Here is a 57,671-nt window from a genome sequence, read left to right as displayed (position 1 = left end):
CGTGTACGTTCCTGTAAATCCTGAATGTCCAAAACTTGTCATGGATACACATCCACAGGTTGGTCCTGCATCGCCTAGTTGCGGTTTGTCAAAACCAACTCCACGCCTATTGTCTTGTGCACAATAGTAACAGGTATTGAACTTTGCAATGGTTTTGGCTTCAAAATATTTTTTGCCGCCATAGCTTCCTCCTTGTAAATACATTTGCATTATTTTGGCAACATCATTGGCATTGCTAAACAATCCTGCATGTCCTCCTATTCCACCTTGCATGGCTGCGCCCATATCATGAACATAGCCTTGCAATTTTTGATTTCTGTAATAGTCGTCTTCTTCCGACGGAACTATCATAGATTTTCTAAATTTTTCTAACGGATTGTATGTTGTATAATGTGCTCCTAAAGATTTGTAAAAGTAATGCTGTGTTAATTTGTTTAAATTCGATTTGTATTCACCTTCTACATAGTCTTTTAAGATGTAATATGGTAAGTCGCTATATTTGTAACGAAGCCTTTTTAATAAGTCACTATCAATGATACGTTGCATGATAGAATCTTTGTATTCTTCTTTCATGTACATTTTATGCGCCACTTTTATAGAATATTCTTTTGTTAGTGAATCACTGTACCATTTTGGAGATGGTTTTTTGGTAACACTATCTAATGTATTGATATAAAAAGGAATCCAAGGTTTTAAACGTGCATAGTGTGATAATACTTCTATGACTTTCAACTTATCTTTGTTGGTTCCTTTGAATTTTGGCATCAATTCTCCCAATTTCGATTGCAAGGTGATTTTTTTACTTTCTTCTAATTGCATTACTAATGGTAAGGTTGCCAGAATCTTCGTCATGGAAGCAACATCATAAATATCTTGATCTTTTACTTTTCGTTTTCTATCATACGTATGATATCCAAAGTTTTTATTGTAAATGACTTTTCCTTTACGTGCTATTAGTAATTGTACACCTGGCGCCATTCGTTGTGAAACTACTAATTTTGCCAACGAATCAATTCGTGCTAATTTTTGCGAATTAATACCAACTGTTTCGGGCAAACCATACATCAAACGTGGTAAAGTAGTTGTTTCTACACCAGTATGAATAGGAAATTCTTCTTTGATAGATACGGGTAGCTTTCCTTGTGCTTTTAATGCTCCAAAAATGATTTGTGCAGAGATTTCTTGTGCTTCATCACTATTTTGATATGATACAAGAATGTTATCAATATTTGTAAAGCTTTTTACTTGTAATAAACTGTACGGACTTGCAAATACATCTAGAACTACCGTATTGGTTCGAGCAATTTCCTGCAGCCAAACAACTTCCTTTTCCGTGAATTTATAGCTTTTCAAAGGATTTGCATTCGATTTATGAAAACCTACAATTACTGTTGTATATGGTTTTAATTTTTGAATTAAGTCAGCCAAATTCTTTCCTTTTACCACACGTATAGCAGCATATTTACGCAACGTATTCACAAAGGTTTTTCCATTGTCATCACCCATTGCTACATATGCAATTTTTTCTTTCGCTAAGTTTTTGAATGGTAATATGCTATCCGTTACTTTTACCGCCGTGATTGCTTGCTTTATAGCTTTTCGGTGTAATATATCATCTTCTATAGTGTGTAAATCTTCAACCAAAGAATCTATTTTGATTGGCTCAAATGTTTTTAGATTATGCTTGTATTTTGCTCTTAGAATGCTTTTTACAGAATATGCCAAGCGCTCTTCCGTAATTGTTCCGAGTAATATTGCTTCTTCAAACGAAGCAACTGTATTTGGCACATCTTTAGACATCAATAATATATCATTTCCAGCTAAAAATGCAGAAAGTTCTACGCTTCCGGGGATGGTATCTTTGGCAACACCAGCCATGTTTAATGCATCTGTAATTATTAGACCATTATACCCCATTTCTTCTCTGAGTTTTTTGGTGACTATATTGTATGATAATGAAGCAGGCAATCCATCCATAGGTTCCATACTAGGCACATTGAGATGCGCCACCATAATACTTCCGATGTTTTCTGAGATTAATTGTTTGTACGGAGCAATTTCAATACTATCTAAACGCCCTGAAGAAAATTCTAACGTTGGCAATGTTGTGTGCGAGTCTGAAGCTGTATCTCCATGTCCTGGAAAATGTTTTGCACAAGAAATAATACCTTTACTTTGCATGCCACGCATAAATGCGGTTGCTTTGTTTGATACGTTTTCTAAGCTTTCACCATACGAGCGATTTCCTATAGCTGGATTGTTCGGATTTGTGTTTATATCTACTACAGGTCCAAAATTAAGATGCACGCCCAAGCGTTTGCAATGTGTTCCTATACGCGTGCCTATTTGTTCTAAGATGGAATCGTTTTGTATCGCGCCAAGCGTCATATTCCAAGGATAACTATAGGTAGAATCGAGTCGCATGCCTAAACCCCATTCCGCATCCATTGCGATAAGCAACGGAACTTTGGAGAGTTTTTGATATTCGTTTGTCAATTTCGCCTGACGTACTGGACCGCCTTGAAAAAACGTTAAACTACCAATATGATACTCCTTAATCAATCGTTTTATTTCATTGACATGCGCAGCATTTTTGTTGGAATACGCAGCTACATTGAATAACTGACCTATTCGTTCTTTTTGCGTCATGTTTGTATATACACTATCAATCCATTGATCTTGCGTTGTATAATCTTGAATGTAAAATGGATGTCGCTGTTGCGCACTTATTATAAATAGAGAAACGATCAGAATAATCGCTATCGTATAGTATTTCTTCATAGGGTAAAATCACGTTCATTATATAGAGTTTCCAAATAACACATTACTTAGCCTGTGTGGTTTAGCCTAGCTATGCACTGTATTTTTTATTTTTTCTCGATATAAATTTGTTTCACAAATTCAATCAAACTAAAACAAAAAGGATGCCATTTTCAATTGCCTAGCACTCACGATTTCTTAATTAATAAGTATATATGAGTATCCGTAACTCGAATATATATTAAATGTACAGACTTTCTAGCACACAAAAAAGTCTTGTTAGAATTTAACAAGACTTTTTGTTTTTTAAGGCGTTAAATGCCTATTGCTGTTATACCTTTTTATTATAAGTTTACTTTAATTATTCTAAGTTTTCAGGTAGTTGTTCCTTAATTTGATAGGTACTAAAGTTTAAAAAGTTTCCAGGATGCGCTAATACATTTTGTAAAATAATTGGCGTATCAGGATTGGTTCCTGAATATTGTGTGTTTCCGTCCATATTTACATCATCACTAGCATAACCACTTACAACGTAGGTTGGGAAGTTTAGGAAGTTTCCTGGAGCATTAAGTACTTTAGAGAGAATACTTGGCACATCAGGATTGGTTCCAGAATACTGCACTCCTGTATCTCCATCTACATTTCCTGCCCACATTCCTACTTTACTGTTTAGCATTCCGAAGGTAGCCTGAGCATTGCTACCATACGTAATCTGTGCACTACTACTTGTAAAGTCAATATTATTAATACCAGAAGTATAGGTATATGCTACACTACTCATAATACTTAAATGATTACGGTGTTTTATAGCGATGTAATAGGTGTTTTCTTCTGTTGAAAAGATTAATGCTGAAGTACCATCTATATCCACAATGTCACCATCACGTTGTAATAATGCTGAGCGCGAGTATTTAACAGAATTGTTATTAGGATCACGAAGTTCTACCCAAATCCAATCAACAATAGCATTTTCTCCTACGATATTAAACACCGTTGGATTACACGAAATCATATCTGTATACGGGCTTCTTGCTGGAATGAATCCTGCTATACGCAAATCATCACGCATCAAGCTTTCTTCTCCAATATTTGGATTGAGCGCAGCACCTTGTAAAAATACTTTTAATTCCAATGAAAATTCTGTTGTTGGAGAAATGGTAATGTATAATGTTTTTTCAATACTGCTACCACAATCGTTTACAGCAGAAACATATAAAGTTCCAGATTCCATAATATTAGGGATCGTAACTTCATTTGTTAGCGTACTGTTAGTCCATCCATTATTTGCTAACCTCCATTCATAAGAAGTGGCTCCAGCCACAGGATCAATAGTATATATTTCTGATGCTCCTTGAGAAACAAGAACAGCTCCTGAAAGGTTTTGAGGAATACTTGGAGCTCCTGGAGAAACCGTTGCTATTGTTATTTCATTAGAAGTAACTGTTTGTACAGATACACATTCCAAGTCTGAAGTAACTTCACAACTAATAATATCTCCTTCTTCTAAATTAGTAGTTGAAAATTGTGGATTATCAGATCCTACATTTGTATTATTTATTTTCCATTGATAGCTAGGATTTGTTCCTCCATTGGTAACATTTGCCGTTAAAGTAGTTGTTGTAAAATTACAAATGACACCTTGATCAATACCACTTATTGTCACTGCTGGAGTTACGAGTGGAGTGACAGAGTTTATAGTTATTGTATTAGATGTTATATTGGTTACTGGAAAACAACTGTAAGATGTTGTTATTTCACAAGAAATAACATCTCCAGAAACTAATATACTACTGGAAAAAGTATCACTATCTACCCCTGTATTTACGCCATTTATTTTCCATTGATATTGTAATATATCATCCGAATTTTTAGTGATTGCTGTAAATAATACATCTTCTCCTGAGCAAATATCTGTTTGTGAAGAGCTTTCAATTGTTATTGTATTCAAAATTTCTTCTTGTATTGTAAAAGAAGCATCTGTAACATCAAAATTACTTGGGTTTGTAAATGAAGTTACTCTAAGTATAACATTTTCACTTGATATGTTTGGAATTGTCCAATCATACTCGCCTAAAGTAGTTTCATAATTTGTCGCAATAGGTATCCAAGTATTTCCATTATTGACAGAATAATCAATATCGTAAAACTGAATTGCTGCTGTTTCATTCCATTTAATAGTGTGTGTTTCACAAGCATTTAAAGTTGTGCCAGCAGCATTTGGATCCGTAATTGTTATTACCGCAGGATCGTTCTGAATGCTAAAAGGAATTTCGCTCGTATTACTTTTACAAGAATTTAAATGATCTTCTATTTTGAAAATACAGTCTGAGGAAATAGTATTAGGAACAGTCCACGTATACACATTACTCGAAGTTTGATAGTTCGTTGCAATTGCTGTATAGGTAGCTCCATTATTCGTAGAATAGAAAATATCATAAAAGTTTGAGATTCCATCAGATTCCCAAAGAATATCATACGAAGATCCGGCAGTTAAAATACCGCCATAATTTCCACTGATAATTTTTATAGGTTCTTCAATAATGAATGGAGCATCAGAAACATCACTGTAAACACCTGTAGACGCTGTACCTCTTGGATACACTCTTACAAGTGCATTATCTGTTGCAATATTACTCATATCCCATTGATAAGTAGCTGGATTTGTAGTAGCTCTCCAATTGGAATTTATAGTAACCCAAGTTGATCCGTTATTTATACTATATTGAATTCCATAATCATTCCATCTAGAACCATGATCAAAAGTTATAGATGTAACGGTACATCCTCTCCAATCAGTAGCAGTAATACCTCCTTGCGGCGTTAGAATTGTAACCGCAGGTTTGATGGTGAAAGTAGTGTCGCTAATATCGTAGAACTCTGGAAAGTTATAATTACTTACTCTAATTAAACAATCAGAACTATTTTGTGCAGGAACACCCCAACTATGGCTTCCGTCATTAGATGTAGAGGTAATTATATTTATCCAACTGTTTCCATTGTCTGTAGAATAGTCTAAACGAACAGTTGAAGTAAACATATTCGATGATAGCCAAGTTATGGTTCTATTTTCTCCTGCATAATATGTAACATTCGTATTTGGAGAAGTTAACACAGGATTTAAAGGAAGAATTGTAAAATGAGCACTGCTGGTCGAAATACAAGTATTATTAGCATCTAATATTCTAAGCGTAACTTCTTCTGAGTATATATTTGGAATTGTCCAATTATAATTAGTTCCAAATACATTTGTAGCAATAGTGCTCCAAGATGAAGTATTATTTCTTTTATATTGAATTGTATACGTTCCTGATGTTTCTGGAGAACCCATCCAACTGATTAATTGTGAAACACCTGCTGTATATATTTCTCCTCCATTTAAAGAGGTGATTGCAATATGGTTACTAGGAACAATAGCGATAGCATTGTCGCTGATATCTTCATTTTCTGGGTGGAATCTTGCTCTCACTCTTACTTTTATAGTATTACTATCAATGGTATTTGGAAGATTCCAATCATAGGTTCTTATCGATGTAGAAGTACCAGATTTGGATACATTTGTAGCAATGGTATTCCAAGTAGTTCCATCATTTTCACTATAATGGAAATCGAAACGACTTTCACAAGAAGAAGCTCTAAAATTTATAGGTAAGGATTCACAACCATTTATAGAAATATTTGAAAAATCATCAGTTAATTCTACCATAGGTCTTATACCAAAAGTACTATCACTAGTATCTAATAAAGAGGTGTCGCCTACATTACTTATTCTAATTAGATAGGTGCTTAACGGCAGACTATTAGGAGTAGTCCATCCATAATTTCCATCATTAGAAGTTCCGTTTACTATGGTGTTCCAAGTAACTCCATTATCTGAGGAATAGTCTAGTCTTACCGAAGTGTACAAGGTATTAAAGTCCCATTGAATATTATAGGCGCATCCAGCGTCTAACGTTTCTCCTCCATTAGGATAGGTTAATACTGGTGAAGTGGGTGTAATTGTAAACACATTATCACTAATATCTTGTTTACAAAATTCTTGAGAGTCATAGACACGTATTCTACAATCTTCTCTTGGAGATAATCGAGGTACGTTCCAGATATAAGTGCCCGCAGTAGTTGTATAATTAGTAACAATGTTACTCCAAGAACCTGATTCTGATGTACGGTATTGAATTGTATAGGTGTTTGAAGTATTACCAGATGAACTCCAAGTAATATTATAAGATGTATTCCCCGTTAGTATTTCTCCTCCATTAGGAGAAGTAACTGTAACATGGTTACTAGGAGAGATTGTAAATGAATTGTCGCTGATAGACTCGTTTTCTGTATGGAATCTTGCCACTACTTTTACTCTTACGATACTACTATCAATAGTATTTGGGATATTCCAATCATAGGTTCTTACTGATGTAGAAGTTCCAGATTTGGATACATTTGTAGCAATGGTATTCCATGTAGCGCCATCATCTTCACTATAATAAAAATCGAAACGACTTTCACAAGAAGAAGCCCTGAAATTTATAGGCAGGGTTTCACAACCGTTTGCTGAAATATTTAAAAAATCATCCGTTAACTCAATCATAGGTCTTATGCTAAAAGTACTATCACTACTATCTAACAATAAAGTATTACCTACATTACTTATCCTGATTATATAAGTGCTTAATGGCAGACTATTAGGGGTTGTCCATCCATAATTTCCATCATTAGAAGTTCCGTTTACTATAGTATTCCATGTAATTCCGTTATCTGGAGAATAGTCAAGTCTGACTGTAGTGTACAAGGTACTAGTATCCCATTGGATGTTATAGGCACATCCTGAGTCCAACGTCTCTCCTCCATTAGGATACGTTAACACTGGCGGAGCAGGTGTGATAGTAAATACATTATCACTTATATCTTGTTTACAAAACTCTTGAGCGTCATAGATACGAATGCTACAATTTTCTCTTAAAGATAGTTGAGGTACGTTCCAGATGTAAGCGCCTGCAGTAGTTGTATAATTAGTAACAATGTTGCTCCAAGAACCTGATGCTGATGTACGATATTGAATGGTGTAGGTATTTGAAGTACTACCAGGTGTACTCCACGTAATAGTATGACTTGTATTCCCTACAAGTATTTCGCCACCATTAGGCGAAGTAACTGTAATATGATTACTTGGAGAGATGGTAAATGCATTTTCGCTAACAGATTCGTTTTCAACATGAAATCTTGCAACTACCTTTACCCTTACAGTATTACTGTCTATAGTATTTGGTATATTCCAGTCATAGGTTCTTACCGATGTAGAAGTACCAGATTTAGATACATTAGTAGCAATGGTATTCCATGTAGTTCCATCATTTTCACTATAATAAAAATCGAAACGACTTTCACAAGAAGAAGCTCTAAAGTTTATAGGCAAGATTTCACAACCATTTGTTGAAATATTTAGAAAGTCATCCGTTAGCTCTACCATAGGCCTTATATTAAAAGTACTATCGCTGGTATCTAATAAAGAGGTATTACCTACATTACTTATCCTAACTATATAGGTGTTTGTAGGCAAACTATTAGGAGTAGTCCATCCGTAAACGCCATCGTTAGAAGTTCCGTTTACTATAGTATTCCATGTAATCCCATTATCTGGAGAATAGTCAAGTCTGACTGTAGTGTACAGAGTACTAGAATCCCATTGAATATTATAAGCACATCCAGAGTCCAACGTTTCTCCTCCATTAGGATACGTTAACACAGGTGGAGCAGGTGTAATTGTAAATACATTATCGCTAATATCCTGTTTACAAAATTCTTGAGCGTCATAGATACGTATGCTGCAATTTTCTCTAAGAGATAGTTGAGGTACGTCCCATATATAAGTTCCAGCAGTCGTTGTATAATTAGTAACGATGTTATTCCAGGAGCCTGATTCTGATGTACGGTATTGAATGACATAGGTATTTGAAGTATTACCAGATGTGCTCCAAGTAATAGTATGACTTGTATTCCCTACTAGTGTTTCTCCTCCATTAGGTGAAGTGATCGTAATATGGTTACTCGGAGAGATGGTAAATGTATTTTCGCTGATAGACTCGTTTTCTGTATGGAATCTTGCGACTACTTTTACCCTTACAATATTACTATCAATAGTATTTGGTATATTCCAGTCATAGGTTCTTACCGATGTAGAAGTACCGGATTTAGATACATTGGTAGCAATGGTACTCCATGTAGTGCCATTATCTTCACTGTAATAAAAATCGAAACGACTTTCACAAGAAGAAGCTCTAAAATTTATAGGCAAGATTTCACAACCATTTGTTGAAACATTTAGAAAGTCGTCCGTTAGCTCAACCATAGGTCTTATACTAAAAGTACTATCGCTGGTATCTAACAAAGAGGTATTGCCTACATTACTTATCCTAACTATGTAAGTATTTAACGGCAGGTTATTTGGGGTAGTCCACCCATAACTTCCATCATTAGAAGTTCCGTTTACAATAGTATTCCACGTAACTCCATTATCTGAGGAATAGTCAAGTCTGACTGAAGTATATAAAGTACTAGGATTCCATTGAATATTATAACCACATCCTGAATCTAGCGTTTCTCCTCCATTAGGAGCGGTTAACACTGGCGGAGCAGGCGTGATTGTAAATACGTTATCACTAATATCTTGTTTACAAAACTCTTGAGCGTCATAGATACGTATACTACAGTCTTCTCTTAGAGATAATTGAGGTACGTTCCAATTATAAGTTCCTGCAGTAGTTGTATAATTAGTAACAATGTTGCTCCAAGAACCTGATGCTGATGTGCGGTATTGAATGGTATAACTGTTTGAAGTATTACCAGATGTACTCCAAGTAATAGTATGGCTTGTATTCCCTACAAGTATTTCGCCACCATTGGGTGAAGTAACAGTAATATGGTTACTGGGAGTAATAGTAAATGAATTTTCGCTAATAGCTTCATTTTCTGTATGGAATCTTGGAACAACTCTTACTCGTACAGTATTACTATCAATGGTATTCGGGATATTCCAGTCATAAGTTCTTACTGATGTAGAAGTACCTGATTTGGATACATTGGTAGCAATGGTATTCCATGTAGTGCCATTATCCTCACTGTAATAAAAATCGAAACGACTTTCACAAGAAGAAGCTCTAAAGTTTATTGGCAAGATTTCACAGCCACTTGTTACGATATTTAAAAAATCATCCGTTAACTCCACCATAGGTTGTACAGTAAAGCTACCATCACTAGTATCTAATAAAGAGGTATCTCCTATATTACTTATTCTAATTAGATAGGTGCTTGTTGGTAAGCTATTAGGAGCTGTCCACCCATAATTTCCATCATTAGAAGTTCCGTTTACAATAGTATTCCATGTAATTCCATTATCTGAGGAATAGTCAAGTCTGACTGAAGTATATAAAGTGCTAGGATTCCATTGAATATTATAGGCACATCCTGAATCTAGCGTTTCTCCTCCATTAGGATAGGTTAATATTGGTGGCGTAGGCGTTATTGTAAATACACTATCACTAATGTCTTGTTTACAAAACTCTTGAGAGTCATAGATGCGTATTCTACAATTCTCTCTTAGCGATAGTTGAGGTACATTCCAGTCGTAAGATCCTGAAGCAGTTGAATAATTGTTAACTATAGTAATCCAAGAGCCTGATTCTGCAACACGGTATTGAATCGTATAGTTGTTTGAAGTACCAACAGCATTCCAGGTAATAGTATGCATTGTATTTCCCACCAGCGTCTCACCTCCATTAGCCGAAATGATTTCAACAGGTATTCGTATACTAAAAAAAGCGTCACTTGTGTCTGATGCATTCGTATCAACAGCATTGATAACCCTTACTAATACAGTTTCTGATTCTATAAAAGGAATTGTCCATAAAAACGTATCGTTAGCAGACAAGTAATTACTTGCAATAGAAGTCCATATAATTCCTCCATCTAATGAGTAATCTAAATTCCAAAGATCTGAACTTACACCAGAGGAATTCCAACTAATTAAGTGCTCTTCACAACTATAAAAAATTTCTCCGCCATTTGGGTTAGTTATAGTAACATTTTGAGCGTTTACATAATTAAATAACGAAATGGTAAATGCAATTAAGAGTAGTGTTTTTTTCATTGATGTGTAATTAAAACATGTCTGCAAACATAGTTTTTTTTATTATAGGGGGAAAATTCCCCTTTTTAGCCAACTATAGAATTGTATTTATTTTATTTTTTAGCAATTTATGGATAGCGAACAACGCTTTTTCGTTCTCCATTCACTTCATAAATTTGTAGTATATTAATCAGTTTTTTTACAGTTAATCTTCTTTTTTAAAGTTGTTTTATTTTATAATTTTAAAACTACAACTAGTCTACATATTGCAAAAGGGATGATTGTCTGTATTTATAAATTTCGAGAAGAAATAGTGATTTTAATTCTCTTTACGTTTTAATAAACTATTATTTTGGACACTAACACATATGATTTATACAAGAAATTTTGAAAAGGAATTTATAATTTTATTTCTTACACTGAAAAACTGGGAGCTATAGGCTTAAAATAGATGATAAATGCATTTTTAGGTGTTCGTACATAACTAAATTCTCCATTTAATTGATCTGTTAGTATTTGTATTAATTCCATTCCTAGAGAAGTTGTCGATTTAAAGTCAAAACCTTCTGGCAATCCTTCTCCATTATCTGTATAGATAAGCTTATAATAATCGAGTTGTTTTTCAATGGAGATTGAAATGTTATTTTCCGCATCCTTATGAAAAGCATATTTGAACGAATTTGTAATTAGTTCGTTGACAATCAAACCTAGGTTTGCCGTTGTATCACCGTCAAAAATTAATGCTTCATCTATATCTATTTCTTTTACAATGTTTACATAGTTGTTCTTTACAATGTCTTCAATAAACTGAATAAGTTGCGTTATGTATTCTTTGGTTTTAACATGTTTTAAAGTATGTGTTCCATAGAGTTTTTCATGAACTAATGACATCGATTTTATTCTACTTTGACTATCGCGAAGTGCATTTTTTATATTTTCATCTTCATATTCTTCTTCCTGAAGCGTTAGAATACCAGAAATCATTTGCATGTTATTCTTAACTCTGTGATGAATTTCTTTGATCAATGTTTGTATGTTGGTTAGACTACCTTCCAGTTCTTTATTTTTTGAAACGACTATTGCATTTGCCTCTTGTAAATTCTTATTAAGTGAATTGTTTTTTAAGAATTGATGCAACGTTAAAAAGATGAGAAACGCAAGTATACCAAACCATGTGTATGCAATGACGCTAATGTTTTTATTGATGGTTTGTGGTTTTTTATACGCGCTACCAACTTTTAATTTTAACCCAAATAATTCAATAGAAGAGTAGATAAAGTCGTTTTCATTTACATTAAAGTTCTTATAATATTCTGCATCATTAGTTACATTAAAAACTTCGGAACCATTGTAAAATGCTTCACGTGTTAAATCGATAGAATCATTGACTAGAAATTTATGTACATACATATCATAATCAGCAGATTCATAAAAGTAATCTAATAAGTATTTTACATTCAATATTGGTGTAATGTAGCCTACAGGTTCATTGTCACTATTTTTTGCTGAAAAGTTAAATGGAAAACCAACCCAACCTTCTCTTAGATTTATAGGTGTAAATAATTCAATTGTATTACTTTTCATCAACGCATTTAACTCATCAATTCTTTCTTGAGATTTAATTGCTTTTACTGAAATTCCTTTTAGTTGGTTAGGATCTATTTCTTTTGGAGTAATTACATATTTAAACACATGATTTGTATCTATATAATTTACTAAAATTGAATCATTAAATTCTATTTCTTTTAGAAAGTCATTGAGGTAGTTTTGTAATTGAACTTCGGAAGGAAACTCTTTGCTATTCTGCGTAAAGCTTTTCAATCCTGAAACTAAGGAAGCATATACTTCTATTCCTGCTTTGGCGTTGGTGATAGCATCATTATGCGCTTTGCTTAGTTGTGCGTCAATTTTTTGTTGTTCAAAGGCTTCATAATTACGTAATAAGTTGTGCAACAGGAAACCGCTAATTGCTAGAATTACAAATACGCCTATATAATATTTGACATTTTTATACACTTAAAAACAGATGTTTACGGGGAATTTATATCACAAATATACAAGATTAAAATTGACTAACGATACGGAATTTTCGATTGTGTAACGCTTACATCTTTGTTGCCTTCTCTGGCAAGCATGGTTTTATATAGTGCCATCCAAGTACTAGCATTTTTAGCTTTAGGTCCTAATGTCACATTTTGAATATGATTTCGGATATCGTTTTCTACTTCTATATAAGTTGTTGGCAGTTCAGTACTATCATCCCATTTAATTTGTGAAAAGTCATTTGGTAAGAGTTCATAATACCGAACTTCACGTTCACCTTTGTAAATTGCATTTTTGAATAAATATTGAATTTCCAATACAGGTTCTAACGCTTCTTCATTTTTGACAGTTTTATCATCAATTAACGGTTTAAGTAATTCTTTGAGTTTTTTTAGATTATTTTCTAATTCTTCATCTTGTTCTCCATCAATTAAAAAATCCCAAACTCCTTCACCTTTATCATTCTTGTATGTATGAACATATACAATTTTATACAGTTTTCGACTTATTTTAGTAGTATCTGTATTTACTGATTTTTCTATTTCTTTACTTACTTCTGTATTTATTATTTCTATGAGCATTTTTCTATCTAAACAAATGGAGACTCCTGCTCCATCTCTTCCATATGCTCTCCATAAAGGCAATGAATCATTATTATGACTTTCTACAAAACTTCCTATAAATCCAGATTGATCAGTTCTTTGAATGTTTTCAACTCCTAAAAAATCGTATAAAGACTTTCCTTCTGTTGGATCATTTACCAATGCAACATGTGAAAAACGTAGTTTACTTCCTTTGCATAATTCTTTAAAAACAAATGCAGAGGTATAATGACACACTTGTGGTTCTTTATATTCTAAAAGCTTTTTAATTTCATCAATAACTTTGGAAATCTCTAAACGCTTTTCATTTTGTTGATTCTTCTTTTGTTCTTCGAGTGCTGTTTCGCATCTTTCTATCCAAAATTCTAATTGAAATTTATCATCAGAATTTAGCTCTATTGCTTTTTTATAATCCTGAATTGCTTTTTCGTATTGTTTTAATTTAAAATATGTTTTACCTCTATTTTTATTATATAAAGGTTCATCATCTTCAAACTTAATGGCTAAGTCATAAAATTCTATTGCATTTGCATAATCATTTTGCATATAATAAACGTTAGCCTTTCCATTATAAGCACTAGCATAATTTTCATCTAATTTAATAACTTGATTATATTCTTTTAATGCTTTTTCATATTTGCCCAATTCAAAAAGAACTGCACCTTTAGAATCATAAGCATGAATGTATTCATTATCTAATTCAATAGCCATATTAATAAACATTAGTGCTTTTTCATAGTTTCCAATAATATGATAAACAATTCCTCTGTTATTGTAAGCAGAAACATAATCATGTTGTAATTCGATGACTTTTTCATAATGCTTTAATGCTTTATCATATTCTTCAAGGATGTGAAGAATAGCACCAGTTATACTGTAAGCAATTACACATTGAGAATTTAACTCTATAGCTCTTGTAGAATCTATTAAAGCCATATTATAATCTTTAATAAAATAGTATGTAACTGATCTTAAAGAGTTATAAAAGGATGATGGTTGTCTATCTAAGTCTATAAGTGAACTACAATGATCTACTACTTTGTTATAATCTCCTTTATACTCTGCTAATAATTTTAACATAAAAGCTCTAGGATTATTAAATTTATCATATTCAATAATAGATTCTACCAATGAAATTGCCTTATCAAACTCATCATTATCAATACACCTTTTTGCTTCACGATTTCTTCTATCAATCTCACTATCCTTCATACATTACTTATTTAACAACAACTAAATGTACTTTTTTTCCTTCATAAAAAAAAGTCCTGTTCATACAAACAAGACCTTTTTCACTTTTACTAAACTAAATTTTTGAATATCTTAATAAGATTGTGATGTAACTAAACAATCTTAAGTATTTCACTTTTATTTTCTACGGAACGTCACCTTTCCTCTTCTTCTTAAAGCATGTGTTTTACTATGTTGATGTATTAAAACTACAATTTTATAAATCGATTTAAAAAGAATGCTCATCGTGATTTATAAATTCAGTACAAGATGTCTTTTTTAAGCAAAAAAAGCCTTGCTATTTATCAGCAAGGCTTTTACTTTTATCCAACTAATTAATAAAACAGATATATGTCTCTAATATCTACCCTAAAAGATATTACAGAATATAATGTGTTTCCTTATAAACATATTGAGTGGGATAAAAATATCATACGACTCTTTTTCATGGATATGTGTATGATTTTTAAATTGTTTATATGTAATTGTGTGATCAATAAATTGCGCACTAAGTTCTTTTTTAGCATTAATTTTATTCTTTATAAAGATAAAATATATGAGAATCAAATCATTACGGTTTTCCCATAGGAATGGTAATAGATTTTCTTCAAAATACATACTAAGTAAATTTACACTAATACTCCATGTCCGCCGCCAGCGCCGCCTCTATCATGTCTGTCTCTACGATCAAGCCAATCTTGATGTTTTTTATTAGCTTTAGCTTGCTTTTTAGCCAATTTCATTTTTCTATTGATTTCCTTTAATTCCTGTTTTGTTTTCCCCTGTGATCCTTTGGATTTATCTCCAAAACCATGTGCCAAATTTCCTTTAACTTTTCTCGCTAAATCTTGTTTTGCTTTTCCATCTTTTTTAGAGGTTGTTTCATACTGTATCGCTCGAAATGCATTTCTGTCCGACTTACTTTGCTTTGATTTTTTAGCTGCTGCTTTTGCTGCTTTTGCTTTTTCTTGCTTTTTTCCAAGTTGTATAACCGACCTTGGTCGATTGTCTACCAATTGAAGCGTTGTATTATTTTTAGCTTGTGCTACAGGTGTTTGTTGTGAAGTGTGCTGTTTCGGTACTTGTTTTTTTTCTACATGTGTGTTCATAGTCACTTTGGGTTAGTTATTAGCAACAATGAATCAGTTTTATGGTAGTATTTTGAGGAAATTATAGAAGAAATATAGTGAAAAATATTCACTATGCATATAGATAAAATAAAAAAGCGGGATAAACCCGCTTTTCGTACTACTAGTTTTGTGGACACCAACCTCTTGATGGCTTTACACAAGGATTTCTTGTGACACCATCACATCCACCGCAAGTTTCTTGTAAACCTGAACAAATGTCGGTTCTTAATCCACCTTTAACTTGGTTTGTTACTAAGTTTGAAACAATGTTTTTTCCTAAACTTAATGTTGCTTTCAAATTTCTTTTTTTCATTGTGATATAGTTTTGTGATTATATGGAAAAGTCACAATACTTTAATTTTGTTACCCATTTTAGATACAGAACTTATATTATTTGCTTCTATTTCCTATGAAATGAATCAAGATAAATTCATAATCTTCTTATCAACAATGTGTTTTTATTAGAAATAATTACATATCCTCTGCATTACAAGTGTCCCATTCACTGAATGCACATTTTGGAGAAGTTCCTCTAGCTTTAAGTCCGCCTAATAATCCTTCTGCTTTGTTTGTTGCTGATAAACTTGAGATAATCGTTTTTTGTAGGCTAATCTTTTTTAATGATCTTTTTTTCATGACTATATATGTTTTGTTTGATCTCAAGTTAGGAAAAAAACAGCTCAGTTTATAAGTTGCTATTTTATGTTAGATTATATATCAATAGAAAAAGGTGTACATATTGCACACCTTTTCTATTTTATATTTTAGTTTGATTTAGTTTAAAAAACGTCCATGCCAACTTTCACTAGCAGGCACTTCCCAATTTTCAAGGAATTCTGCTTTGGTTGCAACCAAATTGTTGAATACAATTGTTTTTCCTGTAACAGCTTTGTCTTTTGCCATTTTTCGGAATGCTTTTAAATCTTTGTAAGCAATGTATTGTCCTTGCTTATAAGAAACATTCATTTTGTCCATTAAATCAACATTGTATTCTTTTTCGAGTTGTTGTATGAAATGAACTGATGCATCTATAGAGCAACCTGTTGCTGCTTGCTTTTCTTGATCAACAGCAATGATGATGAAACGTTTGTATTTAACTTCAAAAGAAGCTTGTAAATCGCTTCCGTGAGCTGTCCATTGTGTGATGAAGTTAGCTAATTTTGATTTTATTTCTTCCAATTCCGTTTCGTTAAATGATCGGTTTGCTTGGTAAATCCAAACTTTAGCATCATCTGAAAGTACATTAAATTCTACGAGCATAGTTTCTTAGTTTTCAACTTCAATTTTTCTCAATACTTTATAGGTACGATAGTCTTTTAGCTTAGAATCGTACATTTCTCTGCTTGTATATGAAATTTTGACAGATTTTCTTTTTAGATTTTTTAACTCCGACAATAATTCTTGTCCTTCAAAATACTCCATCCAAAGTAATTTGTATTCGCGTTTGTTTTCTCCTTTGAACTTTATAATATTGAATTGTCCTTCAGACATATTCACTATTTTACCTGATAATACATTTTCTTTTTCGCCAACTGATACATCATCACTACCTTCCTCATCATCTACGTAGCCCTGTGCGATTAAAAAGATTGTTTGTGGACAGATTTCAACCATTTTCAACCCTATTTCTTCACCAAATGCTTCCATCGCAGCTTCGTCTGTGAATGAAATATCATAAGTTCCTTTTAGGACTTCTTTATTGTTTGAATATGCTTTAGCAATACAAATACCTAATTGCATTTCTAGAGCCGTATTTTTAAGCTTCGAAGTATCTTGTTCGCTGATACATTTACATACGTCCTCAGTAATGAGTGTTAATGCTTTTTCTTTTTTTGTTTGTGCAAAACTGAATGTTACAACACATAACAGTACTAGTGTAATTATTTTTTTCATCTTTTTATAAATCTTGTGCATTTGCAATTAACTCGGCAATATCTTGCACTTTAACACTGTCTTCTTTTTCCTTGCTTTTGATTCCATCTGTCATCATCGTATTACAATATGGACAGCCTGTAGCAATAATTTCCGGATTCGTTTTTAAAGCATCTTCTGTACGTAATACATTGATATCTTTATCTCCTTTTTCAGGTTCTTTGAACATTTGTGCTCCTCCTGCTCCACAACAAAGTGCTGTTGCTTTGTGGCGCTTCATTTCTGTTATGTTTGCATTTAAAATACTTAAAACATCACGAGGTGCATCATATACTTTATTAGCTCTTCCTAAATAACATGGATCATGAAACGTAATACGCTTTCCTTTATATGTATCACCTACTTTTTGTAAATGTCCATTATCAATCAATTCTTTTATAAATTGTGTATGATGTACTACTTCATATGTTCCTCCTAAAGAAGGATATTCATTTTTTAAGCAATTAAAAGAATGTGGATCACAAGTTACAATTCGTTTTACATTATATGCATTGAGAGTTTCAATATTCATCATTGCTTGCATTTGAAATAAGAATTCATTTCCAGCACGCTTTGCTACATCTCCAGTACAACTTTCTTCTGACCCTAAAACAGCAAAGTCTACATTTGCTTTATTTAAAATCTTTACAAAAGCTTTGGTTATTTTTTTTGCTCTATCATCATAACTTCCAGCAGAACCAACCCAAAATAATATTTCTGGTTGTTTACCTTCTGCCATATATTCTGCCATTGTAGGTACTTTCATCTTCGTATATTTTTAAGTTGTATTAGTTTTCGTCTTTCCAGTTCAATCTGTCCATTTGGTTGTAAGGCCATGGTGCTCCATTGTTTTCAATATTCCCCATCATTACGTTTAACTCCGTTGGTGCAGCAGATTGTTCCATTACTAAATACTTACGCATTTCCATGATTATTGATAATGGATCAATACTTACAGGACAAGCTTCTACACAAGCGTTACATGACGTACACGCCCATAATTCTTCTGTAGTGATGTAATCGTTTAGTAGTGATTTTCCATCGTCAACAAATTTTCCATTGTTAGCGTCAATATTTTTCCCAACTTCTTCTAGACGATCTCTAGTGTCCATCATTATTTTACGTGGCGATAGTTTTTTTCCAGTCAGGTTTGCCGGACATTCACTTGTACAACGTCCACATTCGGTGCATGTATAGGAATTTAATAGTTGTACCCAGTTTAAATCTTGCACATCTGAAGCTCCAAATTTTTCTGGTTCGCCTTCATCTTCTCCTTCTGCTGGAGCTGCAAACGGATCAGCATCCGGATCCATCATTAACTTTACTTCTTTCGTTACATTCGCATCATTTACAAATTGACCTTTTGGCTTTAAATTCGCATACCAAGTATTTGGAAACGCTAATAGAATGTGTAAATGCTTTGAAAAGTATAAATAGTTTAAGAAGATTAAGATTCCAGTAATGTGAATCCACCAAGTTACTCTTTCTATAATATGTGCTGTTTCAACATTTCCTTCAAATAAAGGATATAAGTATTGACTGATTACATTTCCAGTACCAGCTTCTTGAAAGTGAAGATCAGCAGCATTCATTACTAAGAACAGTGTCATTAAAACCATTTCAAAGTATAAAATAGCATTACCATCACTTTTTGGCCAACCTTTCATTTCGGCACTTAGAAAACGTTTTAACTTGATTACGTTCCTACGAATCCAAAATACAATTACAGAGATTAATACTGCAACTGCTAAGATTTCAAATGTTCCGATAAGGAAACCATAAATAGTTTCTCCTATATAATCTTGAAAGATTCGGTGTGTACCAAATAATCCATCAATTACAATTTCTAGAACTTCAATGTTAATGATTACAAATCCTATGTAAACCACAATATGGAAAAAACCAGCAATTGGTCTTTTGACCATTTTAGATTGACCTAATGCAATCATTCCCATGTTTTTCCAACGCTGAGATTTATTGTCAGATCGATCTACATCTTTTCCAAGTTTGATGTTTCGGGATAGTTTTTTGACATTTCTTGTAAAATAACCGACGCCAGCAATTAGTAATATGGCAAATAGAATGTTTGGAATGTACTCCATGGGTAGTATTTCTTTAGATGGTTATGCGTTAGTTTTTCTTTTCTTGTATTTCTCCTTCTTCATTTTTTTCATACTGTTTCGGTCTTTTTCCGAATACAGAGAAATGCACATATCGTTTTGGGTTGAGTTTCATATCTTCAAACAATTGCTCCATTTGCTTTGAAGCACTTGTAAGATTGTTATATAACTCTTCATCTTTTAATAATTTTCCAACTGAACCTTCTCCATTTTCAATACCAGTTATAATATTGTCAAATCCTTTAATAGCAGATTGTAAGTCATTCATGGTTTTGTTTAATTCTAAATTTGCTAAAGAATCTGATACTTTCGATAAATTAGCTGTCATGTTATCTACATTGGTTAATGCATCATCAAGCTTTTGTTTATTGGTATCTAAAATAGAATTTAACGTATTTGAAGCTTTTTTAAAGCTCGTCATTGTAGCATTTAGTTCACTAACACTACTTTTTATACTGTTTCTAGTCTCAGCATCTAAAATTGTACTTACAGCAGTTAACAATGAATCTGCACTTACAATCATGTTTTCCATTTTGGATTTTAATGGTGTAAATTGATCCATAAAGCCATCAACCATACCTGTTTGTGTTACTGACTGAAGTGTATCACCAGAAACCGCTTTTTCAGCATTGTCGTTTTTGACTATGATAGCCAATAACTTTCCGCCAATGAAACCATTTTCTTGTAATTGAACTACACTATTTTTTGAGAATTGAAAATCATGTTCAAGTGTAAACATGACTAACGACTTCCCTGAAGGTTGTAATTTGATGTCTTGAACTTTACCAACAGCGTATCCGTTGATTAAGACTTTTGTGGAAGGAACTAGGCCGCCAACATCACTATATTCTGTATAAAATACTCGATTGTTTGAAAAAATCGATTTGGACATTAAGTAACTGATTCCAACATATAATAATATTAGTGAAGTGATTACTAATAATGCCGTTTTAATTTCTCTGGATATTTTCAATTTTTTTGGGAATTTGTGAACTCAACAAAATTAAAAAATTTTTCCTAAGAATACGTCTATTTTACTATTGTTTTAATGCTTCAGTTAAGGATATTTTTTTACCTTTTTTGAATGCGACTATATAACAGTCCTTGTATCCTTTACGAACAGCTTGGTTTTTCATGCGCTTTATCTCCTCATAATCAGACGTTTTACCATAAAAATAACGATAAATTTTAGATGCTTTTTCTCTTGAAATTTGCTTTAAGCCTTTAAAATTGTATGATTTTGTCGCCATTTTCTTTGAACTTGCTGCCAATTGCACCTTAAAAGTGATGTCTTTATATATTTTTGAAGCAACTGGTTCAGAAGTATCAACTCCGCTGTCAATCACTTTTTCATCATTGCTAGCAACTTCTGTATGTAGTGCAATGTATTTTTTTATGGCATTATATAATGATTTCGTCATGACTTTCTTTCCCTTTTTAGAGTTTAGAAAATCTTCTTCCTTTTTATGAGTTAGGAAACCAAGTTCAACTAATACACTTGGCATATATGTTTTTGATAATACCCAAAAACCTGCTTGTTTTACGCCTCTATCTTTACGTTTTCCTGTGGTTTTGAATTCTTTTTGAATATAAGAAGCTATTTCAATACTTTGATCTAAGTATTCTTCCTGCATGATAATTAAACTAATTAACGATTCAGGAGAGTTTGGATCAAATCCGCCATAGGTTTCTTCATGATTTTCTTCTAAAAGGATTACAGAGTTTTCACGTTTGGCAACTTCTAAGTTGGTTTTGTTTTTACTTAAACCAAGCACAAACGTTTCTGCGCCATATGCAGTAGAGCCAAACTTTTTTCCTTTTTTCCCAGGTTGTGCATTGCAATGAATAGAGATAAACAAATCTGCCTTTTTCTTATTTGTCAATACCGCACGTTGACTTAATGTAGGATATGTATTTCCTGTTCGTGTATAAATGACTTTTACATTTGGAAGCTTGTTTAACATTTTCCCTAATGCCAATGAAACATCTAACGCAATGTCTTTTTCCGTAGCTTTATAACGTCCTGTTCCTGGTGTTCCTGTATCTCTTCCTCCATGTCCAGGGTCAATCATAACCACAAACTGTTTTTTCTTTGGCGGATCGCTTTTTGTTACTTCATTTACAGAAGCATTCAAAAAACTAACCATACATATCACAAGTAAAACTGAAAAATAGTTCTTCATATATCCGATTTTCATCATTTTGTATACTAATAATGTTTAATGTGTGTTTCTTATTGTGTTAATTATGATTAATTTATCATAAAACTATTATAAAAATACACTTCGAGGTTTGGCACTTCAAATATTGAGCCATACTTTTACGACCTGATATTTGAAACGAAAATATAAAAGTTACTTGACTATTCATAAAAGAAATCTTTCTTTTGTGTATTATAACGAATTTGGACTAGACCTTTGCAGACAAAAAAAAATTACATATTTATACAGCTATTACTGTTACTGATTAGTTCGTTTGCTATTTCACAAGAACTTCCAGAAAGGAAAAAGCTGCCTGTAAAACCGCAACAACCAATGGACACGTTGCAGGTTTCTATTAGAGATTCTATCAAAATAGGTACCGCTAAAAAGAGAGATACCGTTAAAACTGATTCTATTAAAAATGATTCAGTACCTGAAAAAGCACCAGTTTTACTCGATTTGGTAAAGTATAAGTCTAAAGATTATGTAAAAATTAGTCAACGCACAAAACAGATCTATTTATATAATGAAGCCGAATTGTATTATCAGGATACAGAATTAAAATCGGGAATCATTATTTTAGATTACGAAAAAAATGAAGTGTATGCTGGTCGTTTAAAGGATTCTGCTGGTGTATATTCACAATCACCATACTTTAAACAAGGTGATAATATTGTAGAGCCAGATTCTATTCGATTTAATTTTGATACAGAAAAAGCATTAATTTGGAATTCACGAACCGAACAAAACGGAACTAAGATTGCTGGAGAATTGACCAAAAAAGAAAATGATTCAGTTATTTTTATCCAGAATGCGAAATTTACGACTTCAAAAGATTTAGACAATCCTGAATATTATTTCTTAGCGCGTAAAATTAAATTAGTTCCAAATAAAAAGATCGTTTCCGGATTTACCAATATGTATATTGCAGATGTTCCAACACCAATTGGATTTCCATTTGCATATTTTCCATTAACAGATGACAGAGCTTCAGGATTTATCTTCCCAACATTTGGTGAAAATAGCAGTCGTGGATATTTCTTTCAAAATGGTGGATATTACTTTGCCATTAGTGATTATTTCGATTTGGCCCTTTTAGGTGATTATTATACCAATGGAAGTTATGCCTTTCGAGGAGAAAGTAATTACGCATTACGTTATCGATTTAGAGGTAATTTGAGTGTCCGGTTTGAAGCGTTAATCAACAGTCAACGAGGTTTTCCCGATTACAGTAAATCAAATATTTATAACATTCGTTGGGCACACAATCAAGATCAGAAAGCAAATCCAAATTCACGATTTTCTGCTTCTGTAAACTTGGGTAGTAGTCAGTATTATCAGGCTTCCATCAACCAATTGAATACACCAAACTTTTTAAATAACACTTTAAATTCATCTATTTCGTATTCAAAAACATTTCCAGAATATCCTTCCGTAAATGTTTCGTTGACAGCTACGCATTCGCAAAATACAAATACAGAAACTATCAATCTTACGTTACCAACCTTACAAGCTAGTATGGAACGTATTTATCCGTTTGCAAAAAAAGATGGAACAAAAAAAGGAATCATTCAAAATATAAACTTTCAATATAATTTAAGAGGAGAAAACAGAATTAATACAACAGATTCTTTATTCTTTAAGAAAGAAATGTTTGATGACGCAAAAATTGGAATGAGACACAGTATTCCAATTAATACAAACTTTAAACTATTTGATTATTTAAGTGTAAGTCTTGGAGGAAATTATGATGAAGTATGGACATTAAGAACTACTAATAGAACAGATGCTGTTATAAATCCGGATGATCCAACTGAACAATTTGACTCTGAGAAACAAACCATTAACGGATTTGACTCATTCCGTCAATATAATTTTAGTGCAAGTCTCGGAACTACTATTTACGGTACATTTAATTTTGGCGAAGACAAGCAAATACAAGCAATTAGGCATACGGTAAGACCATCTATTAGTTATAGTTATAATCCTGCTTTTGATCAGTATTTTGATACGTATATTGTAGATGCAGATGGTGGTACTACAGAAGATTATTCACGTTTTGAAGATGGATTGTTTGGCCAACCAAGTAGAACATTTGCTAGTTCTATTGGATTAAATGTTGCCAATACAGTGGAAGCTAAAGTTCGTGCAAAAGATTCTACTGCCGAAAAGCCTGAAAAATTAATGCTTTTAAATAGCTTTAACTTTTCTACAACATACAATATTGCTGCTGATTCACTTGCGTGGAGTCCAGTTCGTGTAACAGGAAGTACGCAGGTTTTCAATAAAAAATTAAATGTAAACTTCGGAGCTACTTTTGATCCGTACGCCATTGATAATAATGGAACACGTATTAATAAATTTAATATTGACAATGGAGGAAGCTTATTTCGTTTCACAAGTGCCAATATGACGTTAAACTATTCATTCTCTAGCAAAAGTTTAGAAGGAAAAACAGATAACGGAAGTATTGATAATACACGAAGTGGAGGACGTGATGATGATTTATTCGGAAAAGCTCAAGATTTCAGTGACAGTAGTAGTTCATTTGGTGACGATGACGACGATGATGAAGAAAAAGAAGACGTAGAAGCCTATCGAACCAAGATACCTTGGGATTTACGTCTCGCCTATTCCATGACGTATGCCAATAGTAATCGACAGAATGAAATATCTAATAATTCCTTAATGTTCTCAGGGAACATTGAACTTTCACCACAATGGAAAGTCGGAGTTTCTTCAGGTTATGACTTTAAAAACAAAGGATTTACCTATACTCAAATGCGTTTTGAACGTGATTTAAAGAGTTGGCGAATTAACTTTAACTGGGTTCCGTTTAGTACACGAGCTTCTTGGTATTTCTTTATTGGAATTAAAGCATCTGTATTACGTGATGTGAAGTGGGAAAAACGTAGCGAACCAGATAGAAGCTTATAGATTTTGGGTATTAGGTATTAGTTAAATCAACTAACAAATTCACAAAGGACAAATCAACCAATTAACAACCAAGCTCATGGCAAAACAAATCATTACAACTCCAAATGCACCAGCGCCAATTGGTCCGTATAATCAAGCAGTATTAATTAATGGTACATTATATACTTCAGGTCAGATAGCAATTGATCCTAAAACTGGTGAACTTCTCAAAGGTTCTATTGAAGAAGAAACAACACTAGTTATGGAAAATATGAAAGCTGTTCTAAAGGCTGCAAACATGACGTTTGAAAACGTAGTAAAGGCTTCTATTTTCATTAAAAACATGAATGATTTCGCGAAAATTAATCCTGTATATGGTAACTACTTTAATGATGAAACTGCACCAGCACGTGAAACAGTTGAAGTAGGAAACTTACCAAAATATGTAAACGTAGAAATTTCTATGATTGCGATTGAAGGTGCTTAAAACTTTACAATTCAAACTATATAATAAAAAAGCAGGTTCATTTGAACCTGCTTTACTTTTAACCTAAATTATTGAGATGCCTAATATGTGCGTACATTAGTACTAATAGCAGTCCTATTCTATTTTTTCTCAATAGATAACGCCCATTGTTGAGATGTATACTCCCCAAAATTTTGATTTAGATCAAAAACTGAAGTACCATCTGCTATAAGCTTAAATGAAACTCCACCTCCATCTGCAAAATTACTTGCAACTGCTGTAAAAATAGCAGATCCACCCAAACCAGCTATCGTTTGAGTCAAGTCTATTGTATCATTTACTCCTGTAGCAAAACCAGATACAGATCGTTTATATACTTCAGCTAATTTTGCTCCTCCAGGAACATCTTGATTCAAACCAACAATTAATTGATTATCTACAACTGTTACTTTTAATTCTAATGATTTTGTGTAATTTATTGTTTTCATGATTTTAAATTTTAAATTGATTGTTCCTACTCATAAGGCTTTTCAGATTCCGCCACGACCAAGAAAAAATAATCTTATAGCTACTGGTTCGAATATTATTTTTTAATGATTCTATTCAAAGTTGAAGAAATGATATCGTTGAAAAGAAAAAAATGGAATGAGTACAGCTATTTTTATCAGGAGATAACGATTTTAAAGTATGAAAACGTAAAAATTTATATGATTGCAATGAAAGCGTTTAAAAACAAACAACTAACCGTCTAAAGATATTATTTCCAAAAATAAAATAGTTGTTTAAATTGGCGTGATAATTTATAAATCACCTCCAATGACTGTTTTTTCTTCGATTTTTTCTCTAGTTATTTGATTCATTATTAACTTATAAAATTTAGTACATATGTTAAAGAATCTTTTAAAATTAGAAGGTATTAATCCTTTAGAAAAACAACAACAGCAAAAAATTAATGGTGGTGGTCTTAACAGAAAAGGCTGCGTTTGCGTACTATACAACGAATTAAACAGATGTATTGTGTATGATTGCAGTAACGTACCACACGACCAATAAAATCTTTTAAAAGCGAACTTCGGTTCGCTTTTTTTGCTTCAAGAAATAATTAATGATTATTAAGTTGTGCTACAAATTTATCTGTAGATATTTTACTATATTGAATTATTAATTGAGTTACAATGAGCGGCAATAAAAAAAGAAACATTTGGCGAATTATTGGTGTTTTTATCATTATTCTAACCGTAGCTAGAGAAACTGGATATATTACAGCAGACTACTACCGAAGTAACACCTCTTTTTCTAGTAATAGTGTTATAAATTCATCCTCAAACACATCTACAAGAGGAGAAAACATGGGTAGAGAAGTAAAAAAACCACAAACTAAAGTTATTGTTATTTATAAAGGTAAAGAATATGGCGATACAAACCCTGGTATTACAGTATTAAACTCTAATATTTCTAATCCTCCATTAAGAATAGATATTTCAGATATAAGTTTTGGTGTTTTTTTATGGACTCCATTGTATAAATATACTTCTATTGATTACACAAAATCGTTAAGTCATAATACATCTATCTATGGAAATGGCATAAATTCAAGCTTCTCAACAATAGGTCATATTAATGTCAATGGTACATTTTCAATCAAAGGGATTTGTTCTCACAAAACTGCCAAAGAAATAGTACTACAAAAAATAATGAGTGATATTTATAAGCAAGCTAAATCAAACATATAAATTCATCTTTAATAGAAACATCAATAATATTAAAATTAGCACTCTTTTATAATCCACAATAGCTAGAAATGATATACGATTATTGACCAATTAAATTCTTAGTATGCTAAAAAAGTGTATATTTGAATACTCATTTCCCCACTAATTAAAATCAATACAACAAATTATTATTTCTAATAAATAGATATGGAATTCCCTATATCTATTACTGTTGTGTGCTATATAAAATAAAGAACAAATGAGATTATTTTTAACATTTTTGATTATCCCTTTTTTGTCATTTTCTCAAAATTGGGATTTACTTACTCCTTTAAAAACCAATAAAACTGTAACTGATATTGAGGCTATAGACGGCAACACTTATTACTTACTTCAAAAAAGTAATTCTAATGATATTTTAAAAACTACAGATCATGGAGATACTTGGGAAAGACCATTTACAACTAGTGATTCTACTTGGGACATCCATATGTTTGACGAAAATAACGGTCTTGTTTCTACTAACCTGAGTGTTTATTTTACCAATGATGGATTTCAAAATATTTCTTTAGCACAAAATTTAGCTTTTAGCGTCTACAAATTTAGTTTTGTAAATGCTTTGGTTGGCTATGGTGTAGGTAATAATGGGAAAATTGTAAAAACCACGGATGGAGGAATGACATGGGCAACTCAAAATTCTACTTTAAGTAATTCTAGTTCAAATGGTCTTTTAAGTGTTTACTTTGTAAATGAAAATGTTGGTTATGCTTGTGGTTTATCTAGTAAAATATTAAAAACAATTGATGGAGGAAATACTTGGACAGCAGCAACAGTAGGTTCTTCAGGATGGCTAGACATTTTCTTTTATGATGAAATGAATGGTGTTGTTGTCGGAAATAATCAAGACTTAAAATATACTACTGATGGCGGCATTACATGGATTGATTCAAACTATCAAACAACTAATGCTTTATATGAAATCCGTAATGTCAATAATACACTAGTTGTTTGTGGTTCGAACGGAATTATTTTAAAATCGACTGACAATGGAATTAATTGGACAGAAGAAGTTTTAAATTCAAGTAAAAACTTATTATCTATTGATTTTTCTGGCACAAATTTATTAGTATCTGGAGAAGCCATTACTTATAATTCTACTGATAATGGTCAAAGTTGGAATTTAACAGACGAAGGTGTAAGACCCGCTAATTTGGTAGCTGTAGATTTTGCAAATAATCTAAATGGAGTTACTGTTGGACGCAATTCAACGGCTAACAGTAATAATTTAATTTTCACAACAACAGATGGCGGTATTACTTGGACACGAACAAAATCCTTAACATCAAGTTCTGCTGCTTTCAATGCAGTACATCTATTACCTGATGGAAATGGTATTGTAAATAGATCATCAAGTTCTAGTTCAGGACAATATTTTTTAACTAATGATTTTGGTGTAACATGGCAAACTAGAACTCCTATAGGCAATTTAGCAAGCTCTGCATGTTGGATGAGAAACGCTAATGCATATACGCTTGGAGGTTCAGAGATATATAATACTTTAAATAATGGTTCTAATTGGGACAGCTTTGATTCACTTAATATAACAGCTTTTTATTTCCCATCAGACAATATTGGATATGCTATTGGTCAGCGTATTTATAAAACAGTTGATGGAGGAATTAATTGGAATGAAATAACAGAACCACAACAAAATCAGAATTATAAGCAAATACAATTTTTAACAGATGATATAGGATTTGTAAGCTCTACAAATGCAGGAGTTTTCAAAACTGTAGATGGCGGTATGTCTTGGACTTCTTTTACTAATATAACTGGTAGTATTAAATTTTTATTCCTAAGTGAATTATCAATATTTAATATACAAGGCAGTAATCTCGTTCAATATACAAATGACGGAGGCGTTACTTGGGATAATCTTGCAGAAAACAACACCGTTTCTACCAATTTATCTAATGCATCTATTTTAGATGGAAAAATTATTGGGATTGGAAATAACTCAGATATTTATTCATTAAGCATTCCTACATTTAGTAGTTTACTTAATATTGAAGAAAAAACGGAAGATAAATTTATAATTTACCCAAATCCAGCTAGTGAAGTTATTACGATTAAAAATAAAGCTTCAAATATAATTAGTGATTTAGAATTAGTTACAATCAATGGAGAATCTGTATTCAAAAAAGAAAATACAAACTATGCAGCTGAATTAACACTAAACATTTCAAATTTAAAAGCAGGAATATACTTTTTAAAGATAAATTTCAAAGGAGCTATAATCACAAAAAAAATAGTTAAATATTAATCTTTACATCAATAATCTTTGTTCCGTATAGACATTAAAAAAACCTCAAAGGCACATGTTTTTGAGGTTTTCTAATAGGTATTATTTCGTTTAAAATAAATGGTAATCAGATATTTATAAATTATCGCTCAAAAATTATAGTTCCATTAAAAACGGTCATTTCAACTTTTGTTTGATGAATTTCATTTACAGGAATCTGAAAGATATCTCTATCCAATACAATAAAATCTGCTTGCTTTCCAACTTCTAACGAGCCAACTTTGTCTTCTTGACGCATTACATACGCTCCATTTATTGTATATGCGTTGATAGCTTCTTCCAACGAAATGTTTTGTGGCGTTCTGCTAACGGCATTGGCAATTCCAACAAATGGATTTAATGTACTTACATTCCAATCACTACTTAAAGTCAGTCTTGCATTTGCATCTAACAGGCTTTTTATAGGAACTTGATTATCTGCCAATGTACTTCCAATTAACTCAGCATTTTCTTGCCAATGCGCAGGATTTGTAAAATCGCCTGCAACTTGCGCATCGGCTGTTACATTTAATTGTGCAAAGCGAGACATGTCAGCAGTATTTACAATTTCTACATGTGTCAATCGGTGTCTATTGTTTCCAGCACTTCCTTGTGCTATTGCGTTTAACGCTTCTGTAACTCCTCTATTTCCAATACTATGAATATGAAAATCGAATCCGACAGTTTCTAATTGACTAATATAATTTGCGATTCTTGCCTCTGTGAAATAATTCAAACCGTTATTTGTTGGCTCCTCAAAATAATCAATTAAATAATCGGAATGCAATGCTGCTGTAGTATTGTGTGTGATTCCGTCCGCATATAATTTTATTTGATTAATTTTTAATAAACTATTCGGATTGTTTGAATATAAAGAAGTTAAACTTGCTATTTGAGAAGCATCATCTTCCGCAGGATATGCCCAAAGTCCAAGATTGAAACGCGCCGTTAACTTCCCATCAGCTTCCAATTGTTTCCAAACCAAATGTTGATCTCTTTTCCAATAGGTTCGTGCATCCGAAACTGACGTAATTCCATGTTTTGCAAGCTCAGGCAACACATATTCCACCATTCCATCATATTCACCATTAGCAGAATTTGCTAAGCTAGAAATTGCTTGTTGCATCACAATATCACCAGCATTGTCAATTAAAATTCCTGTGAGCGAATTGTCGTCTTCTTTCATGATAATTCCACCTTGTGGATTTGATGAAGTTGCTGTAATTCCTGCTAACTCCAATGCTTTGGAATTTACCCACATAGAATGCGATGTATGTTCCATGATAATTACAGGTCTGTTTGGAACTGCTTCATCTAAAATTTCTAGTGGCGAACGATTTGCCTCAAAAAGAGTATTGATGTTATGCCCGAAACCAATCAGCCATTCTACAGTTGGATTATCTGCAGCAGCATCTGCAATGACATTTATATAATTCTCAGGATCAGTTTCTTCGTCAGAAATTACAAAATGATTGTTTGACGAACCAACTTCCATCGGATGCATATGTACATCATGAATTCCTGGCAATACCAAAGCACCTTGCAAATCAATAATTTGAGCATCACTTTCCGCAGTTGCCTGTGCTTCCGCAGATGTTCCAACGAACATGATTTTTTTATCCTGAACAATCATAGCTTCTGCCCACGGTTGTGCCGTATTTACAGTATATATTTTTCCATTAATGAAAACTTTCTGTATTGCAACTTCATTCATCATTTGCTGATTTTCCATAATAGGATCATCGCTTTTACAAGATTTTGTAAGACTCATTATGCTAAATACAATTAAAATAAGTTTCATAGTCTGTGTGTTTTTCATCAATGTGTTTTTCAAGATAAATTATTTTTTAGAGGAACAAAAATTTCCGTTTCGTAAGCATTCTCATCATTTGTATGCAAACTGTGTTTACGATAAAATTCTAAAAATGGTGTAATTCCAATTTCTTTCTCTGTCTGAAAAATCCATTGTCCAAAAATTTTATCATAGGTTTTACTAATCGTCTTATAACTTCCAACATGAGTAAATACAGCATACTTACGACTTGGAACTTCTTTGATAGTATACTTTTTTAGATTGTTCGTTTTTTCAGGAATAACAATACATGCATCATAATTACACTTGATTTCTTCAGTAGTAATTGGTTCATCCCAAATAATTCCGAAGCTTTCCGTTATTGATGTATCAATATGATTTTCAGTAGCCATTTGATCAATAGTATTCCACAAATCTTCAATTTCACTACTATCGTAATCACCTTTATAAGTCATATACATCACCTTTTTTTTTGGCAATACTTCTACTCTATCTTCTATAAATGGCATCTTATCTACTTTCGTTTTCTGTGTACCTAATAATTCTTCTTTACGCTCTCTGTATACGGACGGCGAGATTCCAAAATGCTTTTTAAATGATTTACTCAGCGCTTGCACATCTGAATAGCCAACTTCATACGCTATTTCTGTAATTGCTGATTTGCTAAACAACAAAAGCTTTGCGCAGGCTTCTACTTTTAATCGTGTTACATACGCACCAATAGTTTCTCCATAAACAGCTTTAAATATGCGTTGTAAGTTTCGGTATGAAAAGTGTGAAAGCGATTCTAATGTCTCAACAGAAACCGTAGTAGTAAACGAAACTCTCAGGTAATCTCTTACCTGTTGCAATCTTTCTATATAATTATGCTTCGCTTTCATGGTACAAATATAGAATACATAAGAAAAGGTATGTTGTCCTATTTTGACAAATATTTAGGCATTGAATAATTGAAAATTACGTATTTATACGCTAAACAGTTAGTCTTTTAAATTATATTTTCACAGCAAATTATATTTAGATACCGTGTAGTATTCCCAAAAAGGAGATTGCTGAAAATCCTAAAAGAGTAAGCATTTTAACCTTAAAACATAATAAAATGAATAAGTCACTTACTTTACTTTTAAGTATCTCTATGATACTATTGCTAAATTTTTCTCTTTTTGGACAAGATGATAGGGAAGCAATAGCAATGGAGAATGAAATACAACAATCCTATGACTATCATGAGTTGGAAGAAAAAAGGTTAGAACTTATTGCCGATATGTATTCAATGATGTATGAAATAGGCGGTCTTTTTACAGAATTAGAAAGAGCGCAAAGCCTTGAAAAATTAGTGAATAGCTACCATGAAAAACTTTCAAAAGGTTTAGATTCAAGTGCTTTATCAATTAAAGAAAGAATGAATATAGAACGTTTATCCGAAATTAAGTCACAAATTGTATTGCCAGAACTTCAAACAGTTGGCGGTATCGATTTACATAATATGCAATCTATTAGCGTGACAGAAGGATTTCGAAGAATTATTGAAAACAAAGTACAAACAATTGTTAAAAAAACAGATCAACTTTCAAGTGTTGGGACAAAAGTAACAGAATTGAATAATACTTCTTTCGTATCACAAAATTTTAAAAAACAAATTAGTTGGTCATTTGCGCTTCTAGTTGGTATTGTCATCGTCGGCTTTTTTATTATAGCGTATAGAGATGATGAGATTCGTAAAACAATTTTTTCTGGTGACGCTGGATTACAATTTATCACCATATTCTCAATCATTATCGCCATAATTCTATTTGGAATTACCGGAGTTTTAGGTGGAAAAGAGATTGCAGCATTAATTGGAGGTATCTCTGGTTATATATTAGGTCGCAGCAGTATTACAAATCTTAAAAAACAAGAATAATTTAAAATGAGTGTTATACTATTTTAAATGAAAGAAGAAATTCTTATTTAGTTTTTAAGAATAAAAAAAGCGAACCGAAGTTCGCTTTAAATTTTTAGGCAACTGTACATTGACACGAATCATCATTTTGAGTATTCGCGCAAGCGCTACTAGTAACTGGATCTTCTCCACCTACACATTCATCCAAAACCAAAGAAGCCACTATTGGTGTAATCTCCTCCGTAAGTGTAGTTAGAAATGTACATACTGGCGTAGCTCCTCCATTGAGTGATTGTGCTCTAAAACTAGAGATTGACCTTTTGTTAAGGTTTAATGCTTTTTTCTTTTTCATACTAAAATTTTTAATGATTAATAATTGGTAAGCTAAAACTACAAAATATCATACATTAAGTAGTCTTATTAAAATAATTAACGTAAGAAATACTGTTTTTATTCTTTAAATAAACACTTACCTTATAAGTTTAACAGTATCATTTTTTTTTTAATTTTAAAAAAGAAAAACCTACAACTATAAATTAAATTGAAAAATATCTTAACATACATCATATTACTATTTTTATTGAGTTGTAAAAACGAAGTCAATCTTGAAAAATTTGACGCTGAAAAATGGAAAATAGGAACACTACTTGAACGCGGAAACATGGCAACAGATTTGGTAAAAAGCGCTATTTTAATAGGAAAAAACAAAGCGGAAGTTATCAATATACTAGGACAGCCAAAAGACAGTACACTTACTAATTTTCATTATATTGTTGATTATGGATATATGACAAAGTACCATTTAGAAATTTCATTCGATATCAATAACTTAAAAGTCATCAAAACAGAAATTTCAGATTAACATGCACACACAAATTGAAGGGATATGGTTAAATACGAGTGAAACTGGGCGATTTCCGTTTGTTGATTTTATTGCTTTTGACACTAAAACGATACAACACTTAACGATTAATGATAATAAAAACGAGTTAACTTATAAAGCTTCTACTAGAGTAAATTCTATAGAAAGTATTGATAAAGCAAATTTCAAATTTATCAATGAAGATAGAATTCGATTCTACAAAAAAGGAAAAAAGCATACAGTAATAAATGAAACAAAATACAAGAACGAAGAAACTATATTTGAAGAAGATTATGTTTGTTTGTTTCCTACGAGTACAACAATTTCTGAAAATGAAATTATGCAATCAAAGTACACATACTCATGGAATGGAGAAAATGGAATTATTGAGTTCAATACAATTTTAGATGCACCACACATTCAAGAAGCAAACAAAAAAATGAACATAGAAGGCACTAAAATGCGTTTGGAAAAAATAGCGGAAACCTTATTTGTTTCAATTTTTCATAATAAGCAAAGACATCTAATGCTTCCAATTAAAACAATAACTACTGAAAAGATTGTGTTGTATGGTTTTCCTAAAGAACCATATACTATAGTTGGAAAACGAATTCAATAAAAAAGCGAACCGAAGTTCGCTTTACTAATTTATTTTTTCTCACAATTTGGTCCCCAAGTAGTTGCCGCACAAAGATCATTTGATGTAGGCCAAGGACAATTATTTGGACCAGTAGGACAGTCAGTAGTACCATTTGCTCTACCTCCAATTACTACATTAAGGTTTGAAATAGATTTTTTGTTAAGCTTTAGTGAATTAAGATTCTTTTTTTTCATGATATAAGATTTTAAAATAAATAATAAATAAACCTATAAAATTAAAATAGTAACCACCTACGGTAAAGCCGTAATTATTTTTGAAACAATCGTTATAAAAAAAAGTGAACTGAAGTTCGTACTTACTAAAGTTAAACTCTAAATAAATTTTTGTAGTTTTAAAAAAACCTAATTCTTTTGAAAAAAGCCGCAAAAATTATTGGAATCTTACTCTTAATCATCATCATTGCAGGATTTGTATTCTATAGAACACTTCTACCAACATATAATGGAAACTTAGATATTGAACATCTCCAAGAAGAAGTTACAATTCATTACGATACCTATGGAATTCCACATATTTATGCTAACAACGAAGCGGATGCCTTTACAGCATTAGGATATGCACATGCACAAGATCGTTTATGGCAAATGGAACTTATTCGTAGAATAGCGCCAGGACGATTAGCGGAACTCTTTGGAGAAAAACTCTTCGAAACAGATCGCTTTTTTGTTGCGTTAGGCATTGATGAAGCTTCCGAATTAACAGTGCAGAATCTTGATAAAAACTCAAAGAGTTACAAACTAGCAAAAGCTTATCTCAATGGAATCAACGAATTTGTAGCAAACGGAGCAACGCCAGTAGAATTCTATCTCACAGGAACGGACAAAACAAAATTTACGCTCAAAGACATTCACAATGTATTTGGCTACATGGCTTTTAGTTTCGCAATGGCACACAAAACAGATCCATTACTCACAGAAATTCAACAAAAACTTGGCAACGAATACTTAGCAGATTTAGGATTGCATGTAGATCCAAAAACAACCATATTACACAACTATCCTGAAAAGAAAAAAGATACAACTCAAATTGAAAATACATTGGTTTCTTCAGTGCATCATGCATTAGACAAATTACCAATTCCACAATTTATTGGTAGTAATAGTTGGGTAGTTGCACCACAAAAAACAGCAACAGGAAAAGTGCTATTTGCCAACGATCCGCATATTGGATTCTCGCAACCTTCGGTTTGGTATGAAGCACATATACATACACCAACCTTTGAAATATATGGTTATTACTTAGCTGGAACACCTTTTCCAATGTTAGGTCACAATCGAAATATTGCCTACGGAATGACCATGTTTGAAAATGATGACATCGATTTCTATTGGGAAGAAAATAATCCGAATGATTCCAACGCATACAAAACACCAACTGGTTGGAATAATTACAAAACTCGAACGAAAACAATTAATGTAAAAGACGGAGAAGCTACTACGCAAACTTATAAAACATCACGTCATGGACCAATTTTGAATGGAATTGCAGACGGAATCGATTTTCAAAAACCTGTAGCGATGTCTTGGGCATATTTACAACACGACAATCAATTATTAGAAGCGTGTTATTTAATGTCACATGCAAGCAGTCAAGCTGAATTTGAAAAAAGTTTGTCTAAAATTCACGCGCCAGGACTAAACCTGATGTATGGTGATTCGGAAGACAATATTGGTTGGTATGCTGTTGGAAAACTCTTTGAACGTCCAGCACATGTAAATTCAAAGTTAATTTTGGATGGAGCTTCTGGCAATGATGAACCAATTCGTTTTATGGAAGCAGACGAAAATCCTAGTGCTGCTAATCCAACTTGGAACTATGTATATTCGGCAAACAATCAACCTGATAGTATTTCAGGAAGTTTATATCCAGGGTATTACCTTCCAGAAAACAGAGCAAAACGCATCAAAGAACTACTAGAGAAAAAAAACGACTGGACAAAACAAGATATGATGAATATGACACTTGATGTCAAATCAAACATACATGTTGCAGCAATTAGTGAAGTGTTCAAAGTAATTGGCAAAAATGATTTTTCAGACCAAGAAAAAGAAGCTATCAATATTTTACGAACATGGAATGGAGAAAATCAACTTACAGACATAGCGCCAACTATTTACCATCGTTTCATGAATACATATTTAAAAAATACACTTTCAGATGAATTGGATACAGAAACCTATGAGCAATTACTCAAAACTCATATTCTAAAACGGTTTGAAGCACCACTACTCTATCAAGAATCTATTTGGTATGATGATGTAAACACAACTTCCGTAAAAGAAACTCGAAGTGATATTTTACTCAAATCATTCAAAGAAGCGATTGCTTTATTGGAAAATCAACTTGGACAAAATACAAACGATTGGACATGGAATAAAGTACATACAATGGAACATCCGCATCCAATGGGACAAGTAGAAACCTTACGTCCATACTTTAATGTAGGTCCGTTTGAAGTTCCTGGAACGCGAGAAGTCATTAACAACTTAGGCTATCATTATGATGATTCAGGCGAATACAAAGTTTATTTTGGACCTTCAACACGACGAATTATTGACTTTTCAGATATTGAGAATAGCATGAGTATTTTGCCAACAGGACAATCTGGAAACATGTTTAGTCCTCATTATCAAGATCAAGCAAAAATGTATGCACAAGGACGATTTAGAAAAATGATGATGAATACAGAAGAAATTAAACAGGAATCAAAAAACACGTTAACATTGAAATAAAAATAGTAATTTACCATCGTTTTTAACACAAATCTTAAAACATCAATAATGAAGAAAACAATATTGATATTAAGCACTTTACTATTTTTTTCATGTGGAAGCTATTATAAAATGGCTAACTTTTACAATGCACATAAGAATGATGATAAGGTAACTGCTGTACAAGTTCCACGTTTTATGTTTGCTGTATTAAAAGGGCTTTCGCCAGAAATGAATTCCGTTTTAGGAAATGTAAACGATCTACGTTTTATACAACTACAACCAAAAGACCAATCGGAAGAAAAAGATATTCAAGCTGAAATAAATCAATTGACAAACGAACGTTTTACAGATATTTTCAGAAAAAACGATGATTTTAAACGTACACTTATTTCTGTTCGTGAAGTAGGAACTTCCATCAAAGAAGTGATTGTCCATAAAACTGTTAGCGGAAAACATACTGTTTTATACATGAATGGAAATTTTAATCCTACTACAATTAAAGAATACGCCGAAACTGGCAAATTTGATAATCTAACACAATCGATTACACAACAATATTTATGGAATACAACTGCTCCGAAATCGTACTAGCTCAAAAAAAGTTTTTTGCTACAGGACGCACCAAAAATGTAGCCTACCGAAAAACTGTTTTAAAAAAGTTACTCAAAGAAGTGCGCAAACGTGAAAACGATATTTGTGACGCGTTGTATGCAGATTTCAAAAAACCAAAATTTGAAGCTGTAATGACCGAAACTGGCATTGTTATCTCTGAATTACGGTTAACAATACGTAAACTAAAATCGTGGGCAAAACCAAAACGTGTATTTCCATCAGTATTAAATTTCCCGTCGAAAGATAGAGTTCATTCTGAACCTTACGGAACTACTTTAATTATTTCACCGTGGAATTATCCATATCAATTGGCGTTTGCTCCTTTAATTGGCGCTATTGCTGCAGGAAATACGGTTGTACTAAAGCCTTCTGAATTAACACCAAATACGTCAGCTATTGTAGAAGAAATCATTACAGAAGTATTTGAAAAAGATCATGTTACTATTGTACAAGGCGGCGTTTCAATTTCTCAAAAATTACTAGCAGAACGTTGGGATTATATATTTTTTACAGGAAGTGTGCAGGTTGGAAAAATAATAGCAAAAGCAGCTGCACCAAACTTAACGCCTGTTACACTAGAACTTGGTGGAAAAAACCCATGTATTATTGATATTCATACAGATTTTCAATTGGCAGCAAAGCGTATTGTTTGGGGAAAATTTTTAAATGCCGGACAAACATGTATTGCTCCTGATTATTTAATTGTACAAGCACAAGCAAAGTTTGACTTTACAAAAGTGCTCATTGAAGAAATGAAAGCTGCTTTTGGCGAAAATCCGCAAGAATCCACTGATTTTGCTCGTATTGTAAATGAAAAGAACTTTAACCGTTTGGCTTCTATGATTAAAGAAGACGAAGTACTATTTGGCGGTGTTACTGACAAAGACGATTTGTACATTGCTCCTACTATATTGGACGAACCCGCATTTGATAGTGAAGCGATGAAAGAAGAAATCTTTGGACCAATTTTACCAATTCAAATATATTCTTCTTTGGAAGACATTAGCAATATTATTGCTCGTTATGAGAAACCGTTAGCATTGTATGTATTCTCCAAAGATTCAAAATTTGCAAATCGAATGATTACGCAACATTCTTTTGGTGGTGGCGCAATTAATGATACCATTATGCACTTTGGAAATCACAGATTGCCATTTGGTGGCGTTGGTGAAAGTGGAATGGGCGCGTATCATGGAAAACTGAGTTTTGATACATTTTCACATAAAAAATCAGTCCTCATAAAAGCAAATTGGCTAGATATTCCTGTTCGATATGCTCCTTACAAAGGAAAAATGAAGCTTTTAAAGTTTTTTCTAAAGTATTTTTAGTAATTTTTCAGAATTAATAAAAGGGTAATATTTATGATATTCTACTAAATGTAAATACGTCTTTTATTTTATTTGTAATACGACATACTTTGATTAAAAATATATTCTTTTTGTTTTCTTTTCTATTCGCTATAACTAATGTAGCCATCGCACAAGATAAATATTTTGAAATTCATGATAGTTTACAGCATAAGACATACAAAGAACTTATAACTGAAATCAATAGCGTTAAATACTCAAAGCCTAAGGTTGCCAAAATTTGTGCAAATACTTTATATGTAAAAGCCAAAAAAGAAAAAAATATTTCAGCAATGATTGAAGGTTACTTTCATTTAGCTTCAATAGAGGATATTCAAGGAAATTATAAAACTGCCATAGATTATGTAACAAAAGCTATTCAAAAAGTACAAGTGAAAAAAGATAGTATGTTACGATTGCCTAAACTCTATTCTTTAAGAGGTAAAATATATGAACAATACGGACATGATGAAAAAGCGCTTCTAGATTTCACCAACTCTTACAATATTTCAAAAAAATATAATTTTACAGGCAAAGTTGCAATTGCGATTGCTAATTTGGGGAAGTTAAAAAAAAAAGCAGGACAATTTCAAGAAGCTTTAAAAGGTTATAAAGAAGCATATAAAATTTCTAAAGATTCTGCTTTTAAAGGAGAGATAGCTAAAATAAATTTCATTATGGGAATTGGTGGCACTTTTCTAAAACTACAACAACCCGATTCTACTTTGTATTATAGTAATATAGGACTAGAAAAAAGCGTTGCTATCAACGATCAAGAAGGCGTAAGTTATTTTTATACTGATATAGGCGTTGCTTATTTAATTAAAAAAGAATATCAAAAAGCACTTTCCTATTTTGAAAAAGCAAAAAAAATAATTAAAGCATTAGCAAACGATAAAAGACTTATTGAGGTATATTTTTATATTGGGAAATCTCAATATGAGTTAAAACAATATAAAACATCAAATAACTCACTAGAAAAGGCACTGCGGATTATTAATAAAAAAAACGATTCTCTACAAAACATAGAAGAAAAGTTTATTCCTTTTGAATACGGATATCTTTTAGAATTACTGTCTTTAAACTGTAAAGAACTTAATCAAGAAGAAAAGTTTAAATATTATTTTTCACAGTATAAAATCATTAGAAAACAAAATGAATCAAAAAAGAATACTGTACTAAGTAATTTGTATGCCTTTGAAGAAATTGGAGCAAAAGATACTCTTATTAAAGCACTTATTAAAGAGGAAAATAGTTCAAAGAAACGAATGAAATATTATATCTATATTATTTCATTCTTAGTATTTATTATAGTTGTTAGCTGTATTGTATTTCTTAGAAATCGTAAAAAGAAAAAAGAAATTTTTGAAACATTAACTAAAAAAATTACAACGCTTGAAACTAGGAAAAACGATTCGCCTGAAAAAAAGAATAAAATAAAAAAGCAAAGCAATATTACCGATCATAAGATTCAAACTGTATTAGAAGGTTTAAGAAAATTTGAAAAGCAAGAACAGTACTTAAACGTCGATTGTAATTTACGATTTGTAGCTAAGAAAGTAAAAACAAATGCTACGTATTTATCTAAAATTATAAATACGCATAAAAAACAGAATTTTAATGATTACATTAATGATTTACGAATTCAATATACCCTAAAAAGACTACATAATGATTCGTTATTTAGAGCGTATTCCATTGAATCTATTGCACATGAAGTAGGCTATAAAACTGATGGTTCTTTCGCAAAACACTTTAAAAAACATACACAACTCTATCCTTCCTATTATATTAAAAAATTAAATTTGCAACCCTAATTTTGCACCTTGTTTTAAACAAAACAAGGTGCCAATTTTATGAAAAGAGTTCGATCTAAATTATGTTTGAATAACTTAAAAAATGGTTGTTAAATAGTACACTCCATCAATTAACTTAATATTTTAAACTATGAAAAAAAAATCAAGCAAAACGTTCCTAGCATTAAACAAAATCAACATTTCTAAATTAAACATACAAGTTTCATATAGTATTTTTGGAGGAGTCAGTTCTCTTAGTCTAACTATTGATACTACTACCGTTGATACTACATCTAGAACTAGCGTAAACTCTAATATGTCTCAAGAAACTCAAGATGCGTCCTGTACATTATAGATTTCACCCAATTTTAGTTTAAGGATGAAGAGTATGCATTTACTATAGATGAAGATGTTTTTTCTCCAGTGGTTCCTTTACATTTTAATACCCTTATACGTTTAATTTAAGGTGAGACTCTTTTTTTTTTCACAACTACTACGCTAATATTGTTCTCAGATCGATCTAGAAATGGGAACGCCGAAAACCATAAACGTAGGCATTTAAATTAAAATTAATTAGTATGAAAAAACAAGTTAAAAAACTAAAATTTACAAAAGGCACAATTTCAAATTTTAATTCTAATAAGATTAAAGGAGGTTATGGTAATACTATGTCCTGTATTTCCTGTAATTGCGGCATATCTCAATTAGGTGGTTATTGCGGAAACTCAGTTCCTGTCGCACAAGGCGGAATTGGTTGCCATGCAAAATAAATATAATACTTAAATCCATTATTTTAGACTGAATATAAAAGAGAATGCTAATAAATGCATTCTCTTTTTTTGTTTTCAATTTTGTTTTAGTATAGTTTCTTTTGTAATATGATGAATGAAAAAAATAGTCTTAAAAAAAGACTAACATTCCTAATTTTACAGTTTGTTATGTTTCATATAAAAGAAAAATGAAGCTATTAAAGTTTTTTCTAAAGTATTTTTAGTATTTTTTCATCAATTTTTAACTGTAATTTCCGCACAATTCCCATGACTGTGGCTGAAACTAGTTCACGTATAACTAAACTAAATTCTCATTGAAGGAAAAACTATTATTCATAGTCTTTACAATTTTTACACTTTGTAACTATAGCTTTACACATGCACAAACAACTGAAAAAGCTACTAATTTAGAGTCATATACAAATGTTGAATTAGTTACATGTATAGAAGAATATCTACGTTTAGATGAAAGTATAACAAATCTTTACATCGATGTTTTACATTATAGAGCTTCAAAGCGATTAGACAAATTGAATATCGTAAAAAGTAATTTTTATAGAGCGTATGTTGCTGATGTTGAAGGTTCTTATGAAGAAGCTATCAATTATATATACCAAGCAATAAATATCGATTTAAACAAAGAAGATAGTGAGTTTCTCTTCAGAGTATATTCTCTTCGTGGAAAAGTACGCGAACAATCTAGTAAAGATTCATTGGCTTTAAATGACTTTAATACATCTTATAATATTGCTATTAAATATAATAATGATGTTGGAAAAGCTAATGCGATTGCAAATTTTGGTAAACTTAGACGTAAAGCTAAAGAATATCGTCCTGCATTAGAACATAGCAAAAGAGCTTATAAAATTACGATGAAACCTAATTATAAGGATGAAATTTCTAGAATCAATATCATTATGGGAGTTGGTGGCGCCTATTTAAAATTAAAACAACCTGATTCAGCATTAATCTATATAAACAAAGGAATTAAGAGAAGTCGAGACTTTGGTGATAATGAAGGTGTAAGCTACTTTTATAATGATTATGGAATTGCGTATTTGTTAAAAAAAGACTATACAAAAGCACTTGATTATTTTGAAAAAGCAGAAAAAATAATTCTAGAGCTTAACAATAAGATGCGACTTGTAGAAGTCTATTACTACATTGCAGAATGTAAACACAAATTACATGATTATGAACAATCAATTGTTTTTATTAAAAAAGCAATTGCTATCATCGATAAGGAAAATGAAGGCACTTCTAAAAACAAGCAATTCATACCACATGAATATAAAGATTTATTGAAATTATTGATTAAGAATCATGGAAAACTTGGTAACACTGAACAATTAGATAGTTATATCAATACGCAACTTGTTGAAATTGATGAACAAACAGAAAAAAAGAACGAATATATACGAAACGAACTTTTTGATTTCCTAAAAGATAAAAATGATGTTGCAAATATGAAAGAACTTGCATTAAAAGAACAAAATCATATTAGGATAAATACCATTCTTCGCTATTCTTTATTAGTTTTATCCATATTGTTTATTGCAGGATGTGTTCTTTTTTATAGAAACCAACAAAAGAAAAAAGAACGTTTCCGTGAATTAAATATTAAAATAGCCGCTTTAAGATATGAGCAACGAGTAACTATTAAAGAACAAACTCAATCAAAAAAAGCTACAGAAACTATAGCTCCTAAAAAAGAAATTGTTATTACCGATAAAAAAGTAAGCGCAATTTTAGAAGCCTTAAAAAGGTTTGAACAACAAGAACATTATCTAGATACTAACTGCAACTTACGATTTGTTGCAAAAAAAGTAAAAACAAACGCTACATATCTTTCCAAAATTATCAATACTGACAAAGGCGTAAGTTTCAATGAATACATTACAGACTTGCGAATGCAGTATACATTAAAGCGCTTGCAAAACGATACTTTGTTTAGAGCTTATTCTGTAAAATCTATTGCACAAGAAGTTGGTTACAAAAGTGCTGATTCATTCACAAAGCACTTTAAAAACTACACTCAGCTATATCCTTCCTACTATATTAAGAGTCTAAAAAAGAACGTGTAACTACAACCCTATTTTGTTTAGTTTAGGTTACGTAAATTGTAAAATTTGCGTCGATAGTTTTAAGTTTGAAATGATTATTACTCAGAAATAAATCATTAACAAATTTAAAACCACAAAAATTATGAAAACAAAACGTCAACGTAAAACACTTGTTTTAAGCAAAACAAACATTGCCAAAATTTCCTTCGATCATTTATCAAACATTAAAGGAGGAACTCGTTCTACCGCTCTAGGTGCTACAAATGAAGCTGAGCATACTTGTGTGCTATTTTAAAATTCTCCTATTCACTAATACTGTATGATATGGTATGTATAATAGCTAGTTCGTATCATACAGTATTCTTTTTTTATTAAAAATCACTAAAACAAAATCATTATGAAAAAAAGTATTCAAAGAAACACACTTACATTAAAAAAAGTAAATATTGCTCGTATTAATACAAAGCATTTACAAGAAATTAAAGGCGGAACACGTTCTACGGCAGAAAACGGTATGTCTGACCATACAGCTAATTGTACAGTAGGTTGTGACAACCTAGATACAGAAAATTCTTGTGTATGTCACTTCTAGTCCTAATTTGTTTAAAATGGGTTTCTATTGTTTTTTTTCTTTAAAAAAGCCTGTTAATATTGTTCTCAGATCGATCAAGTACTGGGAAAGCCGAAAACCCTAAAAAAGTAGGCATTACATTAACATTAATTTTATTATGAAAAAACAAAGAATCACACGATTATCATTAAGAAAGAATACAGTTTCTTCTCTTAAAGCATCAAACTTAAGCGGTGGAACAGGATCATATTATAATTGTTGGACTTTTGCGCCACCATGCGTAAGTGCTACGGAGCCGCCAGAAGATCCAACTTATATCTGTTTTCCTCCTCCAGGTGGAACTACCGGTCCAACACCGACAAATAATACCTGTAACAACTCATGCAATCCTGCCGATTGTAATGGTACAGGTCCTGGTCCTGGTCCTACAGATCCAGTGACAACGTTTTAAATAAATTTCAAGATTTAAATATTTTTAGGTTAAACGTGAAAAGAGGATACAGTAAAATGTGTTCTCTTTTTTTAATTTGTAAAAGATTTTGGCGTTATTCTTGATACGATATTAATTAGAAACTTTGATAAACCGTCAAAGTATAAAACATTAACATAAAACAAAATCGTATGAAAAAATTATCAAACAAGTACTTTCAGTTAAACAAAATGAATGTATCAAAATTAGACACAAAAACTAAAAATGAAATCTTAGGCGGCGACTCAAGATCAACCGTAGATTTTAATACAAAAAATAATTGCTAATATAAATTGGAAAACATTCCAAGTTAGCATAAATATATGTAAAGCCAGAGAAGTTAATTTCTCTGGCTTTTTTGTTTGCAGTAAGATTGTTAAGTTTGTGCATGACCTCAGAAAAAACAGTAACCGAAGCTATTCAATACAGACGCTCTGTACGCGTTTTTGATAATGAAATAGATATAGACACAGAAAAAGTTAAACAATGCATTAAAAACGCTGTTTTAGCACCTACAAGTAGCAATCTACAGTTATGGGAGTTCTATCATGTTACGGATGAAGCTGTTTTGAAACAACTAACAACAGCTTGTTTAGGACAAAATGCTGCAAAGACCGCAAAACAAATGGTCGTTGTTGTTGCTAGAAAAGATAAATGGAAACAACGTGCTAAAGCTAATGTAGGTTTTTTAAAAAGTTTATATGGAGACAAACCCAAAGAGGAATATTCCAAAAGAGAAAAGTTTGCATTAAACTATTATCAAAAACTGATTCCGCCTATTTATGCAGAGTTTTTAGGAATTTATGGTTGGTTAAAGTATGCTGTTTTTAATTGTATCGGATTATTCAGACCAGTATACAGACAAGTTCGCTTGAGTGATTTACGTATTGTTGCACACAAAAGTGCCGGATTAGCTGCTCAAAACTTTATGATTAGCATGGCTGCGATTGGGTACGATACGTGTCCAATGGAAGGAAGTGACACTTTACGTGTGAAAAAGATTTTAAAACTTCCACGTGGTGCCGAAATCAATATGATTGTTGGTTGTGGCGTACGAACAGAGAAAGGAATTTATGGTCCACAATTTAGAGTTCCTTTTGAAACTACGTATACTGAGGTTTAAGGTTTAAGGTTTAAGGTTTAAGGTTTAAGGTTTAAGGTTTAAGGTTTAAGGTTTAAGGTTTAAGGTTTAAGGTTTAAGAAAATTCAAAACTCTCAATTCTCATTACTAATACCTCAATACTATTTACTATTCACCAATTTATTTCGGATTGCATATAATACCAAACCTATTCTACTTTTTACCTTAAAATGTTTGAATAAAGATTCGCGATAACCATCTATAGTTTTTGGACTGAGACACATTTCTTGAGCTATTTCCTTGTATGTCATTTCTGTACATGCCAATTTCAAAAACATCAATTCGGTATCTTTTAACGGTTTTCCGTTCTTTAAGTCTTTATCGTTTCCACCATGAAGTGAATTTAGCAACGTAGTAGCAACACGTTCGGAATAATAAATTCCGTTAGAAATTACTTCATTTAATGCTTTGTAAAATATTTCAGGATGAATGTCTTTCAGAAGATATCCTTTCGCGCCTAAGCGCAACATTTTTATAATAGTTTCCTCATGATCGTCCATAGAAAGCGCCAATACTTGTATACTTGGACGATTTTCTTTAATCCATTCCATGGTTTCGAAACCATTCATAACTGGCATATTAATATCTAATAAGATAATATCTGGGACATTTTCGGACTCTAATAATTTTTTGATTAGTTCGCTTCCATTCTTTACATGGTATAAAACCTCAAACTCATCAAATGCGTTCACCAAACCTTGTAAAGATTGTGCAAAAAGCAAATGATCATCAACAATAACGACTGAATGTTTCTTCATACTAATTTTTATAGGGATAAGATAAAGTTAAGGAAACTCCTTTGTTTTTTGCAGATTTCATAGCAAATTCTGTATTTATAATTGCTGCTCTACTTTTCATATTTATCAATCCTGATCCTTTTTCTATTTCTCCTTCTTCAAAACCAACACCATCATCTTGTGCAGAAATTAGCAATTGATCTTCTTTAAAATTAAGGGTAACTTCTAAGCTTTTCGCTTTTGAATGCTTAATGGCATTGGAGAAAAACTCTTGTAATATTCTGAATAATATTATTTCTTCTTTAATGTCCAAAGATCGTTCTTCTCCGTGAACATTTAGTGTTGCATCCAAAAAATTTAATTTATTAAATCGATCTAACTCTACTTCTACCGATTTTACTAATCCCATATTCTGGATTATTTCGGTATTCATAGTTTTGGATAGCAAACGAATTTCTTGCAGACTTTTTCCAACTATTTCACTGACTTCATTAAGTTTTTCTTTGTTTTCTTCTGCAAGTTGTGTTCCTAAGATGTTAATGTGCATACGTGCTACAGACAATAATTGTCCAATATTATCATGTAATTCCCAACTCATGTTTTGCAATGCCTGTTCTTGGATTTCAATTTGCGATTTCGCAATTTCTTCCATGTATCTTTTCTCTGATTCTTTCTTTTCAAGAATAAACTTTAGTTTACGCTTTTGAAAGAATACAAATAAAATAATAACCGTGGTTAATAAAATAAGCAGCACTAATGATGTTGCTGCTACAAGCATTTGTATTTCTTGTTCTTCCATAACAATCTTTAAAATAATACTATTTTAGGGAAATGTTTTTATGTTTGACTCTAAGTCGATGTATTTCCGCTTCTTTCTGTGTAAAAACACTAAAGTAATAACTAGAAGTATTCCTACAATAAAAATCGTTGAAGCGCAAATAAATACTAACATCTGAATTTCTTCCTCAGTCATTACACCTAAATTAAATTATTATTTTTTATAGGATTTATAAAATCCAATGGCAAAACATGTATACATAATTACATTTAACAAAAAAGTTACCAAACTTAAAATCCATTTATCTCCTAATAAAAATAACTTAGAAGCAAATAAGAATGGCATAAAAGTTCCATAAAACAGCAATACACCTAATGTAAACCAGAATAGTATTGAATCTGTAATATTTAGCACTGAGTCCTTATTAAAGGTTTCTATGAAATAAAATCCAATCGCAACTAATAAAAATATTACACCAACTGCATATGTGTATGTTTGGTTTCCTTGAATAAAACTCTGTAAATAACACATGTTAACTACTGAATATACTAAGTATAATCCAATAAAAATTTTAATTATATTTTTTCTTTTTTTGGATTCAATAATATGTTGAAACCACCACAAAAAGAAGGTTAATTGTATAATTATAAACACATTGTATACGGCATAATTAACTATGCCAAACCAATTATGAAAGTTTGAACCGACAAACTCGGTTAACACTGCATATAATATGCTGAAAATAAAATATTTGGCTTTAGTATTTGAATAATTCTTGTAACTGTAAAGTCCAAAAATTAAAACTGCTAAAGCCAAATATTTTGATAAGAAACGTAGTTCTTCCATCTAATTTAAAAATCTTTTAACCTCCATATTCATTTTTTGGAGGGTTTCCATTATCTCCAAAATTCATTGCATGGATTCCTGTAATATCTTCGCTGTTTCCTTCTCCATTGTCTTCAGAAAAACTGTTACAAGACTTAGTTGGACACATAAACAAGGTGTTTTGCCCAGCTTTGGACTTGTCTGCTACATTTTCTGGATATACTCCAAAATAGAATCGAATACCATCGACTGAAATTTTCTTGGACGCAGCCTGTGCTTTTACATAGCTAATGTAGCCTTCCAAATCTTCTAGCGAATACCAGCTAGAACACGCAAAACCATCATCGTCTTCCGCGCCAAAGCCTTCATTTTGCTTTGCTCTGTAACAAGCATTCAATTCTGCTGCTTGTTCGTTAGTAATAAGTTTGTCATTAGGGGTTTTGTAGTCACTCATACATTATAATATTATTGATTATTGTTCCCAATTTATTCATAAACTACCACATAACAAAAATTTAAAATCATTCAACTTTAGCAAAAACGACATAAGAATCTGATAGTTAGATTTTTAACTATTATTTAGCATTTAATTCTCAGGGATTTTCCTTTTAAAAAGGGGCTTTTTCCCCTTTATTTGCGGAACTTTCCTCTTGTCAAGTTTTTAGAGACTCACTATTTTCGCCATACAATCGTTATTAAAGCAACCCCGAAATGACCTCAGTTGATAAAAATACAAATGCTTCTCGTATAATTATTCAATCACATATTGATAAAGCATTTACAGAAAAGTTTATTCAATGGAATGATGGACTAAATTATACCGAGTTCATTCGTGCATTGTGGCGATTGTTTCTAAATCATGATACGTTTAAAGACGGAACGCAAAATATTTTATCAAAATTGAGCGAAGAAGATGCCATGCAATTACTTTCCGATGAGATTGATATTACGAAATTGAAATCATATTAAAACAAAGTTCATCTCTTGTATGTTTTTGCGAAAGCTTACTAATACTACCTTCATCTAGTTGCAATATTCTTGGATAACCTCCAGTTGTTTGACAATCTTTCATTAAAATTATCAATTTTCCCGATGGTGTCAGTTGAATTGTTCCTGGCAGAACTGCTGAAGTTATGATTGAAGGAAAATCATTTATAATCAATTCATTCAACTGATACGCCATTCTATTATTTAAACCAATTGAAAAAGTAGCTTCAAATAGCTGTCTTTGCTGTTGTTTTGATAAGAAATCAAATTCTGGACCTTTGTAAACATTTATTAGATTACTATTGAATAATATTGGTTGAAACCCAATTTTCGCATATGATTTTTGTTTGTTTAAAATAGTGCGATACGGAATGGAATCACCTTTTTGAATTCTCGATGTTGGCGTAATTCCTTCGTAGAAACTTCTGCTTCCTAGCATTTTTTCAGTTTGAAAACCATGTTTCACGGCAAGATACGCGCGAACTCCATAGTTTCTTGTGCCAAAATCCAATTGATCACCTTTCGCAATGTCTATAGTAGTATTGTACTTTATTGGTTGATTGTTTAGTTTGGGAGATAAATTTGCGCCAAAAAGGACAATTTGAGTCGCTTCATGAAAACGTACACTTGGACCTTGCAATGTCATTTCTAAAACTGCTGCATTTTGATCATTTCCCAAAATTATATTTGCCGATTTTGCATGAAATTCATCCATGACTCCCGAAACTGGAACACCATAATTCCGAAATCCAAATCGTCCTAAATCTTGAATGGAAGTGTGCAATCCTGCTTGTAAAATTTCTAACATTCCACAGTCGATTTTAGTTCATAATTTCCGTTCAAAACTGCTGCTGCAATTTCATGATATTCTTCTAATGAAATTGAAACAAATTTTATAAAATCACCTGCTTTTGCAAAACATGGTTTTTCGTTATTTATATCAAAAAAACTGACAGGAGAATTCCCTAAAATTTGCCAACCACCAGGACTTGATTTTGGGTAGATTCCTGTTTGCATTCCACCGATCCCAACAGCTCCTTTTTTGACTTCTAATCTTGGTGTAGACTTACGATCTATGTGAAGTCGTTTATCAAGTCCACCCAAGTATAAAAAACCAGGTAAAAAACCGATTGAAAATACTTGATATTTTGGAGCTGTATGCAGTGTTATTATTTGGTCTATTACGAGCTTGTTTTTTTGTGCTATTTCTTCTAAATCAATTCCAAATATTATATCATAACACACAGGAACTTCCCAACAGTATCGTTTTTGAGTCTGTATTTTGTCTGTATTTAGTAAAATTAGCCATTCCAACAAATGTTGGAGTGTGTTAAAATTTACTTTTAAATTATTATAAATAATTAATAATGAATTATTTGATTGGATTAACTCAACAATTACTTTAATATCAAAACTTAACACTTTTTGTTTGAATTCCAACACTACATCAAGCACTTCTGGAGTCATTTTAGCTTCCCAAGTGACTAGAATTCCTGTATTTCCATATGAAGTATACCTCGGAAACTTTGTCTTTTTAATAGTATTTTTAGTATTGAAATGTGTATGTATTTGTTGCACAATTTCAACTGCATTTAGCGTATCAGAATGTACACAAAACGTATTTGATTTTAGTGTGATTTTTTTGCTTGAAATTGTTTGTATTTTTTCTTCATTTTTTAAGCAAGAAACATGCTGAATAATCTCCCCTATTTCAGTTAAAACTGCATTGCTTTTTTTACGTGAAACAAGTGTTAAGTCATCATTGTAATTTCGGTCAGCAAACGCTTCATAATAGACTTGAAAATTTTGTTTTAAAGCTTCTTTTTCAATGATTGAATTATACGGAACATAGAGCTTATATTTGTCTTTATATATTGAAATTGACTTTAAGAAAAGTTGTGCTTTTACTTCGCTTTTTGCAACATCATTATACAATGCTCCATGTGGTTTTATATGCATAATTTTTGCATCATGCAAAGCAACAATTTTTTCTAGATCTGAGATTTGTTTTTGAATCGTTTTAATGAATTCGGCGGAAGTCATATTAACTGAAATACGTCCAAAGTTTTCACGATCAGGATACGAAGGATGCACGCCAATTTCTACATGATATTTTTTTGCTAATGCTACAACTTCATGCATCGTTTCATTATCGCCAGCATGTCCACCGCACGCAATATTACATGCATTGACATACGGCATCAAAATTTCTTCATTGTCTATACCTTCTCCAACATCACAGTTGATATGTATCATTTAAAATAGTAATTATTGGTTATCTACAACATTCTAAACTCATGACTAAACTAATAGCATCATGTAACATTTTTATTATGAATTTTCTTTTTCTTTGTTCGCCCAAAGAAAAGAAACAAAAGAAATGGCGCTTTCCTGGTAGGTATTTTTAGTTTTCTCTCTGGAAAACCAAAACCAAAAAAACTTTTGCTAAATTTCCTCCAAGGCTTCGAAAATTTTTAACGCAAAACTTTTTCTATACTTCAGAAAAGAATCAGTAAAATATTACCTTTTGTCACTTTACCAGAATACACTTATAATTCCTTTGATTCCGAGTATTAATGTGATTCCAATGATACATATTGCTAAAATATTTTGAAATAGTGTGTTCTTGTATTTCCCTAAAACGTTGGCTTTGTTTACAATCCATACTAAGAAAATAGCAACTATTGGTAATAGTAATCCATTGGCAACTTGTGCAAACGTAATTACTTCTACAGGGTTTAGTTTTAACGAAGAGAATACAACTCCTAATATTAAAATGATTGCCCAAACAGTACGAAATCTGTTGTCTTTGAGTGTTCCTTTCCAACCAAAACAACTTTTTGCAACATATGCAGCCGCTAAAGGCGCAGTAATTGCAGACGTGATTCCTGCAGCAAATAAACCAATTCCGAGTAAGTATTTAGCATATTCACCATATAGCGGTTCTAATCCTTTCGCTAAGTCAAAAGCATTGCTAATGTTTCCTCCTGTTGTTGCCGTTGCTGCTATTATGATTGCCATAGAAACAATTCCTCCTAAAATTATAGAGATCATCGTGTCTTTTCGAGCTATCGATAAATCTTCTTTCGTTTTCCACTTTTCTTTTACTAATGAAGCATGTAAGAATAGATTGTACGGAACTACGGTTGTCCCAATTAAACCAATAATTATCAACACATTACCTTTAGGAATTGTAGGCACAAACGTTCCTTTTAGAATAGCCATAATATCTGGCTTTGTTAGAATTGCTGTGATCAGAAAAGAAATACTCATTAATAAGACTAATATTACTAAACTGCGTTCTAGCACTTTATAGTTTCCTATGAAGAGTACTGAAAATGCTACCATTCCAATCATCATTGGATATAATATTGCATTTCCTTCACCAAATACTTGCATTCCCAACGCAGCTCCACTTATGTTTCCGGCTTCATATGCTGCATTTCCTATGACTATTGCTCCCAGAATTAAGAAGATTGCTAAGTTTCGTAATAGCGGACTTGTTATTTGTTCTTTGATGACTTCTGCTAATCCTTTTTGTGTAATGATTCCTGTACGAGCTGCCATTTCTTGCAATACAATGGTTGCAATGATAGAGAGTAACATTGCCCAAAGTAAGCTGTAGCCAAATTGCACACCTGCTTTTGTACATACGGTAACCGTTCCTGGACCGATAAACGCAGCAGCAACAAGCGTTCCTGGTCCTATATTTTTAATCCATTTGAACATGAGCAGCCGTATTTAAAGCATAAATAGCAAATGAACCTAACCAATGTGTTCCTTCATAATTGTCATCCACAATGCTTGGTAATGAATAGTTTATGTGTTCGTTTGCTACATTTTTTAAGTGTGCATATTCAGGAAATTGATTGGCAATTCCGTATAAACACCAAGCTCTACTGAAGTTTACGCCATCTAAATGAACAAGTTTTCCATCAGTTCTATCTGATACTTTTCCTTGCGCAAGTGTGAAATCTTTGTTTGCTAGTTGCGGTAAGAACTTATTCAGCCACGTTTTGAATTCGTTTTCTGGTAAAATTCTTCGCATAATATCTGCTTCTTCTAAACATGGTGATAAGAAGTCAAATCCGCTTGGTTCCCAACTTATAGGACAGTTTTCATCATTTCCATAAAAGTCTTTCGCTCTTTGCTCAATTAAGCCTTTTAGAGCTGCGTTCTCAACTGTTTTTGCATAATCGTACGCAAATGTAAGTCCGAATGCTGTATTTGTGTGCTCTCCTACTCTAATTGGGTAGTTAAGTTTTGGCAAGAAGTTTACATATCCTTGTACAATCATGTCTGTCATTGGTTGCAAATTGGTTTCCAATTCACGCGCTAATGGATCGTTCCAAGTGTGTAATTCTTCTGCTAATTTTAATAACCAAGCCCATCCATACGTACGTTCAAACGATTTGTTATATTTTCCTTTGAAGTATAGAATTTCGGTTTCTATGTTTTCTTTTGAGATATTCTGCGCCAGTTTTTTTCTTATCTCAGCGCTATTTTCCAAGTTTGGAAATTGTTTCAGCAATGTTACTAACGACCAATGTCCATGAACCGATGAATGCCAATCAAAACAGCCATAAAATGCTGGATGCAATGCTTTTGGTGATTGCAAGTCTTCTCCGCTACCAATAGTTTGATTGAGTTTGTTTGGATATTCTTCTTGCATACAATGCAATGGCAAAGCCGCTAAACGATTGGCTTCCGCTAAAGATAAAGTTTCAATTTTATTAGAAATCATCGCAGTTTCTTTCGTTTCTGTTTGTTTGACTTCTTTTTTTTCTTTGGATTTGGACTGACATTGTACAAATAAACAAATGAGTAAGAAGTAACTTATTTTTTTCAATTTTAAGGAGTTTTGGGTTGAAGGTTCAAGATATGAATTTCTGCCTAGATTGTTTTTAAATGTTTCCTGCTTTAACAAGTTTTAAAAATTAATAGTATTTTTAAAACAATAAATTAAATTACAATTAAATGGAACATAAAAAGTCACGAAGGAAATTTTTAGAGCTTAGTTTAAAAATGGGGCTTGTTTTGCCATTTTCAAGTTCTATTTTATATAGTTGTATTTCTAAACCTTCAGAAAATAAAGCTCCAAAAAAAGAAGCTTCAAATAAATTAAAAATACTAATTCTTGGTGGCACAAGTTTTTTAGGTCCACATCAAATTGCGTATGCAATACAAAGAGGTCATTCGGTTACAACGTTTACCAGAGGAAAAACAAAGCCATCAATTTATAAAGAAGTATTTTCAAATGTAGAACAACTTGTTGGCGACAGAGAAAATGATTTGTCTGCTTTAGAAAATCGCGCATGGGATGTTGTTATTGATAATTCGGGAAGAAAAACTGAATGGACAAAACGATCTGCAGCATTATTAAAAGATAGTTGTGACTTATATCTATATACATCTTCAACAGGCGTTTATTATCCATATGTTAATAGTGAATTTACAGAAAATTCTAAAGTTCTATTATCAGTTCCTGAAAATTATAAAGAAGAAGAAAAACTGGAATATGATTATGGTGTGATGAAAGCAACTTCTGAACAAGCAGCTATTAAGGAATTTGGAGTCGATAGAACTATTGTTGTACGCCCAACATACATGATTGGTCCTGCAGACAGAACGAATCGTTTTATACATTGGCCTGTTCGACTTGAAAAAGGAGGAGAAGTTTTAGTTCCAGGAAAGAAAGAAGATGCAGTTCAATACATTGATGTTAGAGATGTTGCTGAATGGATGATTCGACTAATTGAAGAGAAAAATACAGGAACATTTAATGCTGTTGGACCAAAAGAAGCGCAAAACATGTATGAATTCATCACGGAAGCACAGAAAACTTTCCCTGTAACGAATTCTTTAGTAATTATAGATGATTATGATTTTTTAATAGAGAATAACATTTATTATATTGTTCCATGGATTATTCCTACTGAAAATACCGTAGGTTCGGCAAAGATTAATAATCAAAAAGCATTGAAAAATGGACTTTCGTTTAGACCATTACAAGATTCCGTAAAAGATACACTTACTTGGTGGAAGTCTGATGCTGTAAGTGAAGAACGACGAAAAGAATTTGAAGCTGACCCAAATTCTATTTTATCAAGAGAAAAAGCTATTATCGAAAAGTGGAAAGCCTTATAAGTAATAATCGTAGTTTACAAAATCATTACATATAAAAAAAGCAAGCTTCAGCTTGCTTTTTTAGTATAAATATATTTTTTTAACAGATGTAATAAGATACACCATTACACATAGGTTCTACGGTACAGAAACGAGTTGCACAGTGGATTTTCGAGCAAACTCCTCCACATACTGAAGCTACTGTAATTGGGACTGGGTCTTGTGGGCTTGCAATACCTCCGTTAATTTTTTTTAAATTAGATACTGCACATTTATTTAAGGATAACTTTTTAAAATTATATTTTTTCATAATGCTAAATTTTAGTTGATTGTAAAATAAATTGAAAAGCGAACTGAAGCCCGCTTTTCAATTTTATATTCATCTTTTAAACATTAACAAATCCAGCATGAAAGATTACACCATGCAACTACACTACTTGCGCATTGATTGTTCTGAGTAGCACAATTAAAATTAGTTAAAGGTGTACAAACTCCTGGGCAACCAGAAGCAACATTTGTTCCTACAGGAACTGGTGTTCCTATTTGCAATCCTCCACTAACTTCATCTAAGTTAGAAATCGCTTTTTTGTTTAATGATAGCTTATTGATTTTCTTTTTTTTCATCTTATTCTAAATTTTCAGATTATTGGGTTTAATTTTTTTTGTTAACAAACAAAACATGAAGCATTACACCAATAATTTACACTACTAGGGCATTGATTGTTTTGAGTTGCACAATAAGTTGGAGTTTTACTTACCACAGTTGGTGGTATTGGACCATGCGATACTGCACCTCCTTTTACATCTTCAGCTAAGCTTGAAATTGCTTTCTTGTTTAAGGACAGTTTGTTTAAATTCTTTTTTTTCATAATGGTTATGTTTTAATGGTTATTAATAGTGTTTTAGCGTTTAGCACATAGTATTATAGCTATTGCATATTCTAAAACTTATCTCAATATTACCCTGTTTTTAAACTATTTGAAAAAAAATGTGACGAATGAATATGTTTTGTGATGAATGAAAAAGTATTATTTTTCTTTTTCTTTTAGATATAAAAGGAAGGTTTCTGTGAAGCTTTTACTTACTGGAATTATATCCTTTGAATTTTCTATATTCAAAAGAATTCGTTGTGAATTTCCTTTATACGATGTAACTTTATGAAGATTAACATAGTATTGACGATGACATTTGATGATGAAGTCATCATAAGGTGCTAGTTTTTCTGCAATAAATCGTAATGGAGCTCTAAGCAATTGTGCTTTTTTGTCCCCAATTGAATAAATTTCAACATAGTTACCAGAAGCTTTCACATATACAATTAAAGAAGGTGTTACTTCTATACATTGATTGACCACTGGTGATTTTAGAATGATTTTTTTATCTGCAAATACTTGTGTTTCGTTACTATTTGATTGTATTGCTATTGTGTTTGCCTGGTTTATCAACTGGCTATTATATAATTTATCTAATAGTATTGTAATAATAAATAGCGGAACACTTATTAGTATTGATCTTGGAATCGTTACAAAAAGGTAGTAACTCGTTTCAACTTCGCCAACATTCATCATAAAACGATGGTAAATTGTTCCAAAGAAGCCAGCGACACTCATAATTCCGATAAGTAATAACCAATGATGATAGGTTTTCCAAATACGTTTCCCTGTATTAAATTTTATTTTATGAAAAATGAACCAGTATAAGAAGTATATCACAATTGCAGTGTTGATTCCATAACCTAGTTGAATAATTTTTATTGGAAGTTCATATTTAGGAATCGCCAAATAGTTATCATATGGATCGAATATGTAGACGAAAATTGTTAGAACAACACCAATAATCATTGCAAGTTTTAGATAATACGATTGCTTATCTATAAGTTGGTGTTTTTGTTGAAAATAGTAGGTTATTTTTTCCAAAATCGAGGTTATATTAGTTGTAAATACATCTTAAATTTACAAAAATGTTTTTGT

General features: G+C 31.9%; 51 protein-coding genes (1 of these 51 only partly in view). 22 read left to right on the top strand and 29 right to left on the bottom strand.

Features of this window, described 5'->3' with window-relative positions; translation table 11 throughout:
* From ACUUYC_RS17795 to ACUUYC_RS17735, 13 genes are all read right to left on the bottom strand, one after another.
* On the bottom strand, positions 1 to 2,781 hold the 5' portion of the coding sequence (locus tag ACUUYC_RS17795) for a glycoside hydrolase family 3 N-terminal domain-containing protein (protein WP_474268025.1). The gene continues 138 nt to the left of window position 1, outside the view; 2,781 of the gene's 2,919 nt are visible here — the first part of the coding sequence; it begins with the start codon at positions 2,779 to 2,781; its stop codon lies beyond the left edge, outside the window.
* A 340-nt stretch (positions 2,782 to 3,121) separates the two neighbouring features.
* On the bottom strand, positions 3,122 to 10,897 hold the full coding sequence (locus ACUUYC_RS17790) for a hypothetical protein (RefSeq protein WP_474268024.1): 7,776 nt from the start codon (positions 10,895 to 10,897) through the stop codon (positions 3,122 to 3,124).
* Between the two features lie 393 nt (positions 10,898 to 11,290).
* Entirely contained in the window at positions 11,291 to 12,892 is a 1,602-nt protein-coding gene (locus tag ACUUYC_RS17785) for a sensor histidine kinase (protein ID WP_474268023.1), read from the bottom strand.
* Positions 12,893 to 12,948: 56 nt separating this feature from the next.
* Positions 12,949 to 14,733 carry a tetratricopeptide repeat protein gene (locus ACUUYC_RS17780; RefSeq protein ID WP_474268022.1) on the bottom strand — a complete coding sequence of 595 codons (1,785 nt, stop codon included), beginning with the start codon at positions 14,731 to 14,733 and terminating at the stop codon, positions 12,949 to 12,951.
* Positions 14,734 to 15,380: 647 nt separating this feature from the next.
* Complete coding sequence (locus tag ACUUYC_RS17775; RefSeq protein WP_474268021.1) at positions 15,381 to 15,860, bottom strand: hypothetical protein; 480 nt, start codon at positions 15,858 to 15,860, stop codon at positions 15,381 to 15,383.
* A 142-nt stretch (positions 15,861 to 16,002) separates the two neighbouring features.
* The gene (locus ACUUYC_RS17770; protein ID WP_474268020.1) at positions 16,003 to 16,194 is read right to left on the bottom strand and encodes a hypothetical protein; all 192 of its coding nucleotides are present in this window, start codon (positions 16,192 to 16,194) and stop codon (positions 16,003 to 16,005) included.
* A gap of 158 nt (positions 16,195 to 16,352) precedes the next feature.
* Positions 16,353 to 16,517: a hypothetical protein gene (locus ACUUYC_RS17765; protein WP_474268019.1), complete on the bottom strand. Its 165-nt coding sequence runs from the start codon at positions 16,515 to 16,517 to the stop codon at positions 16,353 to 16,355.
* A gap of 138 nt (positions 16,518 to 16,655) precedes the next feature.
* Positions 16,656 to 17,141 (bottom strand): ABC transporter ATPase, encoded by a 486-nt coding sequence (locus ACUUYC_RS17760; RefSeq protein ID WP_474268018.1) that lies wholly within the window; start codon positions 17,139 to 17,141, stop codon positions 16,656 to 16,658.
* A 6-nt stretch (positions 17,142 to 17,147) separates the two neighbouring features.
* Positions 17,148 to 17,774 (bottom strand): hypothetical protein, encoded by a 627-nt coding sequence (locus ACUUYC_RS17755; RefSeq protein WP_474268017.1) that lies wholly within the window; start codon positions 17,772 to 17,774, stop codon positions 17,148 to 17,150.
* A gap of 4 nt (positions 17,775 to 17,778) precedes the next feature.
* Complete coding sequence (locus ACUUYC_RS17750; protein WP_474268016.1) at positions 17,779 to 18,558, bottom strand: (Fe-S)-binding protein; 780 nt, start codon at positions 18,556 to 18,558, stop codon at positions 17,779 to 17,781.
* Between the two features lie 22 nt (positions 18,559 to 18,580).
* Positions 18,581 to 19,894 carry a 4Fe-4S dicluster domain-containing protein gene (locus ACUUYC_RS17745; protein WP_474268015.1) on the bottom strand — a complete coding sequence of 438 codons (1,314 nt, stop codon included), beginning with the start codon at positions 19,892 to 19,894 and terminating at the stop codon, positions 18,581 to 18,583.
* A 28-nt stretch (positions 19,895 to 19,922) separates the two neighbouring features.
* A complete protein-coding gene (locus ACUUYC_RS17740) occupies positions 19,923 to 20,885 on the bottom strand; it encodes an MlaD family protein (RefSeq protein ID WP_474268014.1) in 963 nt (320 codons plus the stop codon).
* A 64-nt stretch (positions 20,886 to 20,949) separates the two neighbouring features.
* Positions 20,950 to 22,095: an N-acetylmuramoyl-L-alanine amidase family protein gene (locus tag ACUUYC_RS17735; protein WP_474268013.1), complete on the bottom strand. Its 1,146-nt coding sequence runs from the start codon at positions 22,093 to 22,095 to the stop codon at positions 20,950 to 20,952.
* Positions 22,096 to 22,329: 234 nt separating this feature from the next.
* Between ACUUYC_RS17735 and ACUUYC_RS17730 the strand changes: the two genes are divergently transcribed.
* Together ACUUYC_RS17730 and ACUUYC_RS17725 are read left to right on the top strand one after the other, a co-directional pair.
* Positions 22,330 to 25,050 (top strand): putative LPS assembly protein LptD, encoded by a 2,721-nt coding sequence (locus ACUUYC_RS17730; RefSeq protein ID WP_474268012.1) that lies wholly within the window; start codon positions 22,330 to 22,332, stop codon positions 25,048 to 25,050.
* 76 nt (positions 25,051 to 25,126) lie between these two features.
* Complete coding sequence (locus ACUUYC_RS17725) at positions 25,127 to 25,516, top strand: Rid family detoxifying hydrolase (RefSeq protein ID WP_474268011.1); 390 nt, start codon at positions 25,127 to 25,129, stop codon at positions 25,514 to 25,516.
* Between the two features lie 119 nt (positions 25,517 to 25,635).
* Here ACUUYC_RS17725 and ACUUYC_RS17720 read toward each other — a convergent pair whose 3' ends face one another.
* Positions 25,636 to 25,983, bottom strand: coding sequence for a hypothetical protein (locus ACUUYC_RS17720; RefSeq protein WP_474268010.1), 348 nt, complete (start codon positions 25,981 to 25,983; stop codon positions 25,636 to 25,638).
* 397 nt (positions 25,984 to 26,380) lie between these two features.
* Here ACUUYC_RS17720 and ACUUYC_RS17715 point away from each other — a divergent pair, with 397 nt between their 5' ends.
* The 3 genes from ACUUYC_RS17715 (at position 26,381) to ACUUYC_RS17705 (ending at position 29,530) form a co-directional block, all read left to right on the top strand.
* Positions 26,381 to 26,548 (top strand): hypothetical protein, encoded by a 168-nt coding sequence (locus tag ACUUYC_RS17715; RefSeq protein ID WP_474268009.1) that lies wholly within the window; start codon positions 26,381 to 26,383, stop codon positions 26,546 to 26,548.
* A gap of 122 nt (positions 26,549 to 26,670) precedes the next feature.
* Complete coding sequence (locus tag ACUUYC_RS17710) at positions 26,671 to 27,228, top strand: hypothetical protein (RefSeq protein WP_474268008.1); 558 nt, start codon at positions 26,671 to 26,673, stop codon at positions 27,226 to 27,228.
* A gap of 238 nt (positions 27,229 to 27,466) precedes the next feature.
* Positions 27,467 to 29,530 carry a T9SS type A sorting domain-containing protein gene (locus ACUUYC_RS17705; RefSeq protein ID WP_474268007.1) on the top strand — a complete coding sequence of 688 codons (2,064 nt, stop codon included), beginning with the start codon at positions 27,467 to 27,469 and terminating at the stop codon, positions 29,528 to 29,530.
* Between the two features lie 121 nt (positions 29,531 to 29,651).
* Here ACUUYC_RS17705 and ACUUYC_RS17700 read toward each other — a convergent pair whose 3' ends face one another.
* Positions 29,652 to 31,349, bottom strand: a complete 1,698-nt coding sequence (locus tag ACUUYC_RS17700) for an amidohydrolase (protein WP_474268006.1) — start codon at positions 31,347 to 31,349, stop codon at positions 29,652 to 29,654.
* 29 nt (positions 31,350 to 31,378) lie between these two features.
* On the bottom strand, positions 31,379 to 32,242 hold the full coding sequence (locus tag ACUUYC_RS17695) for an AraC family transcriptional regulator (protein ID WP_474268005.1): 864 nt from the start codon (positions 32,240 to 32,242) through the stop codon (positions 31,379 to 31,381).
* Positions 32,243 to 32,460: 218 nt separating this feature from the next.
* On the opposite strand from ACUUYC_RS17695, the gene ACUUYC_RS17690 reads away from it, so the two are divergent.
* Positions 32,461 to 33,264 (top strand): hypothetical protein, encoded by an 804-nt coding sequence (locus ACUUYC_RS17690; protein WP_474268004.1) that lies wholly within the window; start codon positions 32,461 to 32,463, stop codon positions 33,262 to 33,264.
* A 94-nt stretch (positions 33,265 to 33,358) separates the two neighbouring features.
* Here the strand turns inward: ACUUYC_RS17690 and ACUUYC_RS17685 are convergent, their stop codons facing one another.
* Positions 33,359 to 33,595: a hypothetical protein gene (locus ACUUYC_RS17685; protein WP_474268003.1), complete on the bottom strand. Its 237-nt coding sequence runs from the start codon at positions 33,593 to 33,595 to the stop codon at positions 33,359 to 33,361.
* 189 nt (positions 33,596 to 33,784) lie between these two features.
* On the opposite strand from ACUUYC_RS17685, the gene ACUUYC_RS17680 reads away from it, so the two are divergent.
* Complete coding sequence (locus ACUUYC_RS17680; protein WP_474268002.1) at positions 33,785 to 34,105, top strand: hypothetical protein; 321 nt, start codon at positions 33,785 to 33,787, stop codon at positions 34,103 to 34,105.
* 1 nt (position 34,106) lies between these two features.
* Positions 34,107 to 34,724 carry a hypothetical protein gene (locus tag ACUUYC_RS17675; protein WP_474268001.1) on the top strand — a complete coding sequence of 206 codons (618 nt, stop codon included), beginning with the start codon at positions 34,107 to 34,109 and terminating at the stop codon, positions 34,722 to 34,724.
* A gap of 29 nt (positions 34,725 to 34,753) precedes the next feature.
* On the opposite strand, the gene ACUUYC_RS17670 is transcribed toward ACUUYC_RS17675, so the two are convergent.
* Positions 34,754 to 34,939, bottom strand: coding sequence for a hypothetical protein (locus tag ACUUYC_RS17670; RefSeq protein WP_474268000.1), 186 nt, complete (start codon positions 34,937 to 34,939; stop codon positions 34,754 to 34,756).
* 177 nt (positions 34,940 to 35,116) lie between these two features.
* Between ACUUYC_RS17670 and ACUUYC_RS17665 the strand changes: the two genes are divergently transcribed.
* From ACUUYC_RS17665 to ACUUYC_RS17610, 12 genes are all read left to right on the top strand, one after another.
* The gene (locus ACUUYC_RS17665; protein WP_474267999.1) at positions 35,117 to 37,498 is read left to right on the top strand and encodes a penicillin acylase family protein; all 2,382 of its coding nucleotides are present in this window, start codon (positions 35,117 to 35,119) and stop codon (positions 37,496 to 37,498) included.
* A gap of 48 nt (positions 37,499 to 37,546) precedes the next feature.
* On the top strand, positions 37,547 to 38,071 hold the full coding sequence (locus tag ACUUYC_RS17660; RefSeq protein ID WP_474267998.1) for a DUF4252 domain-containing protein: 525 nt from the start codon (positions 37,547 to 37,549) through the stop codon (positions 38,069 to 38,071).
* Entirely contained in the window at positions 38,041 to 39,420 is a 1,380-nt protein-coding gene (locus ACUUYC_RS17655; protein WP_474267997.1) for an aldehyde dehydrogenase, read from the top strand. The genes ACUUYC_RS17660 and ACUUYC_RS17655 overlap by 31 nt, the downstream gene beginning before the upstream one ends.
* 110 nt (positions 39,421 to 39,530) lie before the next feature.
* Positions 39,531 to 41,255 (top strand): tetratricopeptide repeat protein, encoded by a 1,725-nt coding sequence (locus ACUUYC_RS17650; RefSeq protein ID WP_474267996.1) that lies wholly within the window; start codon positions 39,531 to 39,533, stop codon positions 41,253 to 41,255.
* A 130-nt stretch (positions 41,256 to 41,385) separates the two neighbouring features.
* The gene (locus ACUUYC_RS17645; RefSeq protein ID WP_474267995.1) at positions 41,386 to 41,589 is read left to right on the top strand and encodes a hypothetical protein; all 204 of its coding nucleotides are present in this window, start codon (positions 41,386 to 41,388) and stop codon (positions 41,587 to 41,589) included.
* Positions 41,590 to 41,812: 223 nt separating this feature from the next.
* A complete protein-coding gene (locus ACUUYC_RS17640) occupies positions 41,813 to 42,004 on the top strand; it encodes a hypothetical protein (protein ID WP_474267994.1) in 192 nt (63 codons plus the stop codon).
* Positions 42,005 to 42,318: 314 nt separating this feature from the next.
* Positions 42,319 to 44,088, top strand: coding sequence for a helix-turn-helix domain-containing protein (locus ACUUYC_RS17635; protein ID WP_474267993.1), 1,770 nt, complete (start codon positions 42,319 to 42,321; stop codon positions 44,086 to 44,088).
* 121 nt (positions 44,089 to 44,209) lie between these two features.
* Positions 44,210 to 44,362, top strand: coding sequence for a hypothetical protein (locus ACUUYC_RS17630; RefSeq protein WP_474267992.1), 153 nt, complete (start codon positions 44,210 to 44,212; stop codon positions 44,360 to 44,362).
* Between the two features lie 102 nt (positions 44,363 to 44,464).
* Positions 44,465 to 44,659 carry a class I lanthipeptide gene (locus ACUUYC_RS17625; RefSeq protein ID WP_474267991.1) on the top strand — a complete coding sequence of 65 codons (195 nt, stop codon included), beginning with the start codon at positions 44,465 to 44,467 and terminating at the stop codon, positions 44,657 to 44,659.
* Positions 44,660 to 44,795: 136 nt separating this feature from the next.
* Positions 44,796 to 45,089 carry a hypothetical protein gene (locus ACUUYC_RS17620; protein ID WP_474267990.1) on the top strand — a complete coding sequence of 98 codons (294 nt, stop codon included), beginning with the start codon at positions 44,796 to 44,798 and terminating at the stop codon, positions 45,087 to 45,089.
* Between the two features lie 170 nt (positions 45,090 to 45,259).
* The gene (locus ACUUYC_RS17615) at positions 45,260 to 45,394 is read left to right on the top strand and encodes a hypothetical protein (RefSeq protein ID WP_474267989.1); all 135 of its coding nucleotides are present in this window, start codon (positions 45,260 to 45,262) and stop codon (positions 45,392 to 45,394) included.
* 101 nt (positions 45,395 to 45,495) lie between these two features.
* On the top strand, positions 45,496 to 46,230 hold the full coding sequence (locus ACUUYC_RS17610) for a nitroreductase family protein (protein WP_474267988.1): 735 nt from the start codon (positions 45,496 to 45,498) through the stop codon (positions 46,228 to 46,230).
* Positions 46,231 to 46,349: 119 nt separating this feature from the next.
* Here the strand turns inward: ACUUYC_RS17610 and ACUUYC_RS17605 are convergent, their stop codons facing one another.
* From ACUUYC_RS17605 to ACUUYC_RS17590, 4 genes are all read right to left on the bottom strand, one after another.
* On the bottom strand, positions 46,350 to 47,006 hold the full coding sequence (locus ACUUYC_RS17605; protein ID WP_474267987.1) for a response regulator: 657 nt from the start codon (positions 47,004 to 47,006) through the stop codon (positions 46,350 to 46,352).
* Between the two features lies 1 nt (position 47,007).
* Positions 47,008 to 47,784 carry a sensor histidine kinase gene (locus tag ACUUYC_RS17600; protein ID WP_474267986.1) on the bottom strand — a complete coding sequence of 259 codons (777 nt, stop codon included), beginning with the start codon at positions 47,782 to 47,784 and terminating at the stop codon, positions 47,008 to 47,010.
* A 192-nt stretch (positions 47,785 to 47,976) separates the two neighbouring features.
* Complete coding sequence (locus ACUUYC_RS17595) at positions 47,977 to 48,609, bottom strand: hypothetical protein (protein ID WP_474267985.1); 633 nt, start codon at positions 48,607 to 48,609, stop codon at positions 47,977 to 47,979.
* Positions 48,610 to 48,625: 16 nt separating this feature from the next.
* Positions 48,626 to 49,042, bottom strand: a complete 417-nt coding sequence (locus ACUUYC_RS17590) for a hypothetical protein (protein ID WP_474267984.1) — start codon at positions 49,040 to 49,042, stop codon at positions 48,626 to 48,628.
* 257 nt (positions 49,043 to 49,299) lie between these two features.
* Here ACUUYC_RS17590 and ACUUYC_RS17585 point away from each other — a divergent pair, with 257 nt between their 5' ends.
* Positions 49,300 to 49,557 carry a hypothetical protein gene (locus tag ACUUYC_RS17585; RefSeq protein ID WP_474267983.1) on the top strand — a complete coding sequence of 86 codons (258 nt, stop codon included), beginning with the start codon at positions 49,300 to 49,302 and terminating at the stop codon, positions 49,555 to 49,557.
* Here the strand turns inward: ACUUYC_RS17585 and ACUUYC_RS17580 are convergent.
* The 4 genes from ACUUYC_RS17580 to ACUUYC_RS17565 all read right to left on the bottom strand — a co-directional run bounded on the left by ACUUYC_RS17580 (position 49,535) and on the right by ACUUYC_RS17565 (position 54,424).
* Complete coding sequence (locus tag ACUUYC_RS17580) at positions 49,535 to 50,383, bottom strand: 5-oxoprolinase subunit C family protein (RefSeq protein WP_474267982.1); 849 nt, start codon at positions 50,381 to 50,383, stop codon at positions 49,535 to 49,537. The genes ACUUYC_RS17585 and ACUUYC_RS17580 overlap by 23 nt on opposite strands.
* Entirely contained in the window at positions 50,377 to 51,831 is a 1,455-nt protein-coding gene (gene pxpB, locus ACUUYC_RS17575) for a 5-oxoprolinase subunit PxpB (protein WP_474267981.1), read from the bottom strand. The genes ACUUYC_RS17580 and pxpB overlap by 7 nt, the downstream gene beginning before the upstream one ends.
* A 279-nt stretch (positions 51,832 to 52,110) precedes the next feature.
* On the bottom strand, positions 52,111 to 53,304 hold the full coding sequence (locus ACUUYC_RS17570; RefSeq protein WP_474267980.1) for an Nramp family divalent metal transporter: 1,194 nt from the start codon (positions 53,302 to 53,304) through the stop codon (positions 52,111 to 52,113).
* Positions 53,288 to 54,424 carry a DUF2891 domain-containing protein gene (locus ACUUYC_RS17565; protein ID WP_474267979.1) on the bottom strand — a complete coding sequence of 379 codons (1,137 nt, stop codon included), beginning with the start codon at positions 54,422 to 54,424 and terminating at the stop codon, positions 53,288 to 53,290. Before ACUUYC_RS17565 ends, ACUUYC_RS17570 begins: the two co-directional genes overlap by 17 nt.
* Before the next feature lie 128 nt (positions 54,425 to 54,552).
* On the opposite strand from ACUUYC_RS17565, the gene ACUUYC_RS17560 reads away from it, so the two are divergent.
* On the top strand, positions 54,553 to 55,722 hold the full coding sequence (locus tag ACUUYC_RS17560; protein ID WP_474267978.1) for an NAD-dependent epimerase/dehydratase family protein: 1,170 nt from the start codon (positions 54,553 to 54,555) through the stop codon (positions 55,720 to 55,722).
* A gap of 372 nt (positions 55,723 to 56,094) precedes the next feature.
* Here the strand turns inward: ACUUYC_RS17560 and ACUUYC_RS17555 are convergent, their stop codons facing one another.
* The 3 genes from ACUUYC_RS17555 to ACUUYC_RS17545 all read right to left on the bottom strand — a co-directional run bounded on the left by ACUUYC_RS17555 (position 56,095) and on the right by ACUUYC_RS17545 (position 57,617).
* Positions 56,095 to 56,325 carry a class I lanthipeptide gene (locus ACUUYC_RS17555; RefSeq protein ID WP_474267977.1) on the bottom strand — a complete coding sequence of 77 codons (231 nt, stop codon included), beginning with the start codon at positions 56,323 to 56,325 and terminating at the stop codon, positions 56,095 to 56,097.
* 41 nt (positions 56,326 to 56,366) lie between these two features.
* Positions 56,367 to 56,570, bottom strand: a complete 204-nt coding sequence (locus ACUUYC_RS17550) for a hypothetical protein (RefSeq protein ID WP_474267976.1) — start codon at positions 56,568 to 56,570, stop codon at positions 56,367 to 56,369.
* Between the two features lie 159 nt (positions 56,571 to 56,729).
* The gene (locus ACUUYC_RS17545) at positions 56,730 to 57,617 is read right to left on the bottom strand and encodes a LytTR family transcriptional regulator DNA-binding domain-containing protein (protein WP_474267975.1); all 888 of its coding nucleotides are present in this window, start codon (positions 57,615 to 57,617) and stop codon (positions 56,730 to 56,732) included.
* Positions 57,618 to 57,671: the final 54 nt, after the last annotated feature.

It is taken from the genome of Kordia sp. E, from assembly GCF_056033805.1.
This window is presented reverse-complemented; position numbering and strand designations above follow the sequence as displayed.

Excerpts from the sequence above, each read along its gene's own strand:
- ACUUYC_RS17585 (WP_474267983.1), top strand. The coding sequence starts at position 49,300 with ATGACCTCAGTTGATAAAAATACAAATGCTTCTCGTATAATTATTCAA.
- pxpB (WP_474267981.1), bottom strand. The coding sequence starts at position 51,831 with ATGATACATATCAACTGTGATGTTGGAGAAGGTATAGACAATGAAGAA.
- ACUUYC_RS17725 (WP_474268011.1), top strand. The coding sequence starts at position 25,127 with ATGGCAAAACAAATCATTACAACTCCAAATGCACCAGCGCCAATTGGT.
- ACUUYC_RS17550 (WP_474267976.1), bottom strand. The coding sequence starts at position 56,570 with ATGAAAAAAAAGAATTTAAACAAACTGTCCTTAAACAAGAAAGCAATT.
- ACUUYC_RS17600 (WP_474267986.1), bottom strand. The coding sequence starts at position 47,784 with ATGGAAGAACAAGAAATACAAATGCTTGTAGCAGCAACATCATTAGTG.
- ACUUYC_RS17560 (WP_474267978.1), top strand. The coding sequence starts at position 54,553 with ATGGAACATAAAAAGTCACGAAGGAAATTTTTAGAGCTTAGTTTAAAA.
- ACUUYC_RS17780 (WP_474268022.1), bottom strand. The coding sequence starts at position 14,733 with ATGAAGGATAGTGAGATTGATAGAAGAAATCGTGAAGCAAAAAGGTGT.
- ACUUYC_RS17745 (WP_474268015.1), bottom strand. The coding sequence starts at position 19,894 with ATGGAGTACATTCCAAACATTCTATTTGCCATATTACTAATTGCTGGC.
- ACUUYC_RS17605 (WP_474267987.1), bottom strand. The coding sequence starts at position 47,006 with ATGAAGAAACATTCAGTCGTTATTGTTGATGATCATTTGCTTTTTGCA.
- ACUUYC_RS17685 (WP_474268003.1), bottom strand. The coding sequence starts at position 33,595 with ATGAAAAAGAAAAAAGCATTAAACCTTAACAAAAGGTCAATCTCTAGT.
- ACUUYC_RS17670 (WP_474268000.1), bottom strand. The coding sequence starts at position 34,939 with ATGAAAAAAAAGAATCTTAATTCACTAAAGCTTAACAAAAAATCTATT.
- ACUUYC_RS17555 (WP_474267977.1), bottom strand. The coding sequence starts at position 56,325 with ATGAAAAAAAAGAAAATCAATAAGCTATCATTAAACAAAAAAGCGATT.
- ACUUYC_RS17695 (WP_474268005.1), bottom strand. The coding sequence starts at position 32,242 with ATGAAAGCGAAGCATAATTATATAGAAAGATTGCAACAGGTAAGAGAT.
- ACUUYC_RS17660 (WP_474267998.1), top strand. The coding sequence starts at position 37,547 with ATGAAGAAAACAATATTGATATTAAGCACTTTACTATTTTTTTCATGT.
- ACUUYC_RS17715 (WP_474268009.1), top strand. The coding sequence starts at position 26,381 with ATGTTAAAGAATCTTTTAAAATTAGAAGGTATTAATCCTTTAGAAAAA.
- ACUUYC_RS17705 (WP_474268007.1), top strand. The coding sequence starts at position 27,467 with ATGAGATTATTTTTAACATTTTTGATTATCCCTTTTTTGTCATTTTCT.
- ACUUYC_RS17645 (WP_474267995.1), top strand. The coding sequence starts at position 41,386 with ATGAAAAAAAAATCAAGCAAAACGTTCCTAGCATTAAACAAAATCAAC.
- ACUUYC_RS17750 (WP_474268016.1), bottom strand. The coding sequence starts at position 18,558 with ATGAAAGTACCTACAATGGCAGAATATATGGCAGAAGGTAAACAACCA.
- ACUUYC_RS17640 (WP_474267994.1), top strand. The coding sequence starts at position 41,813 with ATGAAAAAACAAGTTAAAAAACTAAAATTTACAAAAGGCACAATTTCA.
- ACUUYC_RS17765 (WP_474268019.1), bottom strand. The coding sequence starts at position 16,517 with ATGAAAAAAAGATCATTAAAAAAGATTAGCCTACAAAAAACGATTATC.
- ACUUYC_RS17615 (WP_474267989.1), top strand. The coding sequence starts at position 45,260 with ATGAAAAAATTATCAAACAAGTACTTTCAGTTAAACAAAATGAATGTA.
- ACUUYC_RS17790 (WP_474268024.1), bottom strand. The coding sequence starts at position 10,897 with ATGAAAAAAACACTACTCTTAATTGCATTTACCATTTCGTTATTTAAT.
- ACUUYC_RS17700 (WP_474268006.1), bottom strand. The coding sequence starts at position 31,349 with ATGAAACTTATTTTAATTGTATTTAGCATAATGAGTCTTACAAAATCT.
- ACUUYC_RS17655 (WP_474267997.1), top strand. The coding sequence starts at position 38,041 with ATGGAATACAACTGCTCCGAAATCGTACTAGCTCAAAAAAAGTTTTTT.
- ACUUYC_RS17570 (WP_474267980.1), bottom strand. The coding sequence starts at position 53,304 with ATGTTCAAATGGATTAAAAATATAGGACCAGGAACGCTTGTTGCTGCT.
- ACUUYC_RS17755 (WP_474268017.1), bottom strand. The coding sequence starts at position 17,774 with ATGAAAAAAATAATTACACTAGTACTGTTATGTGTTGTAACATTCAGT.
- ACUUYC_RS17770 (WP_474268020.1), bottom strand. The coding sequence starts at position 16,194 with ATGAAAAAAAGAAATTTGAAAGCAACATTAAGTTTAGGAAAAAACATT.
- ACUUYC_RS17760 (WP_474268018.1), bottom strand. The coding sequence starts at position 17,141 with ATGCTCGTAGAATTTAATGTACTTTCAGATGATGCTAAAGTTTGGATT.
- ACUUYC_RS17620 (WP_474267990.1), top strand. The coding sequence starts at position 44,796 with ATGAAAAAACAAAGAATCACACGATTATCATTAAGAAAGAATACAGTT.
- ACUUYC_RS17630 (WP_474267992.1), top strand. The coding sequence starts at position 44,210 with ATGAAAACAAAACGTCAACGTAAAACACTTGTTTTAAGCAAAACAAAC.
- ACUUYC_RS17675 (WP_474268001.1), top strand. The coding sequence starts at position 34,107 with ATGCACACACAAATTGAAGGGATATGGTTAAATACGAGTGAAACTGGG.
- ACUUYC_RS17625 (WP_474267991.1), top strand. The coding sequence starts at position 44,465 with ATGAAAAAAAGTATTCAAAGAAACACACTTACATTAAAAAAAGTAAAT.
- ACUUYC_RS17775 (WP_474268021.1), bottom strand. The coding sequence starts at position 15,860 with ATGAACACACATGTAGAAAAAAAACAAGTACCGAAACAGCACACTTCA.
- ACUUYC_RS17595 (WP_474267985.1), bottom strand. The coding sequence starts at position 48,609 with ATGGAAGAACTACGTTTCTTATCAAAATATTTGGCTTTAGCAGTTTTA.
- ACUUYC_RS17720 (WP_474268010.1), bottom strand. The coding sequence starts at position 25,983 with ATGAAAACAATAAATTACACAAAATCATTAGAATTAAAAGTAACAGTT.
- ACUUYC_RS17610 (WP_474267988.1), top strand. The coding sequence starts at position 45,496 with ATGACCTCAGAAAAAACAGTAACCGAAGCTATTCAATACAGACGCTCT.
- ACUUYC_RS17710 (WP_474268008.1), top strand. The coding sequence starts at position 26,671 with ATGAGCGGCAATAAAAAAAGAAACATTTGGCGAATTATTGGTGTTTTT.
- ACUUYC_RS17590 (WP_474267984.1), bottom strand. The coding sequence starts at position 49,042 with ATGAGTGACTACAAAACCCCTAATGACAAACTTATTACTAACGAACAA.
- ACUUYC_RS17735 (WP_474268013.1), bottom strand. The coding sequence starts at position 22,095 with ATGAAGAACTATTTTTCAGTTTTACTTGTGATATGTATGGTTAGTTTT.
- ACUUYC_RS17580 (WP_474267982.1), bottom strand. The coding sequence starts at position 50,383 with ATGTTAGAAATTTTACAAGCAGGATTGCACACTTCCATTCAAGATTTA.
- ACUUYC_RS17690 (WP_474268004.1), top strand. The coding sequence starts at position 32,461 with ATGAATAAGTCACTTACTTTACTTTTAAGTATCTCTATGATACTATTG.